We start from the raw sequence: 55,695 nt of genomic DNA, 5'->3' as shown, positions 1-55,695 counted from the left end.
ACGCGACCAACAAGGCGCTGACCGCGGCGACCCAGCTCGGCGGCGATGTCCATGTGCTGGTTGCCGGTGGTGGCCAGGGCACCAAGGCGGCGGCGGAAGCAGCCGCCAAGCTTGCCGGCGTCACCAAGGTGCTGGTGGCCGAAGGCCCCGCCTATGAGCACGACCTTGCCGAGCCGCTGGCTGCGCTGATCGTCGCGCTGGCTCCCGGCTATGACGCGTTCGTCGCGCCCGCGACCTCGCGCTTCAAGAACGTGATGCCGCGCGTCGCAGCGCTGCTCGACGTCATGCAGGTCTCCGAGATCATCAAGGTCGTCGCCCCCGACACCTTCGAGCGGCCGATCTATGCCGGCAACGCGATCCAGACCGTGAAGTCGAAGGACGCCAAGAAGGTGATCACGGTGCGCACCTCGACCTTCGCCGCCGCCGGCGAAGGCGGCAGCGCTGCGATCGAGAACGCCGCATCGGCCGCCGATCCGGGCCTGTCGACGTTCGTCGGCGAGGAAGTCGCCAAGAGCGACCGCCCCGAGCTGACCTCGGCCAAGATCATCGTCTCGGGCGGCCGTGCCATGCAGAGCCGCGAGAACTTCGCCAAGTATATCGAGCCGCTCGCTGACAAGTTAGGGGCCGGCGTCGGCGCCTCGCGCGCCGCGGTCGATGCCGGCTATGCGCCGAACGACTGGCAGGTTGGCCAGACCGGCAAGGTGGTGGCCCCGGAACTTTATGTCGCGGTCGGCATCTCCGGCGCGATCCAGCATCTGGCCGGCATGAAGGACTCCAAGGTGATCGTCGCCATCAACAAGGATGAGGACGCGCCGATCTTCCAGGTCGCCGATTACGGCCTGGTCGCCGACCTCTACCAGGCGGTTCCGGAGCTCACCGAAGCGCTCGGCAAGCTCGGAAAGTAAGCGACAAGACACCGGCCGGATGGGTAAGCTCAGGCCGGTGTTATTATTTTCGAGGCAATGATCCGGAAACGTTTTTCCGAAAGGATCATGCTCGACAGGGGAAATGGGACCCGGATGTGATGACCTGTCATCACATCCGGGTCCCGGGAAACGTTTTCCGGCGGATTGGGCAACCCGGAAGGCTTTACTTCGGGTATCGTTGGAATTGGGCAGGCGCGATGTGCGCGCCGTTCCGGTGGATGACAAGATGACGGTGGCAATCAAAAAGGTCGGCGTGATCGGTTCGGGTCAGATGGGCAATGGCATTGCCCATGTGGCGGCGCTGGCCGGCTTCGACGTGGTGCTCAATGACGTGTCCGGCGACCGGCTGAAGTCGGCGCTGGCGACCATCAACGGCAATCTGACCCGGCAGGTCGCGAAGAAGGCGATCAGCGAGAGCGACCGCAAGCAGGCGCTCGACCGCATCGCCTCCGCCGAGTCGCTCGACGCGCTCGCCGATTGCGATCTCGTGATCGAGACCGCGATCGAGAAGGAAGAGACCAAGCGCAAGATCTTCCACGAGGTCTGTGCGGTACTGAAGCCGGAGGCGATCGTCGCGACCAACTCGTCGTCGATCTCGATCACAAGGCTCGCCGCCTCGACCGACCGCCCGGAGAAGTTCATCGGCATTCATTTCATGAATCCGGTGCCGGCGATGGAACTGGTCGAGTTGATCCGCGGCATCGCCACCGACGACATGACCTTCGACACCGCCAAGGCGTTCGTCGCCAAGCTCGGCAAACAGGTCGCGGTGTCGGAAGATTTCCCCGCCTTCATCGTCAACCGCATCCTGTTGCCGATGATCAACGAGGCGATCTACACGCTGTATGAAGGCGTCGGTAACGTCGAGGCGATCGATGCCGCGATGAAGCTCGGCGCGCACCATCCGATGGGCCCGCTCGAGCTCGCCGATTTCATCGGCCTCGACACCTGCCTGTCGATCATGCAGGTGCTGCACGAGGGGCTGGCCGACTCCAAGTACCGGCCGTGTCCGCTGCTGGTGAAGTATGTCGAGGCCGGCTGGCTCGGACGCAAGAGCCAGCGCGGCTTCTACGACTATCGCGGCGACAAGCCGATCCCGACGCGGTAATCATCGCGTCTTCAGATCAGTGCCCGCAGCAGCGCAAGCGTCGCCGGCACGAGACCGACGATCATCGTCACACCCGCGCCAAGTCCGAGCAGATGCGCGGTCAGCGCAAGGCGCTGGCTCTGCGCGTGAGACGTCATTGCAGCGCCGCGCAGGCGCGCTTCAGCCGCCTTGCGGCCTCCTCGATGATGGCTGACGGGTTAGCGAAGCTGAGGCGGATATAGGGCGACAGCCCGAGATCCTCGCCGGGAAACACCACCACATCGGCCGCCTCGAGCAGATAGGCCGAGAAATCGCGGTCGGTCCGGATCACTCTGCCGTCGGGCGCGCGCTTTCCGATCACGCCGGCGCAACTGACCAGCAGATAGAACGTGCCCTCAGGCGGCGTGCAGGAGAGCCCGGCGCATTCGTTCACGAGTTCGGCAAAGCGGTCACGCTTGGCGCGAAGGATGGCGGCACGCTCGAGCAGCACATCCTGCGCGCCGTCGAGCGCGGCAACCGCCGCGGCCTGGCTGATCGACGATGCGCCGGACGTGGTCTGCGACTGGATCGTGATCATCTCGCGGATCAGCGCCGCGGGTCCGGCGGCATAACCGATGCGCCAACCCATCATTGCATAGGTCTTGGCGAGGCCGCTGACGGTCAGCGTCCGCGGCTTCAGGCGCGGCTCGATTTCCGCAAGCGTCGGCGCCGGAGATCCGTTGAACACGATGTGCTCGTAGAGCCCGTCGGCCAGCACCCAGATGTCCGGATGCCGCAGCAGGACCGCGGCGATCTCGGACAGATCATCACGCGAATACAGCGCGCCGGATGGGTTGACCGGATTGTTGACGATGATCCAGCGGGTTCGCGCCGAGATCGCCGCCTGCAAATCCTCCGCGCGCAGCTTGAAGCCGTTGTTCTGCGCACACGGCACCACCACCGGCGCCGCGCCGGCCAGCCGCACCTGATCGAGATAGGGCGCCCAATACGGCGCGGGGATGATCACCTCGTCGTCGGGCGCCAGGGTCGCCAGCAGCGCGTTGAACAGCGCCTGCGTCGAGCCGTTGGTGATGACGATCTCGTCCAGACCATAGTCGAGATGATGGTCGCGCAGCAGCGCGGCCCGCACCGCCCGCTTCAGTTCCGGCGTGCCGTCGACATCGGTGTAACGGGTCTCGCCGCGCAATGCCGCTGCATGCGCCGCCGCGATCACATGGTCCGGTGTCGGGAAGTCCAGATTGCCCGACGACAGCTCGATGATGTCGCGCCCGGCAGCTCGCAGTTCGCGGGCGCGGCGGCGCAGCACCGATGCGGGCGATGCCGTGATGCCGCTCATGCGCGGCGAGAGGGTCGGTGCAGCGGTCATCGGACGTACTGCGCCTCGCCGTTGCCGAACGACCAGTTCTCGGGGAGCACCTCGACCAGGTTGATGAAGATGTCCTCGGCGCGCAGGCCGGGGCTTTCGGTCAGCCGTTCGGCGATCCGTCGATAGAGCTTCTGCTTCTGCGCCACCGGGCGGGTGTTGCTGACCGTGATCTGAATGATGATCAGGTCAGCGCTGCGCCTGATGCCGAGATAGCCGGCGCCATAGATGAAATCGCCGTCGTCGTGCTCGGAGATCGTCATGAAACGATCGCCTTCCGGCACGTCGAAGGTCTCGCGCATGGCGCGATAAAGGCTTTCGAGAACGGCCTTGCGGTAGGCGGCGGGCTTGCCCCGTCGCAATGAAACGCGGGTCAGCGGCATGATGGTGGCTCTCCTGGTGGCGTCACGGGCCGCCGATCCTAGGGGCTCCTTGTTCATTGAAAAACGGTATGATAAAGCATTTCAATGATTTCATATTTAAATGAATGACCATGAAGGCGCTCGACCTCGAGGCGGTCCAGGCGTTCGTCCTGGTGGCCGATCTCAGCAGCTTCACGCGCGCGGCGCAGGCGATGGAGACCACACAGTCCGCGGTCAGCCTGAAGATCAGGCGTCTGGAAGACGGCCTCGGCCGGCGGTTGCTGGAGCGAACGCCGCGGCTGGTTCGGCTGTCAGCTGAAGGTGCCGCCTTCCTCGGCGCCGCGCGCAATCTAGTGGCCGCGCATCAATCGGCGATCAGCTCGTTTGCCGTCGAGCATCGGCGGCTGGTCGTCGGCATCAGCCACCACATCGTCGGCTCGGAACTCGCCTCGCTGCTGAAGCGGATGAACAGCACCGATCCCGGGCTGGTGATCCAGCTGCACGTCGACACGTCGCGTTCGGTGCTTAGCGCATTCGACGACGGCAGGCTCGATGCTGCGATCGTGCTCCGCCACGACGCCAAGCGCCGCGATGGCGACGTGCTGTTCGAAGAGCCGTTCGGCTGGATGGCCGCGCCTGATTTTCACCATCGGCCGGGCGAGCCGTTGCGCCTCGCGACGCAAGCCGAGCCGTGCAGCGTGCGTGCCATGGCGGTTGAAGCGCTCGACGCCGCCGGCATCGCCTGGACCGAGGCGTTCGTCGGCGGCGGGCTGTCGACGATCGGAGCTGCGATCTCCGCAGGCCTTGCGGTCGCAGCGCTGGCGCGCCGCGTCGCGCCCGCGGATACCGTCGACCTCGGGCCAAAGCTTGGCCTGCCGCCACTGCCGTCTCGCGACGTCATGCTTCACTCAAAACTGTCCGATGCGCGGACACGGCAAGCGCTGCGCACCCTCGGCGCGGCCTTCGCGGCGAACACGGCCTGAGACGCGGATCATCGCGCTAGCGGGAATTTCGAGGCCGATGCGTCAGCCTGACGCGGCCATCGATTACCCAAGCATTAACTTTCGCGCGTTACCTCAAACCCCAGTTTTGGGAGTGCCGCGTATGGACATGATGAGCATGGTCACCAGCATCCTGTCGATGCAGCAGGGCAATCTGCAGGGTGAGATCGCGACCCGCGTGACCAAGCAGAACCTCGACGCCGAGAAGTTCGCGGTTCAGACCCTGCTCGGCACGCCCTCCACCGCGAATTTGTCGCCTGGCATCGGCGACAACCTCAACGCCGTCGCCTGATCAGAACCCGGCTGCGGCTGGCTGCAGCGCGGCCTTCACCAGCTTGATCGCGTCGTCGCTCGCCCATTCGGCGGGACCGGCGATATTGGCGATTTCGCAGCCCTTGCCGTCGACCAGCACCGAGGTCGGCATGCCCAGCGCCTTGCCTATGTTCTTAAGGTCTTGAAAAACCTTGGCTTTCTGATCCGAAAAATAGCCGAGATTGGTCAGGTTGGCCTCTTTCAGGAAGTTTTTCGGCTTGTCCGGGTCGCGGGTGTCGATGTTGATCGCGACCACCTCGAAATCCTTGCCGCCGAGCTTGGTCTGCAGGCTGTCGAGCGCCGGCATTTCCTTGCGGCAGGGCACGCACCAGGTCGCCCACAAATTGACCAGCACGGTCTTGCCGCGCCAGTCCGAGAGCTTCTTCGGCTGGCCGTTAGCATCCTCGAAGGTGAGGTCGGGCAGCATCAAGGGGGTGGTCGCCATGGTCAGCGCCGCGACCTCGCCATGGGCAAGCGGGGCGATCTTCTTCGCAAGAGCCACCGCGCTGTTGCAGGCGATATCGCCGCCAGCGGGATGCTTGAGGCTGGAGACCCCGACATAGCCGATCACGGCCCCGGCCAGCACGGCGCCGATCACCAGCGGGATACGCCACTTGGCGGTCGGCCTGGCGGTCGGATTGGATGGGGTCGTCTCGGGCATATCGTTTGTCATCCTGGGTCGATGTGGCTAAGCAGTGCCGGGAATACGACCGGAACTGCGGTGCTGTTTCGCCGCCTCCGGCCATGAAACCGCAAGGCTGAAATACGAATTCGTGAGCGAGATGTCATGAGCAACAAGATGTGGGGCGGCCGATTCTCGGAACGTCCCGACGCGATCATGGAGGAAATCAACGTCTCCATCGACGTCGATCGTCACCTTTATGCCCAGGACATTGCCGCGTCCAAGGCCCACGCCGCGATGCTCGCCGCGCAGGGCATCATCACGTCCGCTGATGCGAAAAATATCGGCAAAGGTCTAGACACGATTTTGTCAGAGATCGGCAAGGGCGATTTCGATTTCAAGCGCGCGCTCGAGGACATTCATATGAATGTCGAGTCGCGGCTGTCCGAATTGATCGGGCCCGCGGCGGGCCGGCTGCACACCGCGCGCTCCCGCAACGACCAGGTCGCGACCGATTTCCGGCTTTATGTCCGCGACACCATCGATGAGACCAATGCGGCGCTGGCCGCGTTCCAGCAGGCGCTGGTCGCCCGCGCGCTGGAGCATGCCGGCACGGTGATGCCGGGCTTCACCCATCTGCAGACCGCGCAGCCCGTGACCTTCGGTCATCATCTCCTGGCCTATGTCGAGATGGCCGGCCGCGACCGCGGCCGCTTTGCCGACGCGCGCAAGCGGCTGAACGAATCGCCGCTGGGAGCGGCCGCGCTCGCCGGCACCTCGTTTCCGATCGACCGCGCCACGACCGCGAAGGCGCTCGGCTTCGATCGTCCGATGGCCAATTCGCTCGACGCGGTGTCCGACCGCGATTTCGTGCTGGAGACGCTGTCGGCGGCGGCGATCTGCGCGGTGCATATGTCGCGCTTCGCCGAGGAGATCGTGATCTGGACCTCGCCCTTGGTCGGCCTCGTCAAGCTCAGCGACAAGTTCACCACCGGCTCGTCGATCATGCCGCAGAAGCGCAATCCGGACGCGGCCGAGCTGGTCCGTGCCAAGACCGGCCGCGTGATCGGCGCGCTCACCGCGCTGCTGATCGTGATGAAGGGCCTGCCGCTCGCCTATCAAAAGGACATGCAGGAGGACAAGCAGGGCGCGATGGAGGCTTTCGAGGCGCTGTCACTGGCAATTCGCGCCATGACAGGCATGGTCGAGGACCTGGTGCCGGACGAAGCAAAGATGAAGGCCGCCGCCGGCGAGGGCTACGCCACCGCCACCGATCTTGCCGACTGGCTGGTGCGCACCCTGAAAATACCGTTCCGTGACGCCCACCACGTTACCGGGCGCATCGTCGGCCTGGCATCGAAGCAGGGTGTGGCGCTGCACGAGCTGCCGCTCAAGGCCATGCAGGAGGTCGAGCCGAAGATCACGGCCGACGCGCTGAGGGTGCTCAGCGTCGAATCCTCTGTGCAGAGCCGGACCTCGTTTGGCGGCACGGCGCCGAAGAATGTGATGGCGCAGGCCAAGGCCTGGGCCAAGCGGCTGGAAAAAGAGCGAAAATTGGGCTGAACCGGAAAATTTGGCCGTGATTTCATGACGCTCCGCCTCTCGCCAGAGCACGCCAATGTTTGTATGGTGCCGCCCGAATTGGGGAATTCGTCGTGATTAGCAAGAACCGCCTGACCCCCTCGGGATGGGCCATCATTGTGCTGGGCGTATCCGCGCTGGCGCTCGGCGGCTGCGGCCGTAAGGGACCGCTCGACCTGCCGCCGACCGCGAACGTCGCGCCGGGCGCGGCACCGAGCGACACTGAGAGCGAGCGGGCGGCGCAGCCCAGCGTGTTCAATCCGACCTATGGCTCGGAGGCCGCGCCGGCCGCGCCGCGAGGCAATAAACGGCCCTTCCTCCTCGATCCGCTGCTCGGCAATTAGTATTTAAAAGCGTGTCATGAACCATTTCGACTATCGCAACGGCGTGCTGCATGCCGAGGCGGTCAATCTCATTGAGCTGGCGGAGGCCGTCGGCACGCCGTTCTATTGCTATTCGACCGCGACGCTGGAGCGCCACTACCGCGTCTTCACCGAAGCCTTCGCCGGCGAGAAGGCGCTGGTCTGCTACGCCATGAAGGCGAACTCCAACCAGTCGGTGCTGCGCACGCTGGCCAAGCTCGGCGCAGGCGCCGACGTGGTGTCCGGCGGCGAGTTGAAGCGGGCTCTGGCGGCCGGGATTCCGCCCTCGAAGATCGTGTTCTCCGGGGTCGGCAAGACCGAGGGCGAGCTGCGCGCCGCGCTTGCCACCGACATCCTCTGCATCAATATCGAGTCCGAGCCGGAGCTCGAGATGCTGTCGCGTCTCGCGGTCGAGATGAAGAAGACGGCCCGCATCTCGGTGCGGGTCAATCCCGATGTCGATGCCGGCACCCACGCCAAGATCTCGACCGGCAAGTCGGAGAACAAGTTCGGCATTCCGATCGCTCGCGCCCGCGAGGTCTATGCCCGCGCGGCAAAGCTGCCGGGCGTCAAGGTCACTGGTACCGACGTGCATATCGGCAGCCAGATCACCGATCTCGGCCCGCTGGAGGTCGCTTTCCGGCTGCTCGCCGAATTCGTGCAGACGCTGCGCGCCGACGGCCACGACATCTCGCATATCGATTTCGGCGGCGGCCTCGGCATCCCCTATTACATGGATCGCGCCGCGCCGCCGGCGCCGGATGCCTATGCGGCGATGGTCAAGCGCGTCACGCACAATCTCGGCTGCACGCTGATGTTCGAGCCGGGCCGCATGATCGTCGGCAATGCCGGCATCCTCGTCACCCGCGTGATCCATGTGAAGCCGGGCGATGCCAAGAACTTCGTCATCATCGACGCCGCGATGAACGACCTGATCCGGCCGACCCTGTATGAAGCGCATCACGACATTCTGCCGGTGCGCCAGCCTGCGCCCGGCACCCCGACCATGGTCGCGGATGTGGTCGGCCCGGTCTGCGAGACCGGCGACTATCTCGCGCTCGACCGCTCGCTGCCGCAGCCGAAGGCCGGCGATCTGCTGGCGATCATGACCGCCGGCGCCTACGGCGCGGTGCAGTCCGGCACCTACAACACGCGGCCTCTGGTGCCCGAAGTGCTGGTCAAGGACGACCAGTACGCCGTGGTCCGCCCGCGCATCGACGTCGATGCCCTGATCGCGATGGACAGGCCCGCGCCGTGGCTGTGATCTTGTAGGATGGGTAGAGCGCAGCGAAACCCATCATCTCGCTGCGCGGACGCAATCGATGGGTTTCGCTTCGCTCTACCCATCCTACTCAGTCGTTACTTCGCGGCGTGCGCGCCGCCCTTGCCGCCGCCGACGATCACGCCCGCGGCCTTCTCGATCGGCTTGATCGCCGCGGTGAAGTCCGACTCCGGTCCCTCGTCGCGGATGATGACTTCCCAGAGCCGGCCGACCGCTTCGGCGACTTCCATCGACAGCCCGAGCGCGCGCATCTCCTCGACGGCGAGCCGCACGTCCTTCACCATCAAGCCGGTGGCGAAGCCGAAGTCGAAGCTGCGCGGCAACACCGAGCGCGGAAACTTGTCGCGGCTCGCGGTGTTCAGCCCGGAGCCGGCATTGATGACGTCGATCATCACGGCCGGATCGAGCCCGGACTTGACGCCCATCACAACAGCCTCCGAGGTCGCCACCATCGCGGTCGCCGACAGGAAGTTGTTGGCGAGCTTCATGGTCTGGCCGGAGCCCGGCTTGGTGCCGATGAAGAACACCTTGCCGATGACGTCGAGCGCGCCCTTCACCAGTTCGAAATCGGCGCGCGGGCCCGACACCATCACTGCCAGCGTGCCCTTCTCGGCGCCGGCGACGCCGCCGGAGACCGGGCTGTCGATCTGCACGATGTTCTTCTTGGCCAACAGCTCGTGGATCTTCACCGCCATCCGCGAGCCGACGGTGGAGAGGTCGATGAAGCGTTTGACGCGCGTGCCCTCGATCACGCCGCCCGCGCCGGTCGCGACCTCGAGTGAGGCCTGCAGCGAGGGCAGGCTCGCCATCACGGTCTCGACGCGGTCGGCGATGTCCTTGGGCGAGGTTGCGGCCACCGCGCCGAGTGCGACCAGCCTGTCGAGCGCGTCCTTGCTGGTGTCGAACACGGTGAGCTTGTGGCCGGCCTCGATCAGCCGGCGCGCCATCGGGAAGCCCATCTTCCCGAGGCCGATGAATCCGATTTCCATGAGTCGTTTCCTCTATGTCGTTATGTGCGATATGCGCGCCTCCCACACGATGTCGTCCCTGCGAAAGCAGGGACCCATAACCCCAGGACTAAGTTGTTTGGTGCAGTCGGGGCCACAGCCGTCGTAACCACGACGAGCTGTGGTTATGGGTCCCGGCTCGCGCTTCGCTTGGCCGGGACGACAACGAGTGGAGCTCGCTCACGCCTTGTTGTCGAGTTCGGCGAACACCTCGCGCGCGATGCGGAAGCTGTCGACGCCGGCGGGGATGCCGGCATAGATCGAGACCTGCATGAAGATCTCGCGGATTTCGTCGCGGGATACGCCGTTGGTCAGCGCGCCCTTGATGTGGGCCTTCAATTCGTGCGGCCGGTTCAGGATCGAGATCATGGCGAGGTTGAGCATGCTGCGGGTCTTGCGCGGCAGTTCCTCGCGGCCCCAGACCGCGCCCCAACAATATTCGGTGACGAGTTCCTGGAATGGCTTGTTGAAGCTGTCCGAATTCTTCAGCGCATTGTTGACATAGGCTTCGCCCAGCACCGCCTTGCGGATTTCGAGCCCCTTGTCGTGCGTTTTTTGGTCCATATCGCGTTCCTCATGCGTTAATGCGATGGTTCGGCCGGGACGTTACGGGGTCGAACCGCCGCAGTCACGCCTTCGTGTTATGCGTATTTCCCGGTGTGGGTTACTGCCTGGAACGGGTGCCTCAAAGCCGCCGCCGTGCTAGGCTGACCTGCCGGCTACCCCGGAGATTTTATTGAGCGGAGCCAACATCGACCCCTCTGACCCGTCACGCGCCGTCCGCGACAGCGATGCGATCGCGCGGCTGAAACTGACAGAGGCTCTGCAGCGGGCAAGGTTCGCGATTGGGTGGGAACGGGCCTGGCCGCATCTGGCCCGGTTCCTGACGGTCGCAGGATTGTTCCTGGTCGCGTCCTGGGCCGGGCTGTGGCTGGTGCTGCCGTTTGTCGCACGCGTGGCCGGCGCCGGCCTGTTCGCGATTGCCGCGCTCGCGGCGCTGTCGCCGCTGGTGCGCTTCCGCTGGCCGAGCCGCGAGGAGGGCCTGAGCCGGCTCGACCGCGGCGCCGGCATTCGCCATCGTCCGGCGACCACGCTCTCCGACACGCTCACCAACAAGGACCCGTTTGCGCTGGCGCTGTGGCAGGCGCAGCGCGAGCGCACGCTGGCCTCGATCAAGCGCATCCGCGCCGGGCTGCCGCGGCCGCGCGTGTCGCTGCACGACCCCTGGGCGCTGCGCGCGCTGGTCATCGTGATGCTGGTCGCGAGCTATGTCGCCGCCGGCGACGAGCGCGGCCTGCGGGTCGCCTCCGCATTCGACTGGAACGGCATCATGGCGCCGGCCAATGTCCGGGTCGATGCCTGGGTGACGCCGCCCAACTACACCGGCAAGCCGCCGATCATTCTGTCGAACGCCAATAAGGACGCCAACGCGGCGGACACCACCCCGCTCGCGGTTCCGGCCGGCAGCACGCTCCTGGTGCGCTCCAGCGGCGGCAGCATCGACGTCGTCGTCGGTGGCGGTGTTACCGAGGTCGCGCCGGACGGGCAGGCGCCCAAGGGCACCAACGAGCGGCATTTCAAGATCACTGGCGACGGCACCGCGCATGTCCGCGCGCCGGCCGGCCAGCCGCAATGGAAGTTCACTGCGACGCCGGACCGCCCGCCGTCGATTGCGCTCGCCAAGGATCCGGAGCGGCAGGCGCGCGGCGCGCTGCAGATGTCCTACCGGCTCGAGGACGACTACGGCGTCAGCGAAGCGCGCGCGCAATTCGCAGTGCGGCCGACCGATGCGCCGAAGGAGGCTGACGGCAAGAAGGATGCCGACGGCAAGGCGGCGCAGCCGCGACCGCTGTTCGAGCCGCCGCAATTCGCGCTGGTGCTGCCGAATGCGCGCACCCGCAACGGCGTCGGCCAGACCGTGAAGGACCTCAGTGAGGATCCCTATGCCGGCGCCGACGTGACCTTGACGCTGACGGCCAAGGACGAGGCCGGCAATGAGGGCAAGAGCGAGCCGTTCAACATGCGGCTGCCGGAGCGCCTGTTCACCAAGCCGCTGGCGCGCGCGCTGATCGAGCAGCGCCGTATCCTGGCGCTCGACGCCAATCAGAACGGCCAGGTGTTCGCCGCGCTCGAGGCGCTGATGATCGCGCCCGAAATGTTCATGCCGGAGACCGGCTATTACCTTGGCCTGCACACCGTGAGCCGGCAGCTCGAGGCGGCGCGCACCGACGACCAATTGCGCGAGGTGGTCGCCAGCCTGTGGTCGCTCGCCGTCACCATCGAGGACGGCAACATCTCGGACGTCGACAAGGCGCTGCGTGCGGCGCAGGACGCGCTCAAGCAGGCGCTCGAGCGCGGCGCGACCGACGAGGAGATCAAGAAGCTCACCGACAATCTGCGCGCCGCGCTGGACAATTTCCTCCGCCAGATGGTCGAGCAGTTCCGCAACAATCCGCAGCAGCTCGCCCGGCCGCTCGATCCCAATGCCAAGGTGCTGAGCCAGCAGGATCTCAAGAACATGCTCGATCGCATGGAGCGGCTGTCACGCTCCGGCGACAAGGATGCGGCGCGGCAGCTGCTCGAGCAGATGCAGCAGATGCTGGAAAACCTGCAAATGGCGCAGCCCAATCAGGGCGACGACGACATGCAGCAGTCGCTCAACGAGCTCGGCGACATGATCCGCAAGCAGCAGCAATTGCGCGACAAGACCTTCAAGCAGGGCCAGGATTCCCGCCGCGACCGCATGCGCGGCAAGCAGGGCGAGCAGTCGATGGGCGACCTGCAGCAGGACCAGCAGGCGCTGCGCGATCGCCTGAAGAAGCTGCAGGAAGAGCTCGCCAAGCGCGGCATGGGACCGGACCAGCGCGGCCAGAAGGGCCAGAAAGGCCAGGGTCAGAAGGGCGACCAGGCGCAGCCGGGCGATCAAGGCGGCGACCAGGGCGATGACGGCGATGACGGGCTCGACCAGGCCGATTCCGCGATGGGCGATGCCTCCGGGCGGCTCGGCGAGGGCAATGCCGACGGCGCGGTGGATTCGCAGGGCCGTGCGCTGGATGCGCTGCGCAAGGGCGCCCAGAGCCTCGCCGACGCGATGCAGCAGGGCGATGGCGACCAGCCGGGCGACAGCCCCGGCAACCGCGCCGGCCGCCAGCAGAGCGGCGGCAACCAGACCGATCCGCTCGGCCGCCCGTTGCACGGTCGGGAATTCGGCGACGACTACACGGTGAAGATCCCCGGCGAGATCGACGTGCAGCGCGTCCGCCGCATCCTCGAAGAGCTGCGCCGCCGCCTCGCCGATCCGTCGCGGCCGCAGATCGAGCTCGACTACATCGAGCGGCTGCTGAAGGATTATTGAGCGCCTCGTCCTTCGACTGTCGTCATCCGTGAAAGCTCGTGCCTACTCACGAGACATCGGCGCTTGAATCGAACGGCCACGGCGACCTGTATGCCGCGCTTCCACTGGAATGACGCGGAATATGCACGACGGTCGTAAGCCTGCAGACGTCAGCTTCTGCGGGCTACGCGCCCCGCGTTCCAATCGGGTGCGATCGGGACCGGGTGTCGTCCGCCCGTTTCGCACAATTTTCCTAAAATTGTCGGGTTCCCGTTGGTGCGCATTTAAGTCGCTTGCGTCACCTTACTTCGGAAAATTGGCAAGCGTCTCAGGAGAGCACATGAGGCACAGCCGTTTATTCATTGCATCGTCATACCGGCCATTGGGTATTACTCGCCGGCACCAACATCAGACCAGCTTGGTTCGACAATTCGTTCGAGACCAGTCGGGCAGCTATGTGATCATTTCAGCGCTGCTCATGCCGGTCCTGGTCGGCACGGCAGGGCTCGGTACCGAGGTGGGATGGTGGTACTACAAACATAAGAACATGCAGAGTGCCGCCGACTCCGGCGCGGTAAGCGCCGCAACGGCGGCAAGTGCAGGCGCCGACCTTTTGTCCGAAGCCAATGCGGTCACGGCAAACTACGGTTACGCGAACGGGGCGAACAACGTCACGGTCACGGTGAATCAACCGCCGAAGACCGGCAGTCAGACGTCGAACCTGCAGGCGGTCGAAGTCATCGTGAGCCAACCGCAACAGCGGTTGCTGTCAGCCTTGTTCGGCTCGGCCCCGGTGCCGGTCACCGCGCGCGCGGTCGCGCTGCCGAATTCCGGGACGGGCTGCGTGCTTGCGCTCAACGCCAGCGCCAGTCCCGCGGTCAACGTGAGCGGCGGCAACCAGCTCAACCTGATCAAGTGCAACCTTTACAGCAACTCGGGTGCAAGCCCATCGCTCAACGTGGCCGGCAGCGCGACGGTCGCCGCCAATCAGGTCGGCGTCGTCGGCGACGTTTCCGGCACCAGCAACATCACCGCCACCAACGGCGTCAAGACGCATATGAAGCCAACGGCTGACCCGTATGCGAACGTCTCTCCGCCGTCGAAGCCGAGCTGTACGAACGCCAAGATTACGGTCAATTCCAACGGAAAGACGAATTCTCTCAGCCCCGGCTGCTACTCGGGCAGCATTACGGTGAATGCCGGCGCAACGCTGAACCTCGATCCGGGCATCTATTACCTGGACGGCTCGAACCTGAGCGTCGCGGGCAACGCCACCATCACGGGCAGCGGCGTGACCCTGGTCTTTACGGGCTCGGGAAGCAAGTGGGGCACGGCTTCGATCGGCAGCAACGCGATCGTCGATCTGACGGCGCCGACCTCCGGCTCCACGAAGGGCATCGTCATGTATGGCGACCGCAACATGCCGGCCGGGACTACCTTTAATCTCACGGGTGGTGCCACCCAGAACTTCGGCGGCGCCATCTACCTGCCGAAGGCCGACCTCAGCTTCGGCGGTGGTAACGGCACAAGCACATCATGCACCAAGATCATCGCGGACACGCTGACGTTCAGCGGCACGTCGAACCTTCAGGTCAATTGTTCGGCGCTCGGCACCGCGACGATAGGCACGCAAACCGCGCAACTCATCGAGTGAGGTTGGCCCCGATGCAAATCCAGAGATCCTCATCCAACAGCCGTGGTCGATTGGTTTTCTCTCTGACGCGGCTTGTGCGCACCGCCGTTCACGACAGGGGCGGCGTCGCGGCCATCGAATTCGGCATCATGATCCCGTTGTTGTCCCTGATGGTCGTCTCGGTAACCGACATCGGACTCGCGCTCTATCGCAAGATGCAGGTCGAGAATGCCGCGCAGGCGGGAGCGCAATACGCCATCGTGCGCGGCTTTGACGAGACTGGCGTCACCAGCGCCGTAACAGCCGCCACGAATTCCACAGCCATCAATGCTTCGCCCAAGCCGTACCAGTTTTGCGGGTGCCCGACCAGTTCGGGGGTCAGCACCGTCAGTTGCGGTGCGGTCTGCCCCAGCGGCGCGCAGGCCGGAACATATGCCATGGTTTCGGCGCAAGGGACCTACTACACGCTGATCAATTATCAGATTGTGGCGGCCACCTACACCTATAGCGCCCAGTCCACTGCGAGGCTGCAGTGAAACTCACACCGCTATGGCGGGACAATCGAGGGGCCTCCGCGCTGGAATTCGCCCTGACCGCTCCCGTGTTCTTCCTGTTCATATTTGGCATCATCGAATTCGGACTGCTGTTCTGGACCCAGCTCGGGCTGCAGCACGGCACGGAAATGGCGGCGCGTTGCGCGACCGTCAACAGCACGCTCTGTCCAAGCGGGAGCGCCATCACGAATTACGCCGCGCAGCAGGCGTTCGGCCTCACGCTCCCGGCGCAGACATTCACCTATTCCACGTCAGCCTGCGGCAACGTGGTCAGCGCGAGTTATGCATTTCAATTTGCGCAATTTCTCAATCTATCCCCGGTGACGCTGACCGCCCGGGCATGCTTTCCGAGTTGAGCTCGTAACCCTAGTGTCCCGAATCCGAAGTTCGCATCATTGGCCGCACCTTCGGAGCGAACTTCGGATTCGATAAGGACACTAGCAAACTTATGATTCTAGTGTGCTTTATGAATGCGAAGTTCGTGAAAGTGGCTGCCGCGAAATCGCACGAACTTCGCATTCAGCACACTAGCCGGCCTTCCGCGCCGCCAGCGCGTCCGCGACTGCGGTGCGGATATCGGCCACCGAGAACGGTTTCGTCACCACGTCATGCACGATCGCCTCGAGGCCGGAGGCGCGTTCGCGCTGATGGGCGAAGCCGGTCATCAGCAGGATCTTCAGCGCAGGGAAGTCGCGCGCCGCGGTCAGCGCCAGCGCGATGCCATCCATCACGGGCATCTGGATGTCGGTGAGCAGAAGGTCGAACGCGCCTTCGTCGCGCGTCAGCACCTCCAGCGCCTCGGCGCCGTCCTGCGCGGTCACGGTTTCGTGGCCGTCCATGGCGATGGCGCGCGCCACCAGCGAGCGCATCGAGTCTTCGTCGTCGGCGATCAGAACACGCGTCATGGTGATTGGTCGGTTCCCGATGGAGTTGGCCGGCGGCTCACGCGCGGCCGCCGGTGAGATCACGCTTGTTGAAGAAGCGTACGTCGATATTGCGGCCTTCGGGCGGCGGCGAGGCGAGGCGCGACTTGAAGAAGGCCCGCTCGCCGGGATTGAGCACCGGCTGCTCCAGCACGGCGTTCCAGGCATAGATTTCGGCGCCCTGGGCGTCGCGGACCGAGAAGCGCAGCCGCGGCAATTCGACCGGCTTCCTGGTCTGGCCGACGATCATGCCCTCGATCACCAGCACCGGCTTGCCGTCCACGGTCTCGTTGGTGATCTTGAGATCCTTGAAGGCGAGCCCGCGCAAATTCACGTCGAGCCCGGCCATCTTGTAGAACAGCGCGGTCTGCGGCAGCAGCCGCACCACGTCGTTGCGCCAGACGAACAGCGCGATGATCAGCGCGGCCATGGCGCCGCAGGTGGTCGGCAGGGCACCGATCACCGGCATGAACGGAATTCGGGGCAGGGCGGGCAGGCGGAACAGGCGGGGAAACCGGGGCAGGCGGAAGCGGCCCCTGGTTCCCGCGTCCCCGGCGTCGGCATGGGCCGCGGCATCCGCCTCGGCTAGCGCCGGCCATTCCGTGGCGGCGTCGCTGCCCTCGGCGGGCAAATCGGCCGAAATCGAGGGGCTCTCGACCATCGGGGTCGCGTCAGCCTCCTCCCGGCCCATGGCCTCCCATTCGGCGGCGAGGTCGGATCCGGCGGACTGATAGGCCAGAGTGGGCGCGGTCGCCCCGATGGCGTCCTCCGGCCGGGCCAGCCAGACCTCCCGGCAGCGGGAACAACGGACGGTGCGTCCGGTCTCGCCAAGGGTGGCCGGATTGATTGCGTAGGATGTTGTACAATGCGGGCAAACAATATGCATGGAGGCCGAATCTCCACCGTGTGGATGCCCGGATGCTACTTAGCGACCGTTAACGAATCGGAAACCATAACCGAAGCACAAGCTTTCTGTGCGGTTCGCGGGCGCTCGGCCGGGGTTCGGGCCGTCTTCGCCGTCGGTGTGGGGTATTGGGCCATCGGCCCTCTCGAACGGAGCTAGCGCATTGGTTCGGTTCGAAAATGTCGGTCTGCGCTACGGGCTCGGCCCGGAGATTTTGCGCGACCTCTCGTTCATGATCCCGGCGCACTCGTTCCAGTTCCTCACCGGGCCGTCGGGCGCGGGCAAGACCTCGCTGCTGCGGCTGTTGTTCCTGTCGTTGCGGCCGACCCGCGGGCTGGTCAATCTGTTCGGCAAGGACGTCTCGCTGCTGAGCAAGGATCAGGTCGCCGACCTGCGCAAGCGGATCGGCATCGTGCTGCAGGATTTTCGCCTGCTCGATCACATGACCACCTATGAGAACGTCGCGCTGCCGTTCCGCGTGATGGGCCGCGAGGAATCGAGCTATCGTCGCGAGGTGATCGATCTCTTGAAATGGGTCGGCCTCGGCGAGCGCATGGATGCGCTGCCGCCGATCCTGTCGGGCGGCGAGAAGCAGCGCGCCGCGATCGCGCGCGCGGTGATCTCGCGGCCGCAACTGCTGTTGGCGGACGAGCCGACCGGCAGCGTCGATCCGACGCTCGGGCGCCGCCTGCTGCGGCTGTTCATCGAGCTCAACAAATCCGGCACCGCGGTCATCATCGCGACCCACGACATCACGCTGATGGATCAATACGAGGCGCGGCGGCTGGTGCTGCATCAGGGACGGCTGCACATCTATGAATAGGAGCGGCGACGAGAAAGTGTCGTTGGTCGATCTCGGGCGCGAACGCCCGCAGGTCCCGGCCACCGCGCGCAACATGTCGCCGATCGTGCCGCGCGCCTCGATCTCGGGTCGTGCACTGGTCGCGGTTGTCGCGATCATGACCTTCCTCGCCTCGCTGACGACGGGCACCGTGTTGCTGGTCAGCGCCTCGGCCGCCGAATGGCAGTCGGAAGTGTCGAGCGAGATCACCATCCAGGTGCGCCCCTCGCCCGGCCGCGATCTCGATCGCGACGCGCAGGCCGCGGTGGAGGCGATGCGGGCGCAGCCCGGCATTCTCGAGGTCCGTCCGTTCAGCAAGGAGGAATCCGCCAAGCTGCTGGAGCCGTGGCTCGGCAGCGGGCTCTCGATCGACGAACTGCCGGTGCCGCGCGTCATCGTGGCGCGGGTGCAGCCTGGCACCACGCTCGATCTCGCCGGCTTACGCGCGCGGGTGACCCAGGCGGCGCCGACCGCAAGCGTCGACGATCACCGCGCCTGGATCGAGCGCATGCGCTCGATGACCGGCGCCACGACGTTCGCCGGCGTCGGCATCCTCATCCTCGTGATCATCGCAACCATCATCTCGGTGTCGTTCGCGACCCGCGGCGCGATGGCCGCCAACCGCCCGATCGTCGAGGTGCTGCATTTCGTCGGCGCCGGCGACAGCTTCATCGCCAACCGCTTCCTGCGCCATTTCCTTCGGCTCGGCCTCGAAGGCGGGCTGATCGGTGGCGGTGCGGCGATGCTGGCGTTCGGCTTCTCCGAGTCGATCGCCAACTGGTTCTCCGGCACGCCGGTGGGCGACCAGTTCGCGGCCCTGCTCGGCACGTTCTCGCTGCGCCCGTCCGGCTATCTGGTGCTGGCGATGCAGGCGGTGCTGATCGCGGCGATCACCGCGTGGGCATCGCGGCGCACCCTGTTTGCCACGCTCGACGACATCGACTGACGGCGCTGCGAAACTCGAAATCATGGCGCCGCCTTGTGATTGCATTTCGTCGCCCAAGTGTGAATTCGCGCGCATGCACGCGGCCCTGGTCCCGGGGAAAACCGGTTTCCACTTTTCCGGATCATGCTTTAAAATCACCCGGGGGGAAGGATAACCGCATCACATGAGTTTGCAGTCCGACGATACGTCGCCGAATGGCTTTGCCGCGCGCCCGCGCGGCTGGCTGCGCGCCGTCATCGTCGCGCCGCTGGCGCTTGCCTTCGTCGCCGCTGCGGTCGGCTTTGTCGGCTTCCTCTCGCAATTGCGCGGCGTCGAGACCGATCCGCCGCAAAATGCCGACGGCATCGTGGTGCTGACCGGCGGCTCGTCGCGGGTGTCCGACGCCATGGAACTGTTGGCCGCCGGCTACGGCAAGCGTTTGCTGATCTCGGGCGTACATCCGACCAACGACGCCAGCGACATTTCCCGCTCGGTGCCGGACAGCAAGGGGCTGATGAGCTGTTGCGTCGATCTCGACCGCTCGGCGCTCAACACCCGCAGCAACGCGGCGGAGACGCGGCGCTGGGCGCGCGAGCGCGGCTTCAAGTCGCTGATCGTGGTGACCTCGAACTACCACATGCCGCGGGCGATCGTGGAACTGTCACATGCGATGCCCGACGTGACGCTGATCCCGTTCGCCGTGGTCGGCGACAAATGGCGCGACGAGCCGTGGTGGACGAGTGGCGCGACGTTCCGTCTCTTGCTATCGGAATACGCCAAATATGTCGCCGCGGAGATGCGGGTGCGGCTGGCCGATCTCGGCCTCGACCTGACCTCCGATCTCGCCGAGCCGGCTGCCGCGCCACGCCGCCCGGCGACGGCGCAGGCGAATTGATGTATCAGGCACCGTCATTCCGGAATGGTGCGCCAGCACCATATCCGGAATCTCGAGATTCCGGGTTCGCTTCGCGCCCCGGAATGACTGATGATTTCACAGAGGATAGTCGTTGAGCATGACTTCGATCTTCCTGCGCTCGCTGATCTTCAACGTGCTGTTCTATCTCGTGCTGGTGGTGCTCTGCATCATCGCGCTGCCGGCGCTGCTGTTGCCGCGGGGGGCGTTGATGGCGCTCGAAGTCGCGTGGGCCAACACCAGCCTGTTCCTGATGCGCGTGATCTGCAACATCAGGATCGAGTTTCGCGGGATCGAGAAGATTCCGAGCGGGCCGCTGGTCGTCGCCTCGAAGCACCAGTCGTTCTGGGAGACGTTTGCGCTGGTGCGCTTCTTCGAGCATCCGCTGTTCATCCTGAAGCGCGAGTTGATGATGATCCCGGTGTTCGGCTGGTACCTCAAGAAGGTCGGCATGATCTCGGTCGAGCGCGGCGGCGGCCCGCGCTCGCTGATCAAGACGCTGAAGCGCGCCGCGGCCGAGGTGAAGCTCGGCCGGCAGCTTGTGATCTTCCCGGAAGGCACCCGTACCGCACCAGGGGCGCCGCCGAACTACAAGGCCGGCGTCGCGCAGATCTATGCCGAGAGCGGCGTGCCGTGCCTGCCGATCGCGCTCAATTCCGGGCTGTTCTGGCCGCGCCGCACCTTCATGCGCTATCCGGGGACGCTGGTGGTCGAAATCCTCGATCCGCTGCCGCCGGGATTGCCGCGCGACGAATTCATGGCCCGCCTGCGCGACCAGATCGAAACCGCCACCACCCGCATCGTCGAGGCCGGCCGCGCCGAGCAGGCGAAATTGTTCGGCGGTGTGCCGAACGCGGCGAAAGGGTAGGCGCAGCACAAGCCCTGGTGCGGTTGCTGCCGGGAATTTCGTGCCCGCGTTTCGTCGGTCCCTTCAGAAATCGTCATGCCCGGCTTGTCCCGGGCATCCACGTTTTTGGTTCGGCCTGAAGCAAGACGGTGGATGGCCGGGCACAGGCAAGCCGAAGCGATGCCGTCCTTCGGGCGGCTGCCCGGCTCATGACGATGCGGAGAGTTACCGTATCGCGAAAGGCGTCGCCATCACTGACCGGCCGCCGCGTCGGTGTTGAAGGTCTCGCCTTGCGGCACCCAACTCTTGCCGTCGAACGTTGCGATCTGCATCTGCGTGAACGGCGCATAGCGGTCCGGCCGCGTCGAGATAGCGATGCCGGGCAGCAGCAGCGGCGCGACCACCTTGTTGAGGTTGGTTGCCTGCTTCAGCAAATTCTCGCGCGTCAGATCATCGCCGCACATCTCGATGACCTTCACCGTCATATAGGCCGAGATGTAGCCGGTGACGTTGCTGCCGTCGGCGATGTCGCCTTGCGGATACCACTTCGCCAGGAAATCCTTGAACTCCTTCACGTCGGCCGCGTTCTCCCAGGTGGGATCGGTCGGGGTCTTGAACGCCAGCGCGGTCAACAATCCCTTTGAAGCTTCGATGCCGGCCGGCTCCATGACGCCCTTGATCGATGAGGAGACGCTGACCACGTAGTTCAGCGGTTTCCATCCGAGCTCGTAGACCTTGCGTATCGCCTGCGCGCCGAACTTGGGCGTCGCCATCGTGAACAGCGTGTCGGCGCCGGAGGCTTTCAGGGAGACGATCTGCGAATCGACCGTCGGATCGGAAACCTCGTAGGTCACTTCCTTCACGATCATCGTCTTCGCCTTGTCGCCGAGGCCATCCTTCAGCCCCTTGACGTAATCCTTTCCGGCATCATCGTTCTGGGAGAACACGCCGAGCTTCGCGTCGGGCTTGTTCTTCAACAGATATTTGGCGAAGATCATGCCCTCCATCTGGTAGGGCGGATAAAGCTGGGTGGTCCACGGGAAGTTCTTCGGGTCGTCCCATTTTGCCGCGCCCGTCGAAATGAAGATCTGCGGGACCTTCTTCTGGTTCAGATACTTCTGGATCGCTGAATTGGTCGGCGTGCCGATGGTGCCGATGATCGCCAGCACCTCGTCCTGTTCGACGAGGCGTCGCGTCTGCTCCACGGTCTTCGGCGGCGAATAGGCGTCGTCGAGTGAAATCAGCTTGATCTTTCGGCCGTTCACGCCGCCCTTCGCGTTGATCATCGCGTAGTAGGCCTCTTCGAGACGCCCCTGGGTGCCGTAGGCGGACGCCGGGCCGCTATAGGGCATGGTCTGGCCGATCTTCACCTCGGTATCGGTGACGCCGGGGCCGTATTTCTTGTCGGCGAGGGCAGGTTGGGCGGCGGCGAGCATGAGCGCGCAGAACACCGCGCGCGAGTAACGAAACGTCATGGCGAATCTCCCCAAATATCGGCCACACTCTTCGGTGTGTGCCGCAGGCACTCATGATCGCTGCTCCGCGCTGCACGTCAAGTGCGGCCGCTTGGCGCGCGGGTGCCGTCGTACCTCTGTCCGTCGGGAGAGGTGAAGTAAGCGATGTCAGTGCGGAAAACTCACCGCATCACGAACGGGTTCGCCGGCACGTCCGTCGCGGTCGAGATCCAGACGCTCTTGGTCTCCTGATACTCGCGGACCGCGTCGATGCCGCTTTCGCGGCCGACGCCGGAGTGCTTCATGCCGCCAAACGGCATCATGTAGCTGATGGCCCGGTAGGTGTTCACCCACACGGTGCCGGCGCGCAGTTGCTTCGGCACGCGGATGGCGCGCGCGAGATCCTTGGTCCAGATACCGGCGGCAAGGCCGTAGATCGTGTCGTTGGCGATCCGGATGGCGTCCTCCTCGGTGTCGAAAGAGATGATCGACAGCACCGGTCCGAACACCTCCTCGCGCGCGATCCGCATGGTGTTGTCGACGTCGGTGAAGATGGTCGGTTCGACGAACTGGCCGCCCTTGATGCCGTCGCCGGTGGCCGGCTTGCCGCCGAGCAGGCAGCGCGCGCCCTCGGCTTTCGCGATGTCGATATAGTCGAGCACCTTCTTGTACTGCGCCGGCGTCGTGATCGGGCCGACATTGGTGTCTGACTGCATGGGATCGCCGATCTTGGCGGACTTTGCCAGCTCCAGCACCCGCGCGACGAACTTCTCCTTGATCGAGCTCTGCACCAGAAGGCGCGACCCGGCGATGCAGGTCTGCCCCGTGGCGGCGAAGATGCCGGAGATCGCGCCGGCCGCGGCGGCGGTGAGGTCGGCGTCCTCGAACACGATGTTGGGCGACTTGCCGCCGAGCTCGAGCGAGACGCGCTTCAGGCTCTTGGCCGCGGTCTCGTAGACCTTTGCGCCGGTCGTGTCCGATCCGGTGAAGGTGATCTTGGCGACGCCCGGATGGGCGATCAGCGCGGAGCCGGCCTCGGGACCGAAGCCGGTCACCACGTTGAAGATGCCGTCGGGAATTCCGGCCTCCTTGGTCAGCGCGGCGAATTCCAGCGTGCTGGCCGAGGTGAATTCCGACGGCTTGACGACCACGGCGCAACCGGCGGCGAGCGCGGCGGCGCATTTCCAGGCGACGAACAGCAGCGGCGAATTCCAGGCGGTCAGCGCCGCGACCACGCCGACCGGCTCATGGGTCGTGTAGGCAAAGGTCTCCGCCTTGTCGATCGGCACCAGGCCGCCCTCGAGCTTGTCGACGAGCCCGCCGAAATACCACCACCACTCCGGATGGTAGCGCAACTGGCCGAGCATCTCGGCCATCAGCTTGCCGTTGTCGCGCACCTCGATCTCGGCAAGGCGCTCGGCATTGGCCGCGACGAGGTCGCCGAGCTTGCGCATCACCTTGCCGCGCGCGGAGGCCGTCATCTTCGCCCAGGGGCCGCGCCACATCGCCTCATTGGCGGCCTTCACCGCCTTGTCGGCGTCGGCGGCGGTGCCGCGCGGAATCTTTGCCCAGGCCTCGCCGCGATAGGGATCGATGCTGTCGAACCATTCGCCATTGGCGGGGTCGACATACTGGCCGTTGATGTAAAGCTGATAGGTTTTCATGACATCCTCCCGCAAGGCGATGGTTCTGGTTGGCGGAACGCTATCACGCATTGCGCGACGCCGTCATAACGCAGTCGCGTGAGCCGGGTTGCAGCCGGGGCGAGCCGCTATCGGCCATGCGGCGCGGCAAGCTCGGCCGCGATGATCGCGCCGAGCGCCATGTCGCTCTGCTGTCCGAAGCCATGATGCACGATGTTGCCGTCGCGGCCGATCAGGATGCTGGTCGGCGTTCCCTGCATGCCGTAGCGCTGCATGGTGACCGGGATCGGCGTGCCTTCGCCGGCCTCGTCGACGCCGATCGGGAAGGTCAGCCGGTACTCGTGGATGAAGGCTTCCAGCGACACCTCCGTCATCGCCGCGTGGTGCTCGAATACGGTGTGCAGCCCGATCACCTGCAGGTCGGAATGCTTGAACAGCTCGAACGCGCGCTGGGTCTGCGGCGTGCCGTGCGCGACGCAGCCGGGGCACAGCATCTGGAACGCGTGCAGCAGGACCGGCCGGCCGCGCAGCCCAGCCAGGGTCAGCGACTCGCTGGTGTTGAACCAGCGCGACGCGGCGATATCAGGTGCGAGAGCCACAGATCGGTTCCTTGCGTCCGCTCACGCGCAAGGTTGGCAACATCGATACCGGTCTGTCAACGACCGGCGGCGCTTGATGCCGCTGCCCGGCGTGCGCGGCGCGCGGCGCGGCGGCGCTGGGTCCACAGCCTCGCGCGGTCGAGATAGAGATAGACCACCGGCGTCGTGTAGAGCGTCAGGATCTGGCTCAGGATCAACCCGCCGAAGATCGCGGTGCCAAGCGGCTGACGCAGCTCGCTGCCTTCGCCGAGACCGATCATCAGCGGCACCGCGCCGAACAAGGCGGCGAGGGTCGTCATCATGATCGGGCGGAACCGCATCAGGCAGGCTTCGTAGATCGCATCGCGCGACGACAGCCCGCGCTGGCGCTCGGCATCGAGCGCGAAGTCGATCATCATGATGGCGTTCTTCTTCACGATGCCGACCAAGAGGATCACCCCGATCATGCCGATGATGTCGAAATCGGTGTGCGACAGCATCAAGGCCGCCACCGCGCCGACGCCTGCCGAGGGCAAAGTGGAGAGGATGGTCAGCGGGTGGATGTAGCTCTCGTAGAGCATGCCGAGCGAGATGTAGATCGTCGCCAGCGCGGCGAGGATCAGGAACAGCTCGTTCGCCAGCGCCTGCTGGAAGATTTTCGCGGAGCCCGCAAACCCGCCGGAAATGCCCGCGGGCATGCCGAGCGCGTGCATCGCGTTCTCGATCGTGGTGGTGGCCGTGCTCAGCGAGACGCCCGGCGGCAGGTTGAACGAGATGGTGCTGGAGACCAGGAGATCCTGATGATTGACGGAGAGCGGCGTCTCGCCGTGCTCGAAGCGCGCGACGCTCGACAGCGGGATCATGGTCTCCGCGCTGGTGGAGACCGCGGTACCGGTCGAGGCGACGCCCTTGCCGGTGGCACCGATCGAATTGGTGGCCTGGTTGCGCACCACATTGGCGGCGACCGCGCTGACCGAGCTTTTTTGCGAGGACGAGGCCACCGTGCCAGCCACCGCATTGGTGCTCTGCGTGCCGCTCGCCGAGCCGCCCGAGGTCGAGATATAGACCTCCTTCAGGGTTTGCGGGTCCTGCGAGAAGCGCGGCGCGACCTCCATGATCACATGATACTGGTTGCGCGCGACGAAGATGGTCGAGACCTGGCGCTGCCCGAACGCGTCATAGAGCGTGTTGTCGAGCTGGCTGACCGTGATGCCGAGCCGGGAGGCGGCGTCGCGATCGATGATCAGATTGGCTTGCAGCGCCTTGTTCTGCTGGTCGCTGTTGACGTCGGCGAGCGTCGGCTCCTTCTGCAATGCCGCGACGAGCTTTGGCGTCCACTCGTTCAGCTCCTCGAAGGTCGAGCCCTTCAGCGTGTACTGGTAAGCCGCGTTGCCCGAGCGCCCGCCGGCGCCGAGGTCGCCGATCGATTGCAGGAACAGCGTGGCGCCCGCGACGCTTGCCAATGGCTCGCGCAGCCGCTCGATCACCTTGTCGGCGCGCAGCCGGCGCTCGTCCATCGGCTTCAGCGAGGCGAACACGGTGCCGGTGTTGGTGCCGCCGGGACCCACGCCGCCGCCGCCGGTGAAGCCGACCGCGGTGTCGACCGCCGGATCCGACTTCACGATGTCGATGAACTGGGTCAGCTTCTGCTGCATCAGCTGGAACGAGGTGCTCTGGTCGGCCTGGATCGAGCCGACCAGCAATCCGGTGTCCTGCTGCGGCACGAAGCCCTTGGGCACCACCTTGTAGAGATGGAAGTTCAAATAGAGCGTCGAGCCGAGGATCAGCATCACCAGGAGCGGATGGCGCAGCGCGAGGCCGAGCGTTGCGCGGTAGCCGTTCAGCATCAGCTCGAAGATGCGTTCGCTGATCCGGTAGACCCGGCCATGCGGACGGCCCTCCTCCTTGCGCAGCAGCACCGCGCACATCATCGGCGTCGTGGTCAGCGAGACCACCAGCGAGATCACGATCGCGATCGTGATGGTCATGGCGAATTCGCGGAACAGGCGGCCGACCAGCCCGCCCATCAGCAGGATCGGCACGAACACCGCGATCAGCGACACGCTCATCGACAGCACCGTGAAGCCGACCTCGCGGGTGCCGACCAGCGTGGCCTCGAGCCGCGACAGCCCGGCGTCCATGTGGCGGGTGATGTTCTCTAGCACCACGATGGCGTCGTCGACCACGAAGCCGGTCGCCACCGTCAGCGCCATCAGCGAGAAGATGTCGAGCGTGTAGCCGAGTAGATACATCACGGCGAAGGTCGCGATCAGCGACACGCCGACCGCCACCACCGGCACCAGCGTGGCCCGCGCATTGCGCAGGAAGGCGAACACCACCAGGATCACCAGGGCCACCGCGATCAACAGCGTGATCTCGACGTCGTGCAGCGAGGCCCGGATCGTCTTCGAGCGGTCCATCGCGAGGGTGATGTCGACCGCGGGCGAGACCGAGGCCTTCAGCTGCGGCATCAGCCCCTTCACGGTGTCGACCATCTTGATGATGTTGGCGCCCGGCTGCCGGTACACGATCATCACGACTGCCGGCTTGCCGTTGGAAAGGCCGAGCGTGCGCACATTCTCCACGGAATCGATCACGTCGCCGACATCGGTCAGGCGCACCGCCGCGCCGTTGCGGTAGGCGACGACCAGCGGCCTGTAGTCGGCCGCCTTGCGGGCCTGGTCGTTGGCGTAGATCTGGTAGCGCTGGTTGCCGACGTCGATGCCGCCCTTCGGGCTGTGCGCATTGGCGCTTGAGAGCGCGGCGCGGACGTCCTCGAGCCCGATGCCGTATTTGTACAGCGCCGGCGGGATCAGCTCGACGCGCACCGCGGGCAGCGAGCCGCCGCCGACCGAGACTTCGCCGACGCCCTCGACCTGCGACAGCTTCTGCGCCAGCACGGTGGAGGCGGCGTCATAGAGCTCGGCCGGCGTCAACGTGTCCGAGGTCAAGGTGTAGATCAGGATCGGCGCCGAGGCCGGGTTGAACTTGCGGTAGGTCGGATTGGCGCGCAGATTGGTCGGCAGGTCGGCGCGCGCCGCGTTGATCGCCGCCTGCACGTCGCGCGCGGCGCCGTTGATGTCGCGGTCGATGTCGAACTGCAGCGTGATGCGCGCGGAGCCGAGCGAGGACACCGACGTCATTTCGGTGACGCTGGCGATCTGGCCGAGATGGCGCTCGAGCGGGCTTGCCACCGTGGAGGCGACGTCGGCCGGGCTGGCGCCGGGCAGCGTCGCCTGCACCATGATGGTCGGGATGTCGACGTCGGGCAGCGGCGACACCGGCAGCTTGAAGAACGCAATGATGCCCGCCACCACGAGGCCAAGCGACAGCAGCGTGGTGCCGACCGGCCGTCGGACAAAGGGGGCGGAGAGGTTCATCGAATTTGCGAGCGCTGTTTGCGGATCAGCTTGTATCCGTCCGCGCCGCGATGCAAAAGCCTAAATGTCACAGGGCGCCGCCATACCGCCGCCGCGATTTGCCGGATGCACCGCGCCGCACACCGAAAAACGCGGATCTGGCAACAACCCGTTTACAAAGGCTGATCGATGATGGTGGCGAAGCGCAGTCGCAAGCACTGCGCAAAGGCCAAATGAAGAAGCTCAAGGCATTCCGCAAGTCGCCGGATAGTCCGCTCGGCGAGGTCGTTAAACGACGGCTGGCCAAGCGAACTAAGTAGAGCCTCGCGACGCAGCCTTACGCATCCCGGGCATCCTGCAGCGGGTGACGCGCCGCGTGGGCATCATGCAGCATCGTCGCGAGCTGGTGCAGCTGCGTGTCGCGAAAGCCCTGCTTCTCGATCGAGGCCACTGTCGAGAGCACATAGTCGCGGTTGTTGCCGGAGCGGCCGTGGCCCTGCAGCACCAGCCGCTGCTGCTCGGCGAGCGACAGCCGCCCGGCATATTGCACATGGCCGCGATCGACCACATAGGCCAGCGCGCTGACGCGCTCGCGCGCCGCATTCTCCAGCCACACCGAGCGCATCACCTCGCGATAGACGTTGGTGGTCTGCTCGCGTCCGCGCAAATAGGCGATGGTGTCGTGGCGCAGGCGGGCGGCGACGCGGAACGCGATGCCGCGGCAGGCGCCGCCGCGGTCGAGCCCGAGCACCAGGCCCGGCTTCTCCGGCGTGCCGCGGTGGTCGAACGAATAAACGCAGAGCGCGCGATGCTCGCCGATCAGCCGCGCCGGCACCTGTTCCAGGAACTCGAAGCCCGGCTTCCACATCAGTGAGCCATAGCCGAACACCCAGAGGTCGCCGTCGGTTTCGGAATGGGGAGGATTTGCTGACATCGCGCTGATGGGCTAGCAGAACGGGCAGTCGAAGCGAAGCGGATTCCGTGTTGTTTCCAAGGCTTGCTGAAGGCTCGCTCAGGGGTTGCTCGGGGCTTGTTCAAGGCTCGCGGCCGCTTAGATTTTGACAAATTCGCCCGCCAAAGGACCTGCATGTCGGATCAGACCTCCGCCTCCCGCCGCCGCTCGCGCTTCGGCCTTTATGCCATCCCCGTCGCGGTCCTGATCGCCGCGGTCGCGTGGAGCGCCTTCTGGTTCTTCGCCGCCTCGCAGGTCGGCGTGCAGGCCGATGCCTGGCGCGCGCAGGAGGCGAAGGCCGGCCGGGTCTATGATTGCGGGGACCGTTCGGTGGCGGGCTACCCGTTCCGGTTCGAGGTCCGCTGCACCGATCCGAGCGTGATGCTGGTCTCGCAGACCGCCGCGCCGCAGATGGCGTTCGTGGCGCGGCTCGCCGAGATCCTGGTCGTGGCGCAGGTCTACGATCCCAAGCTCGTGATCGCCGAATTCAAGGGCCCGGCCACGATCGCCGAGCGCGGCGCGCAGCCGACGCTGTCGGTGAGCTGGAGCAAGGCACGCAGCAGCGTGGTCGGCCTGCCGGCGCCGCCGCAGCGCGCCTCGCTGGTGTTCGACGATCTCGCCATCGACCGCACCGGCGGCGCGGCGCCGGCGCCGCTGGCGCGGGTCAATCACATCGAGCTGCACGGCAGGCAGGTCGACGGCTCGGCGCCGGACAGTCCGGCGATCGAGGCCGTGCTGCAGATTGCCGGCGGCACCTTGCAGGAGGTGCATCCGCTGCTCGCCCAGCCGTTCAACGCCGACATCCATGCGCGGCTCAATGGCCTGAAGGATTTCTCGCCGAAACCCTGGCCCGATCGCTTCCGCGAGATCCAGGCCGCCGGCGGCAGCGTCGAGATCCAGCAGTCGCGGATCGAGCAGGGCGATGTGCTGTCGGTCGCGGCCGGCACGCTGCGCCTCAACGCGCAAGGGCGCATCGAGGGCGAATTGCAGATGACGGTCGCCGGCCTCGAGCGCGTCATCCCCGCGCTCGGCATCGACAAGATGCTGGAGGAGGGCGTGCCGCAGGCAACGCTTGATCGCGTCGCGCCCGGCGTGAAGAGCCAGGACCTCAGCAATCTCTTTGGCGCGCTGGATCGCGCCATCCCCGGCCTCGGCAAGGTGATCAAGCAGAACGCCAATGCCGGCATTTCCGCCGGCGTCAATTCGCTCGGCACCGAGGCTACCCTCGAAGGCAAGAAGGCGCGCAGCTTCCCGCTGCGCTTCGCCGACGGCGCGGTGTTCTTGGGGCCGCTGAAAGTCGCGCAGATTCCGCCGCTGTTCTGAGCCGCGGCGGATTGCGCCGACGCGAGCTCGTCCACGCACTGTCAGGCGTGCTCAAACGGGCCGATCTCGCGGATCACCTTGCAGATCTGCAGGAAGCCGCTGGCGTAGAACTCGGCATGTCCTCGCCTCATGGTTTCGACATGGTCGGGATGATGGCGCCAAGCTTCGAGCGCCTCCTCCGAAGCAAAGCGAAACAGGGTGAGCTCCTCGCCATCCGCCGCCTTGAATGATTTGACCGACAGGAAGCCCGGAAGGCGGCTGACAATGTCGTACATGCGTTCGCCGAGCCGGTTGTATTCGTCGAGCGGGGCGTTCTCCCGTAACTTCAAGTCACCAACGACAATGACTTCACCGATCATGTTGCAGTCCTCCGTCGATCCAATGTCCGTGGCAGGTTGAAAACCATCGCCCGAACACAATTCGAAATCGCGGCCGGTGTTGTTACGCCTCCACCCTAGACGTTTCGCGCGCGCTATCGTCGGTCTCGGCAATCTATTCCCGCCGCCGCGATGAGAAAAACGTGACCGGAATAATGCGCCCCGGTGCGAATATCACTCCCCGAGTACCGCTCTCTCTCGCCTGAGGAAGCAACCTCGTGTGGAGGAGAAGCGATGCGAATTCTCGGGGGAATTCTGCTCGGCAGCATGCTGCTGTCGGCAGGTTCGGCGTTGGCGGAGGACGATGCGTCCGAGCTGCGTGCGCTGAAGGCACGGCTCAAGCAGCTCGAGCAGAAAATGGAGACGCAGGCGCGCAAGGAGGAGGCGCTGGCCGCAAGACAGAACGCAATTCAGAACGCGCAGATGACGGCGAAGGCGCCGGTGCCGTTCGATCCCTGCGCATCGGGCAAGCTCTGCTACAAGGGCGTCACCTTCACCTTCGGCGGCTGGGTCGATCTCACCGGCATCTATCGCAGCCGCAACCTCGCCTCCGATTCGGGCTCGGTCTACAACTTCATCCCGTTCCCGCAGAGCAAGAACTACAACACCGGCGAGTCGCGCTTCACCGCGCGCCAGACCCGCTTCTCGGTGCTCGCCGAAGCCAACGCCACGGAGAACATCCACGTCGCCGGCTATGGCGAGCTCGATTTCGAGGGCGCGGCGCAGACCGCCAATTCGGTCGCGACCAATTCGTTCAATCCGCGGCTGCGGCAGGCCAGCATCGAGATCGACCGCAGCGATCTCGGCCTGCATGTCCTCGCCGGCCAATCATGGTCGCTGAACACGCCAAGCAAGGCGGGCATCGATCCGCGAGGCGCCGATACGCCGGGCGTGATCGATTTCGAGCTGGTGCCGGGCTTCCTCGGCGCGCGTCAACCGGGCGTCCGGGTCTGGCAGGACATCGGGCCGGAGTTCAAGCTCGCGGTCTCGGCGGAGAACCCGCAGACATCCTTTTTCGGCGGCAACAACCCGCTGGTCGGCACGCCGGCGGTTGGCCCGCAGGGCGTGCTCAATCCGAATCTGCTGGTCAATCTCACCGGTCCGGGCGGCAGCTTCTTCAACAGCCTGAACAATGTCAGCCTCAACCACGTTCCGGATTTCACCGTGAAGGGCGCGTGGGATCCGCGGCTCGGGCCCTACAAGCTGCATGTCGAGGCGTGGGCGCTCTACCGCGACTTCTATGATCGCTTCAACTTCGCCAATCACGACGTCAACACGGTCAGCTTCGGCGGCCACCTCTCGGCCGAGATCGTGCCGAAGCTGCTCGAGGTGCAGGCCTCCGCCTCCTACGGTGCGCTGGGCCGCTTCACCGCAACGCCATTCCCGGATGCAACCGTGCGCCAGGACGGCTCGATCCAGCCGCTGCCGATCACGGCTTTCCTGGTCGGTTCGGTCTGGCACACGACGCCGTCGCTCGATCTCTACGCCTATGCCGGGCTCGAAAAGACCAAGGCGACCTTCTCCAATGTCGGCACGGTGCCGTTCGGCTACGGCAATCCGCTCTACAACAATCTCGGCTGCAACATCGAAAACTCGCTGGCCGCGACCTGTAACGGCAACACTTCGGAGGTGAGGCAGTACACCGCGGGCTTCTACGACACGATCTTCAAGGGCTCCTACGGCACCATCAAGGCCGGCGCGCAATATTCCTACACCCAGCGCTTCGCCTTCCAGGGTGTCGGCGGCGCGCCGAAGACCGACGACCACATCGTCATGACCCAGATCCGCTACTACCCGTTCTAGGGCGTGACGATGTCATTTCGAGCCGAGCTACGAACTCTGGTTACCTCGCCCCACGCGCGGCAGGGGTGTCCGGGGAATGATTCACTGTGTCGCGGTGCATGCTCGGCAGGACCGAGGCAAATCGGTCTTTTCTGGTTGTCGAGACACAGAGGGCCGAGCATGCGATATCGCGGTAGCATTTTTGGAAGGCTGCTTGAACCGATCAATCGACGGCAGTTTCAGACGGTTGTGGATCGTCTGGACGGGGATGCCTACGACAAGTCGTTCAGGAGCTGGGATCATCTGGTGGCGCTGATCTATGCCCAGCTTAGCGGCAACAGCAGTCTGCGCGGGGTGGTGACTGGCTTCAACGCCAATTCGCAGCATCACTATCACTTGGGAACCGGCAAGCTGTCGCGCTCGACGTTGTCCGATGCCAATGCCCGCCGTCCGATCGGCATTTTCGCGCAAACCTTTGCGGCGCTGTCGGCGATGGCGCGTCGCCAGCTGCGGAGTGAAGGCATGGAGATGGTGCGTCTGATCGACGCCAGTCCGATCCCGCTCGGCAAGGTCTGCAGTTGGGCGACGTGGAACGGCCGCATCCGCGGCATGAAGCTGCATGTCGTCTACGACCCAAGGAGCGATGTCCCGACCTGCGTCGAGATGACGGCCGCGAACGTCAATGACATCGAGATCGGCCGACAGACCCCAATCCAGCCCGCCACCACCTATGTGTTTGACAAGGGCTATTGCCGTTTCGACTGGTGGCAGAAGATCAATGATAGCAAGGCTTTCTTCGTTACCCGGGCGAAGACGAGCATCCGTCTTCGCTCGCTCAGGCATCGCGCCATCCGCAAGCGTAACGGGGATGGCTTCGAAATCCTTGCCGATGACGAGGTGAAGCTCACCAGCAAGGGCGATTCGCGCCTTCCAATCCCGCTCCGCCGCATCAAGATCAGACGCGAGAAAGGCGGCAAGATCACACTCCTGACCAACGACCTTGCCCGTAGCGCCGTCGAGATCGCCGCCCTCTACAAGAGCCGATGGCAAATCGAGCTGCTGTTCCGCTGGATCAAGCAGCATCTCGATATTCGCAAGTTCCTCGGCGCCAACGACAACGCGATCCGCCTTCAGGTGCTCGCTGCGATGATTGCCTACCTGCTGCTGCGCATCGCCGCTCACACCAACTGCATCAAAATGCTCCCGCTCAGGTTCGCCGAACTCGTCGGCCAGCTCCTGCTCTCGCGTCGATCCCTCGCTGCCATCGACAAACCTCCGCCCATCAACCCCAGCCGTCGGAAATCAACCATCTCACCTGACCAGATGGAGCTCCGCTATGCCTGAATTTCCCCGGACACCCCTGCACGCGCGGGGAGAGGTCGGAGCGCATCGTTAGATGCGCTCCGGGTGAGGGGGAGCCTCCGCAAACGTTGCTATCACCATCTATGCGGAGACGGCCCCTCACCCCAACCCTCCAAGAGCACGCTTCGCTTGTCTCGACCCCGTAAGAACGGGGAGAGGGAGTGCACCACCGGCAAAGGAACACCGCACATGAGGATCGTGACCAGACCGAAGCAGAGGGCCGTGATCGCGCGCGAATTGATGATGGTCAGCCGCGCCGCGCATGTGCTGCAGCGAACTGGCCTCGCGATGGCCGGTGCCATGGCCGGCACCTTCGTCGCCGCCCAGCTCGCCAAGGGCCATGTCGCTGTCTTCGGCACGCTGGTCTTCATCGCAACGACGATCGTGATCGGCGCCGCCGGCTTCTATCTCGGAATCGATATTCCCAAGCCCGCGATGCGCGGTACGGGTCGCATCGATGCCGTCGAGCTCGTGAGCGCGGGCGGCATCTTCCTCGCCGCGCTGGCTGCGCTGGTGTCGGTCTACGGCATCGTGTTCGACGAGATTCCGCCGCGCGCCTGGGAGTTCGTGATCGGCTCGTGGTGGTTCGGCGGCGGCGTCATGCTGGCGACCGCCGGCCTCGTCGGCCGTCAGCGGCCGGCGCAGAAGGCCGCCGCGCTATCGGCGGGGCCGATCCGGGATCAACGGCTGCGGCGGTGAGCGCCGTCGCAGACCTGCGGCCCCGCTGCGCCAATCTGTCCCGTAGCTGCGACTGGCCGATGCGATACCCTCACCAAAAAATCGGGAGGGACTTCAATGCCAGCGAAATTCAGTCGCCGTCACGTCATCGCTGCCGGAGCGGCGGCCGCCGCGATGCCCTTCCTGCCGCGCGGCGCCTCGGCGCAAGCCGCCTGGCCCTCGCGGCAAATCCGCATGATCTGCAGCTATCCCGCCGGCGGGCAGACCGATCTTTTGGCGCGGGCCTTCGGCGAATTCATCGCAAGGCAAGTCGGGCAAACCGTCGTCATCGAGAACAAGGCGGGTGCCTCGGGCTCGATCGGCGCCGCCGAGGTGGCGCGCGCCGCGCCTGACGGTCACACCATCCTGTGCTCGATCTCGACCACTTACGTGATGAACCGCGCGATGATGAAGAACCCCGGCTACGACATGGACAAGGATCTGACGCTGGTCAGCGTGATCCCGGGCGCCGGGCTGCTGCTGGTCGCGAGCCCGAAATTGGGCGTCAAGACACTGGCGGAATTCGTCGCCTATGCGCGCAGTAGCGGCAAGGTGAATTTCGGCACCTACAGCGCGGGCTCCGCGCCGCACATGACGATCAACGAGCTCAACAAGCAGTATGGCCTCACCATCGAGCCGATCCACTATCGCGGCGAGGCACCGATGTGGACCGGGCTCGCGGAAGGCACGCTCGATGTCGCGATGGGCAGCTACACCGCCGCGCAAACCGTCCTGCAGAGCAACCGGGGTGTCGCGTTCGCCGTGCATTCGAAGAAGGTCGACGCGATTCCCGAGATCACGACGCTGCCCGAGCAGGGCGCGACGTCGAAGTTCTTCACCGTGAGCGGCTTCTCGGGCTGGGCGCTGCCGAAGGCGACGCCGCAGCCGATCGTCGATCGGCTGTCGGAGATTTGCGTCGCCGCCAATAGCGATCCGAAGGTGAAGGAGGTGCTCGCGACCTTCGTGCTGGAGCCCGCGATCGGCTTCAAGGACAGCAATGCGCTGTATCAGCGCGAATTGCCGGTCTGGATGGAGGCCGCGCGGTCACTCGGCCTGCCGCCGGCTTGAAGCGATCCGGAACTGAAGGATGGCTAGATCGACGGTCACCATTCGTCGTAGAACCACTCCCTCGGGATACGAGGCCGCGCTCTTGCGTATGGCGGGATAGACGTCCGCTCGGGTTTGCGCGCGGCCGGAGCCGGCTGTGCCGGAGGCGGTGACGCCTTCGGCTCGGAAACCTTCGCGAGCGCCCGTTTCATTTCTTCCTGGCTCGCCTTGAGTTCCTCAATGGCCTTGGAGCTCTCGCGGGCCATCTGTTGCTGGTTCGCCTTTAGTTGTTCGATATTTCGTTCAACATTTGCGAGGTCGCGTGCGATCGTTTGCAGCAGCTGCGCCTGATCGGGAAGGGCTGGGTTGGCTGTCGGCGCGGCGTCCTGCGGTGGTGCGGTCTGAGGCAACGGCGTCGCTTGGGGCGGAGCGGCGTCTGCCGCGGCGACCTGAACGGTAGGTGGAGCGGGCTGGGCCGGAGGCTGCGGATCATCCGGCGGCAATGATGGAGTTGAAACGAGCTGCGGCGCCCAACGGGCGACAAGCAGCTTGGCTTCCCCGCCATATGACGACTGCAAAGCCAGGGCAGCGACCACGATACAGGCTGCCACCGACAAGGCGGTGAGCGCTCGGAATACCGGTCTTCCGGGCGGCGATTGCGAGCCAGGTACGGAAGAAGCAGGGCTCGGCCCGGAAGAAGCAGGGTTAGGTCCGACCGAGGGCGGGTTTGGCTTTGCCGACGGGTGGGACGCGGCATCGCGCTCCATTCTCGCGAGCTGTTCACTCAAGCGCGTGAGTTCTTCATCGGCGCGCGCAATCTGCTTTTGGGCTTCCGCGAGTCGTTCGTCGGCGCGCGCGCTCGGGCTATCGTTCGATCCAACTGGGTTCGGAGTGGGTGTGGAGTTCATCGACGTTTCCCTTTCCGTCCAATGTCACCCAAGAGTGCCGACTCGGCTATCCGTCAGGGGCGATCAGCCTCCAGCACTCCCTTCAGTCTTGTCCAAAGAATGGCCGGATGATAGCGCGCCCGAGGTCTCGTGATAATGGGGCGGGATATTGGCCCGGGCTAGCCGGAGATCGGGTCCGCTCGGGTCAAAAGCCGACATCATTCCGCGCCGCTTGGGGCAATGCAAACGGCCCTGGCCAGCGTAGTCTCAGGCGTCCCGCTCCACCAACTCGAAGGTGATGCCCTCCGGGCCCTCGAACAGCCGGAGCTTCCGGCTGATGTAGTCCATCTCCTCGCTCAGCATGGTGACACCGTTGGCCACCAGGTGCGCGGTGGCCGCCTCGATGTCGTCGACGCGGAAGGCGAGGTGATTGAAGCCCAGCTTTCGCAGATTGGTCGGGTGCACCCCCGGATCGGTCCCCGGGGGGCGGGTCGAACTGAAGCAGCTGGATTTCGAAATCCGCTCCTTCGAGTGCGAGGGTGATGTGCTGCGCTCTCATGGCCGGCATGCCCATGTACCGGGCGGGAACGCCGCCGTCGATGGTCGCGACGTGAGTCTTCTTGAAGCCGAGCAGTGCGAAGAACGCGATCGCCGGGCCGGCGTCGGCCACTGCGATCGTCACATGATCCGGACTGAGTATCATCTGATCGCTCCCTGTCATCGGCGACGCGCCGGCTTTCCTGCTGGAGGCTATCAGCTCGCTCCGTCCGCCGGTAGGTGGGTCGGCCCTGCGGCGACACAATCCGACGGGCAATCAGCGATTCATGTCGCGAGAATGCGGACGTGTGACCCACAAGCAGCGCAACACACTCGGTGTCGTCCCGGCGAAAGCCGGGACCCATAACCACAGCTGGTCATTGTTGCGCGATGCTGGGACGACGAGTCCCGTCAACCACACCCGCCGCGGAGTATGGGTCCCGGCTTTCGCCGGGACGACGAATGGAGAGAAGTCGTCCCGCTTACGTCTTCAAATTCGCATGCGGCCGGCCGAAGTCGGGTGCGGCGGAGTCCTGGCCGGTCTCGACGATGCCGCGGCGGATGGCCCGGGTGCGGGTGAAGTGGTCGAACAGCGCTTCGCCGTCGCCGCGCCGGATCGCGCGGGTCAGCTTCGACAGATCCTCGTTGAAGGTGCCGAGCATCTCGAGCACGGCGTCCTTGTTGGCGAGGAACACGTCGCGCCACATCGTCGGGTCCGAGGCAGCGATGCGGGTGAAGTCGCGGAAGCCGCCGGCGGAGAATTTGATGACCTCGGATTCCGTCACCTGCGCCAGCTCGTCGGCGGTGCCGACGATGGTGTAGGCGATCAGATGCGGCAGATGGCTGGTGATCGCGAGCACGAGGTCATGATGGTCGGGCGTCATGATCTCGACTTTGGCGCCGAGCGCGGCCCAGAACGCGCGCAGCCGGTCGGTCGCCGCGGGATCGGTGCCTTCGGGCGGGGTGAGGATGCACCAGCGGTTGATGAACAGCTCGGCGAAGCCGGAATCCGGCCCCGAATGCTCGGTGCCGGCCACCGGATGCGCCGGGACGAAGTGGACGCCGTCAGGCAGATGCGGCGCCATGTCCTTGACGACGGCGCCCTTCACCGAGCCGACGTCGGAGATGATGGCGCCGGGCTTGAGATGTTCGGCGATCTCGGCCGCGACCGGGCCGCAGGCGCCGACCGGGATGCAGAGGATGACGAGGTCGGCATCCTTCACCGCCTCGATGTTGGTCTCGACGACGCGATCGACGATGCCGAGTTCGGCGACGCGCGCACGCGTCTTCTCCGAGCGCGCGGTGGTCACGATCTCGCCGACCAGCCCCTGCGCGCGCGCGCCGCGCGCGATCGAGCCGCCGATCAGACCGAAGCCGATCAGCGCGATGCGTTGGAAGAGCGGGGCGGTGGTCACGATGTCACTTTCCGGCCAGGAAGTCGCGCAGCCCCTCGACCACGAGGCGGTTGGCCTCCTCGGTGCCAATGGTCATGCGCAGCGCATGCGGCAGCTTGTAATTGTTGAGTGCGCGCAGCACGAGGCCGCGCCGTGTGAGATAGGCGTCGGCTTCCGCCGCGGTCTTGCCCTTGTCGGTCGGGAAATGGATCAGCACGAAATTGGCGACGCTCGGCGTCACCTTCAGCCCGAGCTTGCCGATCTCCTCGGTCAGCCAGTTGCGCCATTGTTCGGTGTGGGTTCGCGACATCTGCACATGCGCCGTGTCCTCGATCGCCGCCACCGCCGCCAGCATCGCCGGCGTCGTGACGTTGAACGGACCGCGGATACGGTTGCAGGCATCGACGATATGCGCCGGCCCGAACATCCAGCCGATCCGCAGCGCCGCAAGGCCGTGGATCTTCGAGAAGGTGTGCGTCACCACCGTGTTGTCCGTGGTCGCGACCAGCTCGATGCCGAGCTCGTAGTCGTTGCGCGAGACGTAGTCGGCATAGGCGGCGTCGAGCACCAGCAGCACATGCGACGGCAGCGCGGCGCGCAGCCGCTTGACCTCGTCGAACGGGATGTAGGTGCCGGTCGGATTGTTCGGGTTGGCGAGCCAGACCAGTTTCGTGCGCGGCGTCACCACCTTGAGTATGGCGTCGACGTCGGCCGTGAAATTGGTCTCGGCCGCGATCACGTTCCTGGCGCCGTTCGCCATGGTGGCGATCGGGTAAACCAGGAAGCCGTGGGTGGTCGAGATCGCCTCGTCGCCGGGCGCGAGATAGGTGTGCGCCAGCAGGTTGAGGATTTCGTCGGAGCCGGCGCCGCAGATGATGCGGTCGGGATCGAGCCCGTAGGCGCGGCCGATCGCCTCGCGCAGCACGCGCGAGGTCCCCTCCGGATAGTCCTCGAGATGGTCAGCCGCCGCCTTGTAGGCCGCGATCGCCTTCGGAGACGGCCCGAACGGCGTCTCGTTGGCGGACAGCTTGAACACCTTGCGGCCCGGTTCCGGCACCGGGCTCTTGCCGGGCGTGTAGGGCGCAATATCGAGGATGCCGGGGTTCGGCACGGGGCGGGACATCATCAACTCCGAACAGAGCGTTTTCGAGCGAAGTGGATACCGGTTCGCGTGAAGAAAACGCGTCAAAACAAAAGCCTGGACGGGCGGCTGGCTCTTACTTCAGGTCCTGGCCGATCCGTTAGAGGGCACCGTATAGCGCGTTGCGTGGCTGCCGACGAGGGCCGACGAGCGGACCGAGGCGCCGGCCTTGATCAGGGCGAGCTTGATGGCCTCGAAACCCTTGTTCTTAAGGTCTTGCCCGGTGACCGAGACCAGGAGCGCCGCGCCGTCGAAAGCGGTGTCGGGGACCGCGACGATCTCGGCGAGCGGCGCAAGCGCCCGGGCGACATCGGCGTTCCAGCCGGAGACGCGCACGCTCCAGGTCTGCACTTCGGTGACCATGGCGTCGTCGGCGACCCGCGAGATCACGAACACCGGCAGCGCGGCGGGATGGTCGGCGCGTTCGAGGAACGGCAGCCGCGCGATGATCTTCGGCGCGCCACTGGCCTCGAGCGCATTCCACCACGGCGTACGGCTTGCGATCGCGGAGACCAGCGCGAGGTCGCCCTTCGACTTCGCCACCGCCTCGACCGCGGCCTGTGCGCTGAAATGCGACACGTAAGGCACCACGAAGCCGAAGTGAAACCGCGCCGAGTCGCGCATGGCCGACTCGCCGACCGAAACATCGGCATGCACCGCGAACGGCGCCTGCACATAGGTGAAGGTCGAGATGATGACGCGCCAGATGCTCTCGATGGTGTCGAGCGGCAGGATGCCGCGATGACGCCGCACCAGCTCGCGCATCATGCTGGCCTCGCGTGCCGGGCGGAATGCCGAGCCGACCTCCTGGGTCTTCTTGACCTGGATCAGGCGGTCGATGATGTCGCCGCGCGCCATCAACAGGCGGTGTACCTGCTCGTCGATCGCATCGATCTCCTTGCGCAGATCCTGCAGCGAGGGCGGCGACGGGGGTGGGTTGGACATGCTCTCAAACCTTGTCGTCGGGGCGGCCCGTTGCCGCGTCGGACAGGTCCCTGATTAGGAAAGACGGGCAGCGAAAGCAAAGAGAAACGTCGCAGGCGTGCCTTGCGCATTCGGTTAACCAATTGGCCGTGGGCAGGGCTGTCTTGACGGCGGGGGGCATGGGGACTACGTTCCCTGCGTCCCGTGGTCATTTGAGCCGGCCGGCTTGCAGCCACGTTAAACAACTCGCTAAACAGGCCGGGGACCTTATCAGCTCCCGGCCGAACCTTTGTTCAGGCCGGGTTTTTTATTGGCCTGAGGTCCGTCGAGCCCTCCCGCGCGGAGGCAGGGTCGCCTAGATGAGCAACGTGCGTCCGATACCGAGCCCACAAACCCCGAGCGATGATCGCGCCCATGAGGCCGACCATCCGTCGTCACTGGTGGCGAAGTTCGGGATGGACCAGCCGCTCAAGCTCGATTGCGGCGTCGATCTCGCACCATTCCAGATCGCCTACCAGACCTATGGCGAGCTCAATGCCGACCGCTCCAACGCGATCCTGGTCTGCCACGCGCTGACCGGCGATCAGCATGTCAACAACATCCATCCCGTCACCGGCAAGCCCGGCTGGTGGGAGACCATGGTCGGCATCGGCCGGCCGATCGATCCCGACAAGTACTTCATCATCTGCTCCAATGTGATCGGCGGCTGCATGGGCTCGACCGGCCCTGCGTCGTTGAACCCCGCGACCGGCAAGGTGTGGGGACTCGATTTCCCGATCATCACCATCCCCGACATGGTGCGTGCGCAGGCGATGCTGATCGATCGTCTCGGCATCACGACGCTGTTCTGCGTGGTCGGCGGCTCGATGGGCGGCATGCAGGTGCTGCAATGGACCGCGGCCTATCCGGAGCGCGTGTTCTCGACGCTCGCGATCGCCTGCTCGACGCGCCACTCGGCGCAGAACATCGCGTTCCACGAGCTCGGCCGCCAGGCCGTGATGGCCGATCCGGACTGGCGCGGCGGCCGCTATGTCGACGAGGACACCCATCCGCACCGCGGATTGGCGGTGGCGCGGATGGCCGCGCACATCACCTATCTCTCGGACGCCGCGCTGCATCGCAAGTTCGGACGGCGGATGCAGGACCGCGAGCTGCCGACCTTCTCGTTCGATGCGGATTTCCAGGTCGAGAGCTATCTGCGCTACCAGGGCTCGTCCTTTGTCGAGCGCTTCGATGCCAACTCCTATCTCTATCTGACCCGCGCGATGGACTATTTCGACATCGCCGCCGACCACAACGGCGTGCTGGCGAAGGCGTTCACCGGCATCAAGACGCGGTTCTGCGTGGTGTCGTTCACCAGCGACTGGCTGTTTCCGACCTCGGAATCGCGCGCGCTGGTGCATGCGCTGAATGCGTCGAGCGCGCGGGTGTCGTTCGCCGAGATCGAGACCGACAAGGGGCACGATGCCTTCCTGCTCGACGTGCCCGAATTCCTCGAGATCTCCCGCGCATTCCTGCTGGCCGCAGGCAAGGCACGCGGACTGAAGGACGGCGGCCAGCCATGAGCATGCAGCAGACATTGCCCTTGCCGGGCATCGCGCCGGAGCGGACCGGCGGCCATCGCACCGATCATCTGCTGGTCGCCGACATGGTGCGGCCGGGCTCGCGCGTGCTCGATGTCGGCTGCGGCGATGGCGAATTGCTGCAGCTCCTAGAGAGCCGCGGCATCGACGGCCGCGGCATCGAGCTGTCGCGCGAGGGTGTCAATGGCTGCGTCGCCAAGGGGCTCGCGGTGGTGCAGGGCGATGCCGACACCGACCTCGTCAATTATCCGGATGATGCGTTCGACTACGTGATCCTGTCGCAGACCTTGCAGGCGACGCGACAGCCCAAGGTGGTGCTGGAAAATCTGCTGCGCATCGGCCAGCGCGCCATCGTCTCGTTCCCGAATTTCGGGTTCTGGAAGATGCGGCTGCAGCTGTTGATCGGGGGCCACATGCCGCGCACCGAGAATTTGCCGGCGAGCTGGTACGACACCTCGAACATCCACTTCTGCACCATCAAGGATTTCGTGCAGCTCTGCGAGGAGATCAACGTCAAGATGGAGCGCGCGGTGGCGCTCGATCTCTACGGCCGTCCGGTGCCGCTCAACCTGCCGTGGTGGGTGTGGAACATGTTCGGCGAGCAGGGTGTGTTCCTGCTCAGCAGGGGTGGGCAGGGGAAGTGACGTCATGGCGTCATTCCGGGGCACGCGAAGCGTGAACCCGGAATCTCGAGATTCCGGGTTCGATGCTGCGCATCGCCCCGGAATGACAGGACTACACCGGCGCCGCCACCAGCGACCTCGGATCGCGCACCGGCCAGCGGCCGGCCTCGACCAGCGCGATGAAGCGCCCGACCATCTCGTTGAACAGCGCCGGCTCCTCGAGGTTGAGCACGTGGCCCGACTTCGGGAAGAACGATAGGCCGGCGGCCGGCAGATGCTGCTTCAGGAACATGCTGGGCGCGATGCAATTGTCGTCCTCGTCGCCGCACAGGATCAGCGCCGGCGTCGCGGCGCGCTTGATCGCATCGGTCATGGTGTAGATCGAGGGCCTGCCGCCCTGGAAGCTGCGCATCGTGTTGGCGGAGCCCTTGGCGTCGTGGCGGGCGAGCGCGGCGTAGAAGTCGGCGTGGCCGCGCGGATCCTTGACCAGGAACGGAATCCGGCTCGGCGCCTCGCGCGTCACCTTGGCGACCTCAACCGCGCCGATGCTCTCGTATTGCGCGGCATTGGCGCGGCACTGCGCGCGGAAGGCATCGAGATTCTCGAGGCTCGAGCCGGAGCCGACCGCGGCCAGCGTCATCGACAGCGCGCGCTCCGGCGCGTTGAGGGCGACCTGCAGCGACGAATAGGAGCCCATCGAGAGTCCGACGAAATGCGCCCTGGCGATGCCGAGATGGTCGAGCACGGCGAGCGCGTCGGTATAGAAGTGCTGGTAGGTGTAGACGTCGGCACTCGCAGGCACGTCGGACGGCGTGTAACCGCGGGCCGAATAGGCGATGCAGCGGTGGCCGCGCGCGAAATAGCGCATCTGCGGCTCCCAATTGGTGTGATCCGCGGCGAACTCGTGCAGGAAGATGATCGGGGTTCCGCTGCCGGCCTCTTCGAAATGGAGGCGGACATGATCTTTCGTCGTGGCGTAGGGCATTGAAATTCTCCTCTCGTTGGCCGCCCCCAGATTTGCAGTTAATTTTCAAGGCCGCAATGCGGCAGTTCCGGTTCCTTTCTCGTCATCGAATCATCGCGGAATGACCCAGAAATTGTTCCCGCAGTGCCGCATGAAATCTTCCTCGCGCCATCCCGATTTTCAAAACCACCGCCGTGTTCCCTTGAGTGTTTCCTTGGGAACGCGACGGGGAATTGGGGGGTGTTACAGAGGATCTAGTGAAGTATGGTTCAGTTGCTTGCGTGTCGCCGGTCGCTTCGTGTTTTGGCGCTGGCTCTGTGTTCGCTCACTCTCGCCGTGATCTCCGCCGCACCGGCATCCGCCCGTCCGCATCATTCACGTCACGCGCATTCGGCCCATGCCGGCCATCACGCGCGTCATTATGCCCGTCATCACTATCGGCCCGCAGCGCGGCTGTCGCGCGCCGAGCGCCGCGCACTCGCGCAGCCGGGCGGGATCATCGAAACCAACGCAGCGCCGTTGCCCGGCAGCGCTGACCCCGTGCCCAACACGGGCGGCGTGATTGCGGCAAGCGGCTTCGGCTCGTCCGGCATCGTGGCCGAGGCGCGCCGCTATCTCGGCGGCAATCCGACCGGCCGCTCCAGCCTGTGGTGCGCCCGCTTCATGAACATGGTGCTGCAGCACACCGGCCATCGCGGCACCGGCTCCGACATGGCGAGCTCGTTCGCCAAATACGGCACGCGCGTTTCGGGACCGCAGGTCGGCGCCATCGCCGTGATGAGCCGCCGCGGCGGCGGCCATGTCGGCATCATCACCGGCGTCGATGCCAAGGGCAATCCGATCATGATCTCGGGCAACAGCGGCCACCGCGTCCGCGAGACGCGGGTCTCGCGCGGCCGCATCTACGCCTATGTGATGCCGACCAACTGATCGCTCGAAAGCGGGGCAGGGCGCGCACGCGCCTTGCCCGGCCTACGACGCTACAGGTCCCTCAGCGGCAATCGTGTCGCCGACGGCGGCGCCGCCATCGCTGATGATCTCGGCATAGATGCCGCACTCATTGTTGCCGAAACGCTGCATCAGCGTGTTCGGCACCGAGAGGTCGCGCGCGCCGGTATCGGGATCGACATTGACCGCGGCGCAGCGGGTGATGCGCTTCACCACCCTGGCCCGGGCGCTGCCGATCGCGATGGTCTGGTCGAGCAGGCTGGCTTCATGCCAGGCCGGCCAGCCTTCGACATAGAGGTTGGCGCGGAAGCGCAGCGGATGGACCGGCGCCTGCACCATCTGCTCGATCGCCCGCAGGCTGGCCAGATTGATGATCGAGACCACCTTGCGCGGCACGTCGGAGAAGCTGTGCCCGGGGCTGACCAGCACCTTGGGCGGGCCCTTGATCTGGCCGGTATGACGGTCAGCGAAATAGCGTTCGATCGCCGCGCGGCCTTCCGCGGTCTCGAGGTCGCCCTGGGCCACCATCGCGCCATCCCGACGCAGCGTCAGCACGTGGCTGTCATCGTCGAAATGGGCGCGCAGCGGCGCCAGCCACTCGTCCCGCTGCAGCATCAGGAAATGCGGCTTCGGCAGCCATTTCGGCACCGAGGGATCGAAACCGCTCGGGCCGTTCTCGATCGCATAGCGGCGATCGGAGCGGAGCGTCTCGCCGGCCTTGAGCTCTGCGTGCGGCAGCGGCTCGGGCGTGAGGCCCTTGACGGGATAGCGATAGATGCCGGCGATCCGGGCAGAGGAAGCGTGCGTGTTGTCCATTCGCCCGCTCTAGCCTGTTTGGCGTGCGAGGAGAACTGTCACCCGCGGGAAGGTACTAGTCGGCGCGCGCCGCTCCAGGAGCGTCCAGCAGGCGCTGCATGAACACGAGATCGAGCCAGCGGCCGAACTTGCGTCCGACCTCCGGCATCCGGGCGACCTCGATGAAGCCGGCCTGCGCGTGCAGCCGGAGCGAGGCGGGATTGCCGCCGTCGATGCCGGCGATCATGACGTGCTTGCCGAGCGCGGTGGCCGCGGCGATCAGCTCGTCGACGATGATCCGGCCGAGGCCGCGGCCGCGATGATCGGCATGGATATAGACGCTGTGCTCGACGCTGTAGCGGTAACCCGGGAAGGCCCGGAAGTCGCCGAATGTGCCATAGCCGAGCACCGTCGCTCCCTCGACGGCTACTAGCACGGGATAGCCCAGAGCCTGCCGCGCCGTCATCCAGGCTAGCCTCTCGGCCTCGGAATCCTGCTTCTCCGTCCAGATCGCGTTCGAGTTGGCGACCGCCTCGTTGAAGATCGCGGTAATCGCAGGGATGTCCTGCTCGGTGGCGGGGCGGATAATCATCGCTGGTTCCTTGACGCGCCTCTTGAATGGACCTCATCGTCTACTATATAAGACAATATGTCAATTATAGAGGACAAGGCCGATGAGGCTCTCGGGCGGCGGGTTCGCGCCGAACGGGAGGGCCGCGGCTGGTCGCTGGCGGACCTCGCCGGGCGGGCCGGCGTGTCCAAGGCCATGCTGAGCAAGATCGAGCGGGCGGAGGCAAGCCCGACGGCGGCGACGCTGTCGCGGATCGCCACGGCCTACGGTCTGACCATGGCCGCGTTGTTCGAGGTTGCCTCACACAATTCCCGCCTGCAGCGGGCCAAGGATCAGCCGGTGTGGCGCGATCCGAAGGCGGCCTATCTGCGGCGGCAGGTGTTCCTGCATCCGGCCAATCCGCTGGAGCTGGTGGAGATCGAGCTGCCTGCGAGGCAGGAAGCCGGCTTCCCCGCCAGCGCCTATCACCTGGTCCGCCAGGTGGTCTGGGTGATCAGCGGCCGCCTCACCTTGATGGAAGGGGCGGAGCGCCATGAGCTCGCTGCGGGCGACCGCGTCGAGCTCGGTCCGCCGTCGGACATCGTCTTCCGTAACGAAACGGCTCAGCCCTGCCGCTACCTTGTCGCCATCGTGCGGCGCTGAGCTTCATCGGGCGAAATCGCAGACCGTGGCTCTTCCGTTTTGGAACCAAGTGCCCACATCTGCGGCAAGCCTGAAAAATGATGGCGACGACCAGAGGCTGGTTGAGGAACGTCAACGCGGCCCGCGGAAAACCCAATGAAGATGCCGTTGTCATGCCTGAATGGGTGGCGATGGCAGGCCGAGGGAAAACGAATGAACATTGAGAAGTACACCGAGCGCTCGCGCGGATTCATCCAGTCTGCCCAGTCGCTCGCAATGCGCGACGGTCACCAGCAGTTCTCGCCGTTGCATCTGTTGAAGGTGCTGCTGGACGACAATGAGGGACTCGCGGGCGGTCTGATCGACCGTGCGGGCGGCAATTCCAGAGCAATCCTGAAAGCGACCGAAGAGGCGCTGAACAAGCTGCCGAAGGTCTCGGGCAATGGTGCCGGGCAGGTCTACCTGTCGCCGGAGCTGGCGCGTGCCTTCGATGCGGCGGAAAAGGCCGCCGACAAGGCCGGCGACAGTTTTGTCACCGTCGAGCGGCTGCTGCTCGGGCTCACGCTCGAGAAGGGCAGCGAGGCGGCAAGCATTCTGAGCAAGGGCGGCGTCACGGCGCAGAACCTGAACGCGGCGATCGAAGCGCTGCGCAAGGGCCGCACTGCTGACAGTGCGACCGCCGAGAACGCTTACGACGCGCTGAAGAAATATGCCCGCGACCTGACCCAGGCTGCGCGCGACGGCAAGCTCGACCCGGTGATCGGCCGCGACGAGGAGATCCGCCGCACGATTCAAGTTCTGTCGCGGCGGACCAAGAACAATCCCGTCCTGATCGGTGAACCCGGCGTCGGCAAGACCGCCATTGTCGAGGGCCTGGCGCTGCGCATCCTCAATGGCGACGTGCCGGAGAGCCTGAAGGACAAGAAGCTGCTGTCGCTCGACATGGGCGCCTTGATCGCCGGCGCGAAATATCGCGGCGAGTTCGAGGAGCGGCTGAAATCCGTGCTGCAGGAGGTCTCGTCGGCCGAGGGCGGCATCATCCTGTTCATCGACGAGATGCACACCCTGATCGGCGCCGGCAAGACCGACGGCGCAATGGACGCGTCCAACCTCCTGAAGCCTGCGCTCGCGCGCGGTGAGCTGCACTGTATCGGCGCGACCACGCTCGACGAGTACCGCAAGCATGTCGAGAAGGATGCGGCGCTGGCCCGCCGGTTCCAGCCGATCTATGTCAGCGAGCCGACGGTCGAGGACACCATCTCGATCCTGCGCGGCCTGAAGGACAAGTACGAGCAGCATCACGGCGTGCGCATCACCGATTCCGCGCTGGTGGCCGCGACCACGCTGTCGAACCGCTACATCACCGACCGCTTCCTGCCGGACAAGGCCATCGACCTGATGGACGAGGCGGCAGCACGGCTGAAGATGCAGGTCGATTCCAAGCCGGAAGAGCTCGATTCGCTCGATCGCGACATCATCCGGCTCAAGATCGAGCAAGAGGCGCTGAAGAAGGAGAACGATGCCGGCTCCAAGAGCCGCTTGCAGACCCTGGAGAAGGAGCTCGCCGGGTTGGAGGAGCGGTCGACGGCGCTGACAGCGCGCTGGAGCGCGGAGAAGAACAAGCTCTCCAATGCCCAGAAGCTGAAGAGCGAGCTCGATGCGCTCCGCGTCGAGTTGGCCAATGCGCAGCGTCGCGGCGAATTCCAGAAGGCGGGCGAACTGGCCTATGGCCGGATTCCCGAGCTGGAAAAGAAGCTCGCCGACATCGAGGCGCAAGCGAACAGCAGGCCGAACGGCGGCGAGATGATGGAGGAGGCGGTCACCGCCAACCACATCGCGCAGGTCGTCTCGCGCTGGACCGGCGTGCCGGTCGACAAGATGCTCGAGGGCGAAAAGGACAAGCTCCTGAAAATGGAGGACAGTCTCGCCAGGCGCGTCGTCGGCCAGGCTGAAGCCGTGCGTGCGGTGGCAACCGCCGTGCGCCGTGCCCGCGCGGGCCTGCAGGATCCGAACCGGCCGACCGGCTCGTTCATGTTCTTAGGCCCCACCGGCGTCGGCAAGACCGAGCTGACCAAGGCGCTCGCCGCTGACCTGTTCAACGACGAGACCGCGATGGTCCGCCTCGACATGTCCGAGTTCATGGAGAAGCACTCGGTCTCGCGGCTGATCGGCGCGCCTCCCGGCTATGTCGGCTACGATGAGGGCGGTGCCCTGACCGAAGCCGTGCGGCGCCGGCCCTACCAGGTCGTGCTGTTCGACGAGATCGAGAAGGCGCATCCCGACGTCTTCAACGTGCTGTTGCAGGTGCTCGACGACGGCCGCCTGACCGATGGTCAGGGCCGCACCGTCGACTTCCGCAACACGCTGATCATCATGACTTCGAATCTCGGTTCGGAGTTCCTGGTGAATCAGCCGGAGGGCGAGGACACCGCGGCGGTCCGCGATCAGGTGATGGGCGTCGTGCGGGCGCATTTCAGGCCGGAATTCCTGAACCGCATCGACGAGATCATCCTGTTCCACCGCCTGCAGAAGAGCGAGATGGGCCGCATCGTCGAGATCCAGTTCGCGCGGCTGATCAAGCTGCTCGAGGATCGCAAGATCGAGCTCACGCTGGACGCCAAGGCGCGGGACTGGCTCGCGGAGAAGGGCTGGGATCCGGCTTACGGCGCCCGTCCGCTGAAGCGGGTGATCCAGCGCAGCGTGCAGGATCCGCTGGCCGAGATGATCCTCGCCGGCGAGGTCAAGGACGGCGATCATGTCGTGATCTCGGAGAAGGGCAACGTGCTGACCTTCAACGGTCAGGTGCCCAAAACCGCCGAGATCGTGCAGTTCGAGGCCCCGGTCTCGAAGCGCAAGCTGAACTGAGCGTTTCGATAGCGAAACCGGATGCGGCCTGCAGGCCGCATCCATCGCCATGACATCGGCGGGCCGCATGCGACGGAGTTCCCGTTCGGCGGCCGGTTTTGTGAGCCCGAATTAATGAAACCGCCTCGGGACGGCGTTCGTTTTCATCCTGAATGATCGGCTGGCGTGGCAAACGTCCCGCGCAGCTGCAAAGGGAAGTATTCGGCCCGAATTGCATCGCTGATTCGCGCGCCGCCTTGCATCATCCTGCAAAGCCACACCGCCGGTCGCCCTCAGCAGAAGGCGAATTGCATGAGCAGAGACCTCGTTGCCCATAACCGGCCCGTCTATGACGATCTTCATCCCCGCGTCTACGGCGTAGCCGCCGGCCTCGTCGCGTGGTTCGCGGTGGCGGCATGGATATTGTTCGACCGCCACGACGACGTCGAGCTGTCGCTGATGTTCGTCAGCGTATTGCTGTTCGTCGCGGTGCTGTTGCCATGGGTGCTTTCGCTGATCTGGCGGAAATACGACGATCGGCACGACCTGCATCAGCGGTCGATTCCGTTCCGGGAGTGGCGGACCGGCGAATTCGCGGTCTGGGGCAGCACGATCAACAGCACCCATGCCACCATCGACATGCTGCTCCCGCTCGCATCCGTGGCGTTCGGGCTGACCGCGATCGGGATCGTGTTCCTGATCTGCGCCAGCCTCGCGCCGTAAATCTTGCCGGAGCCGTCATTCCGGCGGGGCGATGGGCGGTGACGGCTCGTCGTCCTCGCCGGGCTCGAGTTCGGACAGGATATCGACCAGCTCGCGGGCGCGGCCGGTGGCCAGCGGCTTGCCGGCATTGATCAGCGGCTCGTCATTGGCGAGCCAAGCCTGCGCCTCGGCAAGCTCGGTGATCGTCGCCCCGGACGCGATAATCCTCGCGATTGTGACGTCGTCGGCGGAGCCGACGGCCTTCAGCACATCGTCGCGGGTGAGGCTTGCCATGCGCGCCTCCTCTGCAAGGTTTGCCCAAGCGGACAAAGCCTGACCGGCGCGGATGGTTCCGGATGGAACGGCTTCTTGAGCGAGGTTTCCGTCGTCAGCGGTTGGTGGTGGAGCGCGTCTGCGACGTGGAACTGGTGGCGTCCGAGACGATTCGCGAGCTGCCGCGGCTGGACATCTGGGCCTCGATCCGGTCGCGCTCCTTCTCGAAGTTCGCCAGCATCGGGCCTTCGAGCGAACGGCCGCGCGGCAGCTTCACGCGCATCGGGTCGACGAATCGGCCGTTGACCAAGATTTCGTAGTGGACGTGCGGGCCGGTCGACTGGCCGGTCGAGCCGACGAAGCCGATCACCTGGCCCTGCCGCACCTTCTTGCCGATCTCCATGCCCTTGGCGAAGGCCGACATGTGGCCGTAGGCCGTCTCGTAGCCATTGGCATGCTTCATGCGGATATATTTGCCGTAACCGCCCTCGTATCCGACCTTCTCGAGCACGCCGTTGCCGGACGCGAAGATCGGCGTGCCGTAGGCGGTGGCCCAGTCGACGCCGGTGTGCATCTTCACATAGCCGAGGATCGGGTGGCGGCGGCCGCCGAAGCCCGATCGCATGATCGCGTTGTTGACCGGCTTGCGCACCAGGAACTTCTTCGCGCTCTTGCCGGTCTCGTCATAGTAGTCGACGAGGCCGTCGTCCGAGCTCTGGAATCGGTAGTATTTCTTGGTTTCGCCGCCCACGGTCAGCGCGGCGTAGAGCACTTCGGTCTTTTCGGTGCTGGTAACGCCCTCGTCCTCGCCGGCAAAGAACACGTCGAACGAGTCGCCCGGCTGGACCTTGCGCTGGAAATCGACGTCGTAGGAGTAGATCTTGACCATGTCTTCGATGACGGTCGGCGGCACCTTGTTGCGCAGCGCGGTCTCGTAAATGCTCTGGTAGAGCCGCACGCCGCTGCCATCATCCTCATCATCGTCGCTGGAATTGTCGGCGGTCTCGGTGACAGTGTTCATGCTCTGCACGTCGACGGCGACGTATTTGCCGAGATCGGACAGCGCGGCGACGGCTTCGATGACGGATTCGTTGGCGACGATCACGCGAAAGGGCTGCAGCCTGACATTCGGTCCGGGCGCCGCCGGCGCCATCAGGATTCGTACCTTCTGGCCCTCCTTCAGGCCGCCCTCGCGGCCGCGCGGGCCGAGCGTTGCGGCGATCGCCTTCGCCTCGTCGGGTGTCGCGCCCTGATCGCGCAGGATCGAGGTGATGCTGTCGCCTTTCCTGACGACATGAACCCGTTCGCCGACCGGATTGCCGCCGGTGACCTGCTCTTTGGTCTTCGGCAGCAGGGTGACGTTCTCAGGCACTACGCGCGTCTCGAAGCCGGCATAGGGATCGGAGGTGTTGCCCTCGGTGGCGTAGGCCATCCTCATGTCGGGGCCGGCGCCGCTCGCGTCAGCCGCGGCATTGGCGAGTGAAGCGTAGCGCACCGAGCCGCCGGAGCCGCGCCAGTTGGCTGCGTCGCGGACCCGCATCAGCACGTCGTCGAGCGCGACGACGGCGGCGAGCTTGGCCTTCGGCAGCACGGAGCCGAGATCCTTGGTGACGAACGAGACCTCGGCGTCGGGCTCGGCCGCGGCATTCGGATCCTCGGCCGCCGCCGGCGTGTCGGAGCCGACATCGGTCAAGAGACGCTGCGCGTTGAACGCGGGGATTTTTGCCGACAGGTCGCTCGTGGTCATCGAGAGATTGCCGGAAATTCGGATGAAGGGCCGCACCCGCATCACGTCGCGATTGCCGACGCGGGTCACGGTCGACACGCGCACCAGGCTGCGGGAGGCGGAGGATTCGCTGGGCGGCGGCAGGCGGTCACCCTTGTGCAGGCTGACGACGCGATCGTTGCCGGTGAACGCGCCGCGGAGCGCGCCTTCAACGCGCTCCGGCACCTTGGCGAAGGTCATCTCGCCATCGAGCGACGCAAAAACGGCGCCGCCGATCAGGGCCGCGCCACATAGTCCAGTCAGAATGGTGCCGCTAAACCATTGAACGGAGACACGGCGGCGGTCGATCACCGCGGCCTCGGTGCCGTCGACTGAAAGCGGCGGCTCGTGACCGAGATCGATCATCCCGGTCTCGCGCCCAATTCCGCTTCCGCGTGACGCCCGTTGGCTCAACCCGATATCCCCCCAAATTCCAGCAACTGCGATCGACCTCAGCTCGTCCTCGTCCCCACCTTGATCCCCCGAAGAGGAATCGCGGCAGTGTGGCGAGCCACACGCATCGAATTCGAGAAGCCGATGGCCATTAGCTAGCCGCGATCTCGAACGTCAATGGTGTGCAGATCTCTCGATGTTGCTCGGCCGCGAAGGGAAGAGGCGACGGATTCTTGGAGAAAATCGCCTGGTCCCCCAGAAAAACCGCCCCAGCCCCCACAGGTTACGAGCGGTTCAATGCATTCGTTATAGCCAGAACGTCGCAGGATTGTGGCTCAAGTGCGGCATTTGAGGTGGAAAAGCTTCCCTGAAAGCAGGTCGATGCGCGCCGCCCGGCCCCGGGGCGGTCGGAACCCGTTTTGGAGGGCATCACGGGCTCCCCGGCGACGAACTTTTTTTAAAGTTTTTTGCCGCGAGGGTTGGGTGGCGAATTTTTACCTCCGACCTAAGCCACGGAAAGCACGAGAATTTCTTCGCACTGCACAAGCGATTTGGGCGTGCGACGATTTGTTGACAATGGCCGTTGACAATCCCGAGGGGTGCGGACTATAAACCAACCACTGAGCGCGGCGCCGCCGGGTCACTGACCAAGGCGAGCGAACGCGCCACTGATGCTCCTCACTTCGATGAGTGACACAACAGCCGACATAAATCGGTTGAAGTTCACCGTCGGCCGGTGAAGGGTAGAACCACCCTCTAAGGGTGTGGGGTCATCGGATCCCGGGCTGTTTGACAAGTGAAGATGAAGAAAGAGAAACGTGGACGGCGGAGTCCTTGCGTCTCTCGGAATACTTGAAAGCTTCGGCTTTTGACTTCTGAGAGTGGACGAAAGACTTCGGCGGTACACGTTTTAAAGGTTACACCATCGCTGCCAACGATGTGAATCGCAGGCGGCTCGTTGACTTCGGTCGACGAAGAATGGTGGGACCTCGTCAAACGTTGTGATCAGCCGGTTCAAGGTTTCAAGTCCAACTTGAGAGTTTGATCCTGGCTCAGAGCGAACGCTGGCGGCAGGCTTAACACATGCAAGTCGAGCGGGCATAGCAATATGTCAGCGGCAGACGGGTGAGTAACGCGTGGGAACGTACCTTTTGGTTCGGAACAACTGAGGGAAACTTCAGCTAATACCGGATAAGCCCTTACGGGGAAAGATTTATCGCCGAAAGATCGGCCCGCGTCTGATTAGCTAGTTGGTGAGGTAATGGCTCACCAAGGCGACGATCAGTAGCTGGTCTGAGAGGATGATCAGCCACATTGGGACTGAGACACGGCCCAAACTCCTACGGGAGGCAGCAGTGGGGAATATTGGACAATGGGCGCAAGCCTGATCCAGCCATGCCGCGTGAGTGATGAAGGCCCTAGGGTTGTAAAGCTCTTTTGTGCGGGAAGATAATGACGGTACCGCAAGAATAAGCCCCGGCTAACTTCGTGCCAGCAGCCGCGGTAATACGAAGGGGGCTAGCGTTGCTCGGAATCACTGGGCGTAAAGGGTGCGTAGGCGGGTCTTTAAGTCAGGGGTGAAATCCTGGAGCTCAACTCCAGAACTGCCTTTGATACTGAAGATCTTGAGTTCGGGAGAGGTGAGTGGAACTGCGAGTGTAGAGGTGAAATTCGTAGATATTCGCAAGAACACCAGTGGCGAAGGCGGCTCACTGGCCCGATACTGACGCTGAGGCACGAAAGCGTGGGGAGCAAACAGGATTAGATACCCTGGTAGTCCACGCCGTAAACGATGAATGCCAGCCGTTAGTGGGTTTACTCACTAGTGGCGCAGCTAACGCTTTAAGCATTCCGCCTGGGGAGTACGGTCGCAAGATTAAAACTCAAAGGAATTGACGGGGGCCCGCACAAGCGGTGGAGCATGTGGTTTAATTCGACGCAACGCGCAGAACCTTACCAGCCCTTGACATCCCGGTCGCGGACTCCAGAGACGGAGTTCTTCAGTTCGGCTGGACCGGAGACAGGTGCTGCATGGCTGTCGTCAGCTCGTGTCGTGAGATGTTGGGTTAAGTCCCGCAACGAGCGCAACCCCCGTCCTTAGTTGCTACCATTTAGTTGAGCACTCTAAGGAGACTGCCGGTGATAAGCCGCGAGGAAGGTGGGGATGACGTCAAGTCCTCATGGCCCTTACGGGCTGGGCTACACACGTGCTACAATGGCGGTGACAATGGGATGCTAAGGGGCGACCCTTCGCAAATCTCAAAAAGCCGTCTCAGTTCGGATTGGGCTCTGCAACTCGAGCCCATGAAGTTGGAATCGCTAGTAATCGTGGATCAGCACGCCACGGTGAATACGTTCCCGGGCCTTGTACACACCGCCCGTCACACCATGGGAGTTGGTTTTACCTGAAGACGGTGCGCTAACCGAAAGGGGGCAGCCGGCCACGGTAGGGTCAGCGACTGGGGTGAAGTCGTAACAAGGTAGCCGTAGGGGAACCTGCGGCTGGATCACCTCCTTTCTAAGGATGATCCTTCAGATCAGCTCACGCTATCTATCGGATCGTTTTAGAAACATTCAGGGGCCAACAGTTTCAGGATTGTTGAGCTCCATTGGCGGGATTTCGCCGTCTTCGTTTCTCTTTCTTCGCGGACGAACACGCGCCAGGGGCTGAGCGCTGTGCGATGCGCCGACTTCAGGTCGGGTGCGCGCCGGCATGTCTCTCGTGTTAGGGGGCTTGTAGCTCAGTTGGTTAGAGCGCGCGCTTGATAAGCGTGAGGTCGGAAGTTCAAGTCTTCCCAGGCCCACCATTTTGATCGAGTGCGGAGCATTCGTCTTCTGGTACGGGGCCATAGCTCAGCTGGGAGAGCGCGTGCTTTGCAAGCATGAGGTCGTCGGTTCGATCCCGTCTGGCTCCACCAGATGGAATTGAAGCTCGATAATGCCTCGTTCATATCGTCCGCGAAACATCACTTCGCACTCATTGGTCCGGATGGACGGTGACGTGCGTGTTTTCTGACATCGTAAAGAGGAGATCGATCCGAGTTTGGATCAAGCGAAGCAATTCGCCTGAGCCATTCATTATCTCCGGGATCATTTCGGCGCTCGCTTCCAATCGCAAGATTGGATGCGGGTTGTAAATGATCCCTTTTAGCGAAGCTTGACCGCCTCGCTATCGGGCCGATCTTACGAAGCAAGCTGGTCTTTCTAGTCAATGTCCGGCTGTGCAATCGCATTCATCGAGGATGCGTGCCTTCAATGGCAGTTGTGCAGACAACATTCTGCCGAGTGTGTGGACATTGATAATGAGAGCAATCAAGTGCCTTAAGGGTGTTCGGTGGATGCCTTGGCGCTGAGAGG

Annotated in this window: 51 protein-coding genes, 2 tRNA genes, 2 rRNA genes and 1 riboswitch (2 of these 56 only partly in view); of the genes, 31 read left to right on the top strand and 24 right to left on the bottom strand. The window is 64.7% G+C overall.

Annotated features, from left to right (window positions below):
* Together ACVW1B_RS30725 and ACVW1B_RS30720 are read left to right on the top strand one after the other, a co-directional pair.
* Positions 1-905: the 3' portion of an electron transfer flavoprotein subunit alpha/FixB family protein gene (locus ACVW1B_RS30725; protein ID WP_253606629.1), read on the top strand. The gene continues 46 nt to the left of window position 1, outside the view; 905 of the gene's 951 nt are visible here — the last part of the coding sequence; its start codon lies off the left edge, out of view; it ends in the stop codon at positions 903-905.
* A 247-nt stretch (positions 906-1,152) separates the two neighbouring features.
* Entirely contained in the window at positions 1,153-2,034 is an 882-nt protein-coding gene (locus ACVW1B_RS30720; protein WP_076827506.1) for a 3-hydroxybutyryl-CoA dehydrogenase, read from the top strand.
* 11 nt (positions 2,035-2,045) lie between these two features.
* On the opposite strand, the gene ACVW1B_RS30715 is transcribed toward ACVW1B_RS30720, so the two are convergent.
* From ACVW1B_RS30715 to ACVW1B_RS30705, 3 genes are read right to left on the bottom strand one after another with little or no spacing between them, the layout of a single operon-like run.
* Positions 2,046-2,171, bottom strand: coding sequence for a hypothetical protein (locus ACVW1B_RS30715; RefSeq protein WP_256558630.1), 126 nt, complete (start codon positions 2,169-2,171; stop codon positions 2,046-2,048).
* Positions 2,168-3,379: a pyridoxal phosphate-dependent aminotransferase gene (locus tag ACVW1B_RS30710; RefSeq protein ID WP_253606631.1), complete on the bottom strand. Its 1,212-nt coding sequence runs from the start codon at positions 3,377-3,379 to the stop codon at positions 2,168-2,170. The genes ACVW1B_RS30715 and ACVW1B_RS30710 overlap by 4 nt, the downstream gene beginning before the upstream one ends.
* Positions 3,376-3,759 (bottom strand): tautomerase family protein, encoded by a 384-nt coding sequence (locus ACVW1B_RS30705; RefSeq protein WP_253606633.1) that lies wholly within the window; start codon positions 3,757-3,759, stop codon positions 3,376-3,378. The genes ACVW1B_RS30710 and ACVW1B_RS30705 overlap by 4 nt, the downstream gene beginning before the upstream one ends.
* Before the next feature lie 110 nt (positions 3,760-3,869).
* Between ACVW1B_RS30705 and ACVW1B_RS30700 the strand changes: the two genes are divergently transcribed.
* Together ACVW1B_RS30700 and ACVW1B_RS30695 are read left to right on the top strand one after the other, a co-directional pair.
* Positions 3,870-4,721, top strand: a complete 852-nt coding sequence (locus tag ACVW1B_RS30700) for a LysR substrate-binding domain-containing protein (protein WP_375167049.1) — start codon at positions 3,870-3,872, stop codon at positions 4,719-4,721.
* Between the two features lie 121 nt (positions 4,722-4,842).
* Entirely contained in the window at positions 4,843-5,031 is a 189-nt protein-coding gene (locus ACVW1B_RS30695; protein WP_069280209.1) for a putative motility protein, read from the top strand.
* On the opposite strand, the gene tlpA is transcribed toward ACVW1B_RS30695, so the two are convergent.
* Positions 5,032-5,712: a thiol:disulfide interchange protein TlpA gene (tlpA, locus tag ACVW1B_RS30690; RefSeq protein WP_225162776.1), complete on the bottom strand. Its 681-nt coding sequence runs from the start codon at positions 5,710-5,712 to the stop codon at positions 5,032-5,034.
* Between the two features lie 126 nt (positions 5,713-5,838).
* On the opposite strand from tlpA, the gene argH reads away from it, so the two are divergent.
* The 3 genes from argH (at position 5,839) to lysA (ending at position 8,880) form a co-directional block, all read left to right on the top strand.
* A complete protein-coding gene (argH, locus tag ACVW1B_RS30685) occupies positions 5,839-7,236 on the top strand; it encodes an argininosuccinate lyase (protein ID WP_253606644.1) in 1,398 nt (465 codons plus the stop codon).
* Positions 7,237-7,328: 92 nt separating this feature from the next.
* Positions 7,329-7,598: an LPS translocon maturation chaperone LptM gene (lptM, locus tag ACVW1B_RS30680; RefSeq protein WP_057017758.1), complete on the top strand. Its 270-nt coding sequence runs from the start codon at positions 7,329-7,331 to the stop codon at positions 7,596-7,598.
* Positions 7,599-7,614: 16 nt separating this feature from the next.
* Positions 7,615-8,880, top strand: coding sequence for a diaminopimelate decarboxylase (gene lysA / locus ACVW1B_RS30675; protein WP_253606645.1), 1,266 nt, complete (start codon positions 7,615-7,617; stop codon positions 8,878-8,880).
* A gap of 95 nt (positions 8,881-8,975) precedes the next feature.
* Here lysA and ACVW1B_RS30670 read toward each other — a convergent pair whose 3' ends face one another.
* Positions 8,976-9,887: an NAD(P)-dependent oxidoreductase gene (locus ACVW1B_RS30670; protein ID WP_253588807.1), complete on the bottom strand. Its 912-nt coding sequence runs from the start codon at positions 9,885-9,887 to the stop codon at positions 8,976-8,978.
* A 198-nt stretch (positions 9,888-10,085) separates the two neighbouring features.
* Positions 10,086-10,469 (bottom strand): carboxymuconolactone decarboxylase family protein, encoded by a 384-nt coding sequence (locus ACVW1B_RS30665; protein WP_018268955.1) that lies wholly within the window; start codon positions 10,467-10,469, stop codon positions 10,086-10,088.
* 172 nt (positions 10,470-10,641) lie between these two features.
* On the opposite strand from ACVW1B_RS30665, the gene ACVW1B_RS30660 reads away from it, so the two are divergent.
* The 4 genes from ACVW1B_RS30660 to ACVW1B_RS30645 all read left to right on the top strand — a co-directional run bounded on the left by ACVW1B_RS30660 (position 10,642) and on the right by ACVW1B_RS30645 (position 15,782).
* The gene (locus ACVW1B_RS30660; RefSeq protein ID WP_168857835.1) at positions 10,642-13,260 is read left to right on the top strand and encodes a TIGR02302 family protein; all 2,619 of its coding nucleotides are present in this window, start codon (positions 10,642-10,644) and stop codon (positions 13,258-13,260) included.
* Between the two features lie 397 nt (positions 13,261-13,657).
* Positions 13,658-14,893, top strand: a complete 1,236-nt coding sequence (locus tag ACVW1B_RS30655) for a pilus assembly protein TadG-related protein (protein WP_253606648.1) — start codon at positions 13,658-13,660, stop codon at positions 14,891-14,893.
* 74 nt (positions 14,894-14,967) lie between these two features.
* Positions 14,968-15,408: a TadE/TadG family type IV pilus assembly protein gene (locus ACVW1B_RS30650; protein ID WP_141340959.1), complete on the top strand. Its 441-nt coding sequence runs from the start codon at positions 14,968-14,970 to the stop codon at positions 15,406-15,408.
* On the top strand, positions 15,405-15,782 hold the full coding sequence (locus ACVW1B_RS30645) for a TadE/TadG family type IV pilus assembly protein (protein WP_225164603.1): 378 nt from the start codon (positions 15,405-15,407) through the stop codon (positions 15,780-15,782). The genes ACVW1B_RS30650 and ACVW1B_RS30645 overlap by 4 nt, the downstream gene beginning before the upstream one ends.
* A gap of 171 nt (positions 15,783-15,953) precedes the next feature.
* Here the strand turns inward: ACVW1B_RS30645 and ACVW1B_RS30640 are convergent, their stop codons facing one another.
* Positions 15,954-16,331, bottom strand: coding sequence for a response regulator (locus ACVW1B_RS30640; protein ID WP_016845302.1), 378 nt, complete (start codon positions 16,329-16,331; stop codon positions 15,954-15,956).
* Positions 16,332-16,368: 37 nt separating this feature from the next.
* Entirely contained in the window at positions 16,369-17,235 is an 867-nt protein-coding gene (locus ACVW1B_RS30635) for an MJ0042-type zinc finger domain-containing protein (protein WP_253606650.1), read from the bottom strand.
* 181 nt (positions 17,236-17,416) lie between these two features.
* Between ACVW1B_RS30635 and ftsE the strand changes: the two genes are divergently transcribed.
* The 4 genes from ftsE to ACVW1B_RS30615 all read left to right on the top strand — a co-directional run bounded on the left by ftsE (position 17,417) and on the right by ACVW1B_RS30615 (position 20,800).
* Entirely contained in the window at positions 17,417-18,076 is a 660-nt protein-coding gene (gene ftsE, locus ACVW1B_RS30630) for a cell division ATP-binding protein FtsE (RefSeq protein ID WP_016845305.1), read from the top strand.
* Positions 18,069-19,040 carry a cell division protein FtsX gene (locus ACVW1B_RS30625; RefSeq protein WP_253606651.1) on the top strand — a complete coding sequence of 324 codons (972 nt, stop codon included), beginning with the start codon at positions 18,069-18,071 and terminating at the stop codon, positions 19,038-19,040. The genes ftsE and ACVW1B_RS30625 overlap by 8 nt, the downstream gene beginning before the upstream one ends.
* A 163-nt stretch (positions 19,041-19,203) precedes the next feature.
* Complete coding sequence (locus ACVW1B_RS30620; protein WP_092080555.1) at positions 19,204-19,914, top strand: YdcF family protein; 711 nt, start codon at positions 19,204-19,206, stop codon at positions 19,912-19,914.
* Positions 19,915-20,032: 118 nt separating this feature from the next.
* The gene (locus ACVW1B_RS30615) at positions 20,033-20,800 is read left to right on the top strand and encodes a lysophospholipid acyltransferase family protein (protein ID WP_253606653.1); all 768 of its coding nucleotides are present in this window, start codon (positions 20,033-20,035) and stop codon (positions 20,798-20,800) included.
* 230 nt (positions 20,801-21,030) lie between these two features.
* On the opposite strand, the gene ACVW1B_RS30610 is transcribed toward ACVW1B_RS30615, so the two are convergent.
* The 4 genes from ACVW1B_RS30610 to ACVW1B_RS30595 form a co-directional block, all read right to left on the bottom strand.
* Positions 21,031-22,254, bottom strand: coding sequence for an ABC transporter substrate-binding protein (locus ACVW1B_RS30610; RefSeq protein ID WP_253606655.1), 1,224 nt, complete (start codon positions 22,252-22,254; stop codon positions 21,031-21,033).
* 161 nt (positions 22,255-22,415) lie between these two features.
* Positions 22,416-23,897, bottom strand: coding sequence for an aldehyde dehydrogenase (locus ACVW1B_RS30605; protein ID WP_253606657.1), 1,482 nt, complete (start codon positions 23,895-23,897; stop codon positions 22,416-22,418).
* A 107-nt stretch (positions 23,898-24,004) separates the two neighbouring features.
* Positions 24,005-24,475 carry a peroxiredoxin family protein gene (locus ACVW1B_RS30600; RefSeq protein WP_253606658.1) on the bottom strand — a complete coding sequence of 157 codons (471 nt, stop codon included), beginning with the start codon at positions 24,473-24,475 and terminating at the stop codon, positions 24,005-24,007.
* A 56-nt stretch (positions 24,476-24,531) separates the two neighbouring features.
* The gene (locus tag ACVW1B_RS30595) at positions 24,532-27,834 is read right to left on the bottom strand and encodes an efflux RND transporter permease subunit (protein WP_253606660.1); all 3,303 of its coding nucleotides are present in this window, start codon (positions 27,832-27,834) and stop codon (positions 24,532-24,534) included.
* Between the two features lie 5 nt (positions 27,835-27,839).
* On the opposite strand from ACVW1B_RS30595, the gene ACVW1B_RS30590 reads away from it, so the two are divergent.
* Positions 27,840-28,133, top strand: coding sequence for a hypothetical protein (locus ACVW1B_RS30590; protein WP_253606662.1), 294 nt, complete (start codon positions 27,840-27,842; stop codon positions 28,131-28,133).
* A 17-nt stretch (positions 28,134-28,150) separates the two neighbouring features.
* Here the strand turns inward: ACVW1B_RS30590 and ACVW1B_RS30585 are convergent, their stop codons facing one another.
* Positions 28,151-28,747, bottom strand: a complete 597-nt coding sequence (locus ACVW1B_RS30585; protein WP_057017872.1) for a gamma-glutamylcyclotransferase — start codon at positions 28,745-28,747, stop codon at positions 28,151-28,153.
* A gap of 153 nt (positions 28,748-28,900) precedes the next feature.
* Between ACVW1B_RS30585 and ACVW1B_RS30580 the strand changes: the two genes are divergently transcribed.
* Complete coding sequence (locus ACVW1B_RS30580; RefSeq protein WP_253606664.1) at positions 28,901-30,088, top strand: DUF2125 domain-containing protein; 1,188 nt, start codon at positions 28,901-28,903, stop codon at positions 30,086-30,088.
* A gap of 41 nt (positions 30,089-30,129) precedes the next feature.
* Here ACVW1B_RS30580 and ACVW1B_RS30575 read toward each other — a convergent pair whose 3' ends face one another.
* Positions 30,130-30,579, bottom strand: coding sequence for an antibiotic biosynthesis monooxygenase family protein (locus ACVW1B_RS30575; protein ID WP_253606665.1), 450 nt, complete (start codon positions 30,577-30,579; stop codon positions 30,130-30,132).
* A 120-nt stretch (positions 30,580-30,699) separates the two neighbouring features.
* Between ACVW1B_RS30575 and ACVW1B_RS30570 the strand changes: the two genes are divergently transcribed.
* The 4 genes from ACVW1B_RS30570 to ACVW1B_RS30555 all read left to right on the top strand — a co-directional run bounded on the left by ACVW1B_RS30570 (position 30,700) and on the right by ACVW1B_RS30555 (position 35,394).
* Positions 30,700-32,268 carry a hypothetical protein gene (locus ACVW1B_RS30570; protein WP_253606667.1) on the top strand — a complete coding sequence of 523 codons (1,569 nt, stop codon included), beginning with the start codon at positions 30,700-30,702 and terminating at the stop codon, positions 32,266-32,268.
* A 159-nt stretch (positions 32,269-32,427) separates the two neighbouring features.
* The gene (locus tag ACVW1B_RS30565) at positions 32,428-33,591 is read left to right on the top strand and encodes an IS4 family transposase (protein WP_456822707.1); all 1,164 of its coding nucleotides are present in this window, start codon (positions 32,428-32,430) and stop codon (positions 33,589-33,591) included.
* Between the two features lie 207 nt (positions 33,592-33,798).
* Positions 33,799-34,308: a hypothetical protein gene (locus ACVW1B_RS30560; protein ID WP_253606669.1), complete on the top strand. Its 510-nt coding sequence runs from the start codon at positions 33,799-33,801 to the stop codon at positions 34,306-34,308.
* 96 nt (positions 34,309-34,404) lie between these two features.
* On the top strand, positions 34,405-35,394 hold the full coding sequence (locus tag ACVW1B_RS30555) for a Bug family tripartite tricarboxylate transporter substrate binding protein (protein WP_253606671.1): 990 nt from the start codon (positions 34,405-34,407) through the stop codon (positions 35,392-35,394).
* A 35-nt stretch (positions 35,395-35,429) separates the two neighbouring features.
* Here ACVW1B_RS30555 and ACVW1B_RS30550 read toward each other — a convergent pair whose 3' ends face one another.
* The 5 genes from ACVW1B_RS30550 to ACVW1B_RS30530 form a co-directional block, all read right to left on the bottom strand.
* Positions 35,430-36,281 carry a hypothetical protein gene (locus ACVW1B_RS30550; protein WP_253606672.1) on the bottom strand — a complete coding sequence of 284 codons (852 nt, stop codon included), beginning with the start codon at positions 36,279-36,281 and terminating at the stop codon, positions 35,430-35,432.
* 246 nt (positions 36,282-36,527) lie between these two features.
* Complete coding sequence (locus ACVW1B_RS30545) at positions 36,528-36,725, bottom strand: VOC family protein (RefSeq protein ID WP_456822706.1); 198 nt, start codon at positions 36,723-36,725, stop codon at positions 36,528-36,530.
* 554 nt (positions 36,726-37,279) lie between these two features.
* Positions 37,280-38,212, bottom strand: a complete 933-nt coding sequence (locus tag ACVW1B_RS30540) for a prephenate/arogenate dehydrogenase family protein (protein WP_253606679.1) — start codon at positions 38,210-38,212, stop codon at positions 37,280-37,282.
* Between the two features lie 4 nt (positions 38,213-38,216).
* Positions 38,217-39,314 carry a histidinol-phosphate transaminase gene (gene hisC / locus ACVW1B_RS30535; protein ID WP_028341890.1) on the bottom strand — a complete coding sequence of 366 codons (1,098 nt, stop codon included), beginning with the start codon at positions 39,312-39,314 and terminating at the stop codon, positions 38,217-38,219.
* A gap of 99 nt (positions 39,315-39,413) precedes the next feature.
* On the bottom strand, positions 39,414-40,277 hold the full coding sequence (locus tag ACVW1B_RS30530) for a chorismate mutase (RefSeq protein ID WP_253606686.1): 864 nt from the start codon (positions 40,275-40,277) through the stop codon (positions 39,414-39,416).
* 173 nt (positions 40,278-40,450) lie between these two features.
* A riboswitch (SAM riboswitch) is annotated at positions 40,451-40,530 on the top strand.
* Positions 40,531-40,615: 85 nt separating this feature from the next.
* Here ACVW1B_RS30530 and metX point away from each other — a divergent pair.
* Together metX and metW are read left to right on the top strand one after the other, a co-directional pair.
* On the top strand, positions 40,616-41,821 hold the full coding sequence (gene metX / locus ACVW1B_RS30525; protein ID WP_253606688.1) for a homoserine O-acetyltransferase MetX: 1,206 nt from the start codon (positions 40,616-40,618) through the stop codon (positions 41,819-41,821).
* Entirely contained in the window at positions 41,818-42,483 is a 666-nt protein-coding gene (metW, locus tag ACVW1B_RS30520) for a methionine biosynthesis protein MetW (protein WP_028341893.1), read from the top strand. Before metX ends, metW begins: the two co-directional genes overlap by 4 nt.
* A 91-nt stretch (positions 42,484-42,574) precedes the next feature.
* On the opposite strand, the gene ACVW1B_RS30515 is transcribed toward metW, so the two are convergent.
* Complete coding sequence (locus ACVW1B_RS30515; protein WP_253606689.1) at positions 42,575-43,447, bottom strand: alpha/beta fold hydrolase; 873 nt, start codon at positions 43,445-43,447, stop codon at positions 42,575-42,577.
* 243 nt (positions 43,448-43,690) lie between these two features.
* Between ACVW1B_RS30515 and ACVW1B_RS30510 the strand changes: the two genes are divergently transcribed.
* Entirely contained in the window at positions 43,691-44,356 is a 666-nt protein-coding gene (locus ACVW1B_RS30510; protein WP_076827461.1) for a TIGR02594 family protein, read from the top strand.
* Between the two features lie 42 nt (positions 44,357-44,398).
* On the opposite strand, the gene ACVW1B_RS30505 is transcribed toward ACVW1B_RS30510, so the two are convergent.
* Both ACVW1B_RS30505 and ACVW1B_RS30500 read right to left on the bottom strand, forming a co-directional pair.
* Entirely contained in the window at positions 44,399-45,190 is a 792-nt protein-coding gene (locus tag ACVW1B_RS30505) for an MOSC domain-containing protein (RefSeq protein WP_253606691.1), read from the bottom strand.
* A 55-nt stretch (positions 45,191-45,245) separates the two neighbouring features.
* Positions 45,246-45,761, bottom strand: a complete 516-nt coding sequence (locus ACVW1B_RS30500) for a GNAT family N-acetyltransferase (RefSeq protein WP_253606692.1) — start codon at positions 45,759-45,761, stop codon at positions 45,246-45,248.
* A 57-nt stretch (positions 45,762-45,818) separates the two neighbouring features.
* On the opposite strand from ACVW1B_RS30500, the gene ACVW1B_RS30495 reads away from it, so the two are divergent.
* From ACVW1B_RS30495 to ACVW1B_RS30485, 3 genes are all read left to right on the top strand, one after another.
* The gene (locus tag ACVW1B_RS30495) at positions 45,819-46,382 is read left to right on the top strand and encodes a helix-turn-helix domain-containing protein (RefSeq protein WP_168858416.1); all 564 of its coding nucleotides are present in this window, start codon (positions 45,819-45,821) and stop codon (positions 46,380-46,382) included.
* Between the two features lie 192 nt (positions 46,383-46,574).
* Positions 46,575-49,226, top strand: coding sequence for an ATP-dependent chaperone ClpB (gene clpB, locus ACVW1B_RS30490; RefSeq protein ID WP_253606694.1), 2,652 nt, complete (start codon positions 46,575-46,577; stop codon positions 49,224-49,226).
* Positions 49,227-49,517: 291 nt separating this feature from the next.
* A complete protein-coding gene (locus ACVW1B_RS30485; protein ID WP_253606695.1) occupies positions 49,518-49,928 on the top strand; it encodes a hypothetical protein in 411 nt (136 codons plus the stop codon).
* Between the two features lie 15 nt (positions 49,929-49,943).
* On the opposite strand, the gene ACVW1B_RS30480 is transcribed toward ACVW1B_RS30485, so the two are convergent.
* Both ACVW1B_RS30480 and ACVW1B_RS30475 read right to left on the bottom strand, forming a co-directional pair.
* Positions 49,944-50,201 (bottom strand): hypothetical protein, encoded by a 258-nt coding sequence (locus ACVW1B_RS30480; protein WP_057017856.1) that lies wholly within the window; start codon positions 50,199-50,201, stop codon positions 49,944-49,946.
* A 94-nt stretch (positions 50,202-50,295) separates the two neighbouring features.
* Positions 50,296-52,359 carry a M23 family metallopeptidase gene (locus ACVW1B_RS30475; RefSeq protein ID WP_253606698.1) on the bottom strand — a complete coding sequence of 688 codons (2,064 nt, stop codon included), beginning with the start codon at positions 52,357-52,359 and terminating at the stop codon, positions 50,296-50,298.
* A gap of 1,008 nt (positions 52,360-53,367) precedes the next feature.
* Here ACVW1B_RS30475 and ACVW1B_RS30470 point away from each other — a divergent pair.
* The 4 genes from ACVW1B_RS30470 to ACVW1B_RS30455 form a co-directional block, all read left to right on the top strand.
* Positions 53,368-54,856: ribosomal RNA gene (locus ACVW1B_RS30470) — 16S ribosomal RNA — on the top strand.
* A gap of 212 nt (positions 54,857-55,068) precedes the next feature.
* A tRNA-Ile gene (locus ACVW1B_RS30465) sits at positions 55,069-55,145 on the top strand.
* A 35-nt stretch (positions 55,146-55,180) separates the two neighbouring features.
* Positions 55,181-55,256 (top strand) — tRNA-Ala (locus tag ACVW1B_RS30460).
* A 392-nt stretch (positions 55,257-55,648) separates the two neighbouring features.
* Positions 55,649-55,695 (top strand): 23S ribosomal RNA (locus ACVW1B_RS30455) (it continues 2,799 nt past the right edge of the window).
* The 16S and 23S rRNA genes sit together here with 2 tRNA genes alongside, the layout of an rRNA operon.

Source organism: Bradyrhizobium sp. USDA 4502 (assembly GCF_054063355.1).
This window is presented reverse-complemented; position numbering and strand designations above follow the sequence as displayed.

Excerpts from the sequence above, each read along its gene's own strand:
- ACVW1B_RS30720 (WP_076827506.1), top strand. The coding sequence starts at position 1,153 with ATGACGGTGGCAATCAAAAAGGTCGGCGTGATCGGTTCGGGTCAGATG.
- ACVW1B_RS30715 (WP_256558630.1), bottom strand. The coding sequence starts at position 2,171 with ATGACGTCTCACGCGCAGAGCCAGCGCCTTGCGCTGACCGCGCATCTG.
- ACVW1B_RS30710 (WP_253606631.1), bottom strand. The coding sequence starts at position 3,379 with ATGACCGCTGCACCGACCCTCTCGCCGCGCATGAGCGGCATCACGGCA.
- ACVW1B_RS30705 (WP_253606633.1), bottom strand. The coding sequence starts at position 3,759 with ATGCCGCTGACCCGCGTTTCATTGCGACGGGGCAAGCCCGCCGCCTAC.
- ACVW1B_RS30700 (WP_375167049.1), top strand. The coding sequence starts at position 3,870 with ATGAAGGCGCTCGACCTCGAGGCGGTCCAGGCGTTCGTCCTGGTGGCC.
- ACVW1B_RS30695 (WP_069280209.1), top strand. The coding sequence starts at position 4,843 with ATGGACATGATGAGCATGGTCACCAGCATCCTGTCGATGCAGCAGGGC.
- tlpA (WP_225162776.1), bottom strand. The coding sequence starts at position 5,712 with ATGCCCGAGACGACCCCATCCAATCCGACCGCCAGGCCGACCGCCAAG.
- argH (WP_253606644.1), top strand. The coding sequence starts at position 5,839 with ATGAGCAACAAGATGTGGGGCGGCCGATTCTCGGAACGTCCCGACGCG.
- lysA (WP_253606645.1), top strand. The coding sequence starts at position 7,615 with ATGAACCATTTCGACTATCGCAACGGCGTGCTGCATGCCGAGGCGGTC.
- ACVW1B_RS30670 (WP_253588807.1), bottom strand. The coding sequence starts at position 9,887 with ATGGAAATCGGATTCATCGGCCTCGGGAAGATGGGCTTCCCGATGGCG.
- ACVW1B_RS30665 (WP_018268955.1), bottom strand. The coding sequence starts at position 10,469 with ATGGACCAAAAAACGCACGACAAGGGGCTCGAAATCCGCAAGGCGGTG.
- ACVW1B_RS30640 (WP_016845302.1), bottom strand. The coding sequence starts at position 16,331 with ATGACGCGTGTTCTGATCGCCGACGACGAAGACTCGATGCGCTCGCTG.
- ACVW1B_RS30635 (WP_253606650.1), bottom strand. The coding sequence starts at position 17,235 with ATGCATATTGTTTGCCCGCATTGTACAACATCCTACGCAATCAATCCG.
- ACVW1B_RS30625 (WP_253606651.1), top strand. The coding sequence starts at position 18,069 with ATGAATAGGAGCGGCGACGAGAAAGTGTCGTTGGTCGATCTCGGGCGC.
- ACVW1B_RS30620 (WP_092080555.1), top strand. The coding sequence starts at position 19,204 with ATGAGTTTGCAGTCCGACGATACGTCGCCGAATGGCTTTGCCGCGCGC.
- ACVW1B_RS30615 (WP_253606653.1), top strand. The coding sequence starts at position 20,033 with ATGACTTCGATCTTCCTGCGCTCGCTGATCTTCAACGTGCTGTTCTAT.
- ACVW1B_RS30610 (WP_253606655.1), bottom strand. The coding sequence starts at position 22,254 with ATGACGTTTCGTTACTCGCGCGCGGTGTTCTGCGCGCTCATGCTCGCC.
- ACVW1B_RS30605 (WP_253606657.1), bottom strand. The coding sequence starts at position 23,897 with ATGAAAACCTATCAGCTTTACATCAACGGCCAGTATGTCGACCCCGCC.
- ACVW1B_RS30595 (WP_253606660.1), bottom strand. The coding sequence starts at position 27,834 with ATGAACCTCTCCGCCCCCTTTGTCCGACGGCCGGTCGGCACCACGCTG.
- ACVW1B_RS30585 (WP_057017872.1), bottom strand. The coding sequence starts at position 28,747 with ATGTCAGCAAATCCTCCCCATTCCGAAACCGACGGCGACCTCTGGGTG.
- ACVW1B_RS30580 (WP_253606664.1), top strand. The coding sequence starts at position 28,901 with ATGTCGGATCAGACCTCCGCCTCCCGCCGCCGCTCGCGCTTCGGCCTT.
- ACVW1B_RS30570 (WP_253606667.1), top strand. The coding sequence starts at position 30,700 with ATGCGAATTCTCGGGGGAATTCTGCTCGGCAGCATGCTGCTGTCGGCA.
- ACVW1B_RS30565 (WP_456822707.1), top strand. The coding sequence starts at position 32,428 with ATGCGATATCGCGGTAGCATTTTTGGAAGGCTGCTTGAACCGATCAAT.
- ACVW1B_RS30560 (WP_253606669.1), top strand. The coding sequence starts at position 33,799 with ATGAGGATCGTGACCAGACCGAAGCAGAGGGCCGTGATCGCGCGCGAA.
- ACVW1B_RS30555 (WP_253606671.1), top strand. The coding sequence starts at position 34,405 with ATGCCAGCGAAATTCAGTCGCCGTCACGTCATCGCTGCCGGAGCGGCG.
- ACVW1B_RS30550 (WP_253606672.1), bottom strand. The coding sequence starts at position 36,281 with ATGAACTCCACACCCACTCCGAACCCAGTTGGATCGAACGATAGCCCG.
- hisC (WP_028341890.1), bottom strand. The coding sequence starts at position 39,314 with ATGTCCCGCCCCGTGCCGAACCCCGGCATCCTCGATATTGCGCCCTAC.
- ACVW1B_RS30530 (WP_253606686.1), bottom strand. The coding sequence starts at position 40,277 with ATGTCCAACCCACCCCCGTCGCCGCCCTCGCTGCAGGATCTGCGCAAG.
- metX (WP_253606688.1), top strand. The coding sequence starts at position 40,616 with ATGAGCAACGTGCGTCCGATACCGAGCCCACAAACCCCGAGCGATGAT.
- metW (WP_028341893.1), top strand. The coding sequence starts at position 41,818 with ATGAGCATGCAGCAGACATTGCCCTTGCCGGGCATCGCGCCGGAGCGG.
- ACVW1B_RS30515 (WP_253606689.1), bottom strand. The coding sequence starts at position 43,447 with ATGCCCTACGCCACGACGAAAGATCATGTCCGCCTCCATTTCGAAGAG.
- ACVW1B_RS30510 (WP_076827461.1), top strand. The coding sequence starts at position 43,691 with ATGGTTCAGTTGCTTGCGTGTCGCCGGTCGCTTCGTGTTTTGGCGCTG.
- ACVW1B_RS30505 (WP_253606691.1), bottom strand. The coding sequence starts at position 45,190 with ATGGACAACACGCACGCTTCCTCTGCCCGGATCGCCGGCATCTATCGC.
- ACVW1B_RS30500 (WP_253606692.1), bottom strand. The coding sequence starts at position 45,761 with ATGATTATCCGCCCCGCCACCGAGCAGGACATCCCTGCGATTACCGCG.
- ACVW1B_RS30495 (WP_168858416.1), top strand. The coding sequence starts at position 45,819 with ATGTCAATTATAGAGGACAAGGCCGATGAGGCTCTCGGGCGGCGGGTT.
- clpB (WP_253606694.1), top strand. The coding sequence starts at position 46,575 with ATGAACATTGAGAAGTACACCGAGCGCTCGCGCGGATTCATCCAGTCT.
- ACVW1B_RS30485 (WP_253606695.1), top strand. The coding sequence starts at position 49,518 with ATGAGCAGAGACCTCGTTGCCCATAACCGGCCCGTCTATGACGATCTT.
- ACVW1B_RS30480 (WP_057017856.1), bottom strand. The coding sequence starts at position 50,201 with ATGGCAAGCCTCACCCGCGACGATGTGCTGAAGGCCGTCGGCTCCGCC.